The sequence below is a fragment of the Pedobacter sp. UC225_61 genome (assembly GCF_044452285.1).
In the GTDB taxonomy this organism is placed as follows: Bacteria; Bacteroidota; Bacteroidia; order Sphingobacteriales; family Sphingobacteriaceae; genus Pedobacter.
In genome coordinates, this window is the sequence record NZ_JBIOAL010000001.1 from 230,686 (window position 1) to 288,356 (window position 57,671).

Annotated in this window: 54 protein-coding genes and 1 pseudogene (2 of these 55 only partly in view); 25 read left to right on the forward strand and 30 right to left on the reverse strand. The window is 34.5% G+C overall.

Going from position 1 to position 57,671, the window contains the following annotated elements; translation table 11 throughout:
• From eno to ACHMWN_RS01155, 3 genes are all read left to right on the forward strand, one after another.
• Positions 1 to 970 carry the 3' portion of a phosphopyruvate hydratase gene (gene eno, locus ACHMWN_RS01145; protein WP_397297093.1) on the forward strand. The gene continues 326 nt to the left of window position 1, outside the view, so only the last 970 of its 1,296 coding nucleotides appear in the window; its start codon lies beyond the left edge, outside the window; the stop codon is at positions 968 to 970.
• Positions 971 to 1,088: 118 nt separating this feature from the next.
• Complete coding sequence (locus tag ACHMWN_RS01150) at positions 1,089 to 1,388, forward strand: septum formation initiator family protein (protein WP_397297094.1); 300 nt, start codon at positions 1,089 to 1,091, stop codon at positions 1,386 to 1,388.
• 94 nt (positions 1,389 to 1,482) lie between these two features.
• Positions 1,483 to 1,980, forward strand: a complete 498-nt coding sequence (locus ACHMWN_RS01155) for a hypothetical protein (protein ID WP_397297095.1) — start codon at positions 1,483 to 1,485, stop codon at positions 1,978 to 1,980.
• On the opposite strand, the gene ACHMWN_RS01160 is transcribed toward ACHMWN_RS01155, so the two are convergent.
• Both ACHMWN_RS01160 and ACHMWN_RS01165 read right to left on the reverse strand, forming a co-directional pair.
• Positions 1,977 to 2,591: a trimeric intracellular cation channel family protein gene (locus ACHMWN_RS01160; RefSeq protein ID WP_397297097.1), complete on the reverse strand. Its 615-nt coding sequence runs from the start codon at positions 2,589 to 2,591 to the stop codon at positions 1,977 to 1,979. The two genes, ACHMWN_RS01155 and ACHMWN_RS01160, sit on opposite strands and share 4 nt — an antisense overlap.
• On the reverse strand, positions 2,588 to 4,672 hold the full coding sequence (locus ACHMWN_RS01165) for a hypothetical protein (protein WP_397297099.1): 2,085 nt from the start codon (positions 4,670 to 4,672) through the stop codon (positions 2,588 to 2,590). The genes ACHMWN_RS01160 and ACHMWN_RS01165 overlap by 4 nt, the downstream gene beginning before the upstream one ends.
• Positions 4,673 to 4,741: 69 nt before the next feature.
• Here ACHMWN_RS01165 and ACHMWN_RS01170 point away from each other — a divergent pair, with 69 nt between their 5' ends.
• Both ACHMWN_RS01170 and ACHMWN_RS01175 read left to right on the forward strand, forming a co-directional pair.
• On the forward strand, positions 4,742 to 4,942 hold the full coding sequence (locus ACHMWN_RS01170; RefSeq protein ID WP_397297100.1) for a hypothetical protein: 201 nt from the start codon (positions 4,742 to 4,744) through the stop codon (positions 4,940 to 4,942).
• Positions 4,943 to 5,084: 142 nt separating this feature from the next.
• Positions 5,085 to 5,480: a hypothetical protein gene (locus ACHMWN_RS01175; protein WP_397303510.1), complete on the forward strand. Its 396-nt coding sequence runs from the start codon at positions 5,085 to 5,087 to the stop codon at positions 5,478 to 5,480.
• Positions 5,481 to 5,539: 59 nt separating this feature from the next.
• Here the strand turns inward: ACHMWN_RS01175 and fabG are convergent, their stop codons facing one another.
• The 9 genes from fabG to sucD form a co-directional block, all read right to left on the reverse strand.
• A complete protein-coding gene (fabG, locus tag ACHMWN_RS01180; protein WP_397297102.1) occupies positions 5,540 to 6,283 on the reverse strand; it encodes a 3-oxoacyl-[acyl-carrier-protein] reductase in 744 nt (247 codons plus the stop codon).
• 85 nt (positions 6,284 to 6,368) lie between these two features.
• Positions 6,369 to 7,442, reverse strand: a complete 1,074-nt coding sequence (locus tag ACHMWN_RS01185; RefSeq protein ID WP_397297104.1) for an agmatine/peptidylarginine deiminase — start codon at positions 7,440 to 7,442, stop codon at positions 6,369 to 6,371.
• On the reverse strand, positions 7,432 to 8,307 hold the full coding sequence (locus ACHMWN_RS01190) for a carbon-nitrogen hydrolase (protein ID WP_397297106.1): 876 nt from the start codon (positions 8,305 to 8,307) through the stop codon (positions 7,432 to 7,434). Before ACHMWN_RS01190 ends, ACHMWN_RS01185 begins: the two co-directional genes overlap by 11 nt.
• A gap of 81 nt (positions 8,308 to 8,388) precedes the next feature.
• The gene (locus ACHMWN_RS01195; protein WP_397297107.1) at positions 8,389 to 8,595 is read right to left on the reverse strand and encodes a cysteine-rich CWC family protein; all 207 of its coding nucleotides are present in this window, start codon (positions 8,593 to 8,595) and stop codon (positions 8,389 to 8,391) included.
• 127 nt (positions 8,596 to 8,722) lie between these two features.
• The gene (locus ACHMWN_RS01200; protein ID WP_397297109.1) at positions 8,723 to 11,107 is read right to left on the reverse strand and encodes a ribonucleoside-diphosphate reductase subunit alpha; all 2,385 of its coding nucleotides are present in this window, start codon (positions 11,105 to 11,107) and stop codon (positions 8,723 to 8,725) included.
• 115 nt (positions 11,108 to 11,222) lie between these two features.
• Positions 11,223 to 12,200: a ribonucleoside-diphosphate reductase small subunit gene (locus tag ACHMWN_RS01205; protein WP_397297111.1), complete on the reverse strand. Its 978-nt coding sequence runs from the start codon at positions 12,198 to 12,200 to the stop codon at positions 11,223 to 11,225.
• Between the two features lie 437 nt (positions 12,201 to 12,637).
• On the reverse strand, positions 12,638 to 13,024 hold the full coding sequence (locus tag ACHMWN_RS01210; RefSeq protein ID WP_397297113.1) for a septal ring lytic transglycosylase RlpA family protein: 387 nt from the start codon (positions 13,022 to 13,024) through the stop codon (positions 12,638 to 12,640).
• Between the two features lie 118 nt (positions 13,025 to 13,142).
• On the reverse strand, positions 13,143 to 13,622 hold the full coding sequence (locus ACHMWN_RS01215) for a methionine-R-sulfoxide reductase (protein WP_397297114.1): 480 nt from the start codon (positions 13,620 to 13,622) through the stop codon (positions 13,143 to 13,145).
• A 180-nt stretch (positions 13,623 to 13,802) separates the two neighbouring features.
• Positions 13,803 to 14,675 carry a succinate--CoA ligase subunit alpha gene (gene sucD, locus ACHMWN_RS01220; protein ID WP_397297116.1) on the reverse strand — a complete coding sequence of 291 codons (873 nt, stop codon included), beginning with the start codon at positions 14,673 to 14,675 and terminating at the stop codon, positions 13,803 to 13,805.
• A 478-nt stretch (positions 14,676 to 15,153) separates the two neighbouring features.
• Here sucD and ACHMWN_RS01225 point away from each other — a divergent pair, with 478 nt between their 5' ends.
• Positions 15,154 to 15,591, forward strand: a complete 438-nt coding sequence (locus ACHMWN_RS01225) for a cupin domain-containing protein (protein WP_397297118.1) — start codon at positions 15,154 to 15,156, stop codon at positions 15,589 to 15,591.
• 106 nt (positions 15,592 to 15,697) lie between these two features.
• Here ACHMWN_RS01225 and ACHMWN_RS01230 read toward each other — a convergent pair whose 3' ends face one another.
• A complete protein-coding gene (locus ACHMWN_RS01230; RefSeq protein WP_397297119.1) occupies positions 15,698 to 17,017 on the reverse strand; it encodes a dicarboxylate/amino acid:cation symporter in 1,320 nt (439 codons plus the stop codon).
• Between the two features lie 123 nt (positions 17,018 to 17,140).
• On the opposite strand from ACHMWN_RS01230, the gene ACHMWN_RS01235 reads away from it, so the two are divergent.
• Positions 17,141 to 17,575 (forward strand): hypothetical protein, encoded by a 435-nt coding sequence (locus ACHMWN_RS01235; protein ID WP_397297121.1) that lies wholly within the window; start codon positions 17,141 to 17,143, stop codon positions 17,573 to 17,575.
• Between the two features lies 1 nt (position 17,576).
• On the opposite strand, the gene ACHMWN_RS01240 is transcribed toward ACHMWN_RS01235, so the two are convergent.
• Both ACHMWN_RS01240 and truA read right to left on the reverse strand, forming a co-directional pair.
• Positions 17,577 to 19,367 (reverse strand): ABC transporter ATP-binding protein, encoded by a 1,791-nt coding sequence (locus ACHMWN_RS01240; RefSeq protein ID WP_397297122.1) that lies wholly within the window; start codon positions 19,365 to 19,367, stop codon positions 17,577 to 17,579.
• Between the two features lie 4 nt (positions 19,368 to 19,371).
• Positions 19,372 to 20,127 carry a tRNA pseudouridine(38-40) synthase TruA gene (truA, locus tag ACHMWN_RS01245; RefSeq protein ID WP_397297124.1) on the reverse strand — a complete coding sequence of 252 codons (756 nt, stop codon included), beginning with the start codon at positions 20,125 to 20,127 and terminating at the stop codon, positions 19,372 to 19,374.
• An 83-nt stretch (positions 20,128 to 20,210) separates the two neighbouring features.
• Here truA and ACHMWN_RS01250 point away from each other — a divergent pair, with 83 nt between their 5' ends.
• From ACHMWN_RS01250 to ACHMWN_RS01265, 4 genes and pseudogenes are all read left to right on the forward strand, one after another.
• Complete coding sequence (locus ACHMWN_RS01250) at positions 20,211 to 20,669, forward strand: DUF4293 domain-containing protein (protein WP_397297126.1); 459 nt, start codon at positions 20,211 to 20,213, stop codon at positions 20,667 to 20,669.
• Positions 20,670 to 20,737: 68 nt separating this feature from the next.
• Positions 20,738 to 21,418, forward strand: a complete 681-nt coding sequence (locus tag ACHMWN_RS01255) for a hypothetical protein (protein ID WP_397297127.1) — start codon at positions 20,738 to 20,740, stop codon at positions 21,416 to 21,418.
• Between the two features lie 140 nt (positions 21,419 to 21,558).
• On the forward strand, positions 21,559 to 22,014 hold the full coding sequence (locus ACHMWN_RS01260) for a hypothetical protein (RefSeq protein ID WP_397297129.1): 456 nt from the start codon (positions 21,559 to 21,561) through the stop codon (positions 22,012 to 22,014).
• A 118-nt stretch (positions 22,015 to 22,132) separates the two neighbouring features.
• Positions 22,133 to 24,062: pseudogene (locus ACHMWN_RS01265) on the forward strand (DEAD/DEAH box helicase).
• A 78-nt stretch (positions 24,063 to 24,140) separates the two neighbouring features.
• On the opposite strand, the gene ACHMWN_RS01270 reads toward ACHMWN_RS01265, so the two are convergent.
• The 4 genes from ACHMWN_RS01270 to ACHMWN_RS01285 form a co-directional block, all read right to left on the reverse strand.
• Entirely contained in the window at positions 24,141 to 24,473 is a 333-nt protein-coding gene (locus ACHMWN_RS01270) for a hypothetical protein (RefSeq protein ID WP_397297130.1), read from the reverse strand.
• Positions 24,474 to 24,554: 81 nt separating this feature from the next.
• Positions 24,555 to 25,553: an NAD(P)H-dependent glycerol-3-phosphate dehydrogenase gene (locus ACHMWN_RS01275; RefSeq protein WP_397297132.1), complete on the reverse strand. Its 999-nt coding sequence runs from the start codon at positions 25,551 to 25,553 to the stop codon at positions 24,555 to 24,557.
• A 143-nt stretch (positions 25,554 to 25,696) separates the two neighbouring features.
• The gene (locus ACHMWN_RS01280; RefSeq protein ID WP_397297133.1) at positions 25,697 to 27,058 is read right to left on the reverse strand and encodes an efflux RND transporter periplasmic adaptor subunit; all 1,362 of its coding nucleotides are present in this window, start codon (positions 27,056 to 27,058) and stop codon (positions 25,697 to 25,699) included.
• Positions 27,059 to 27,090: 32 nt separating this feature from the next.
• Positions 27,091 to 28,458, reverse strand: coding sequence for a TolC family protein (locus ACHMWN_RS01285; protein ID WP_397297134.1), 1,368 nt, complete (start codon positions 28,456 to 28,458; stop codon positions 27,091 to 27,093).
• Positions 28,459 to 28,540: 82 nt separating this feature from the next.
• Between ACHMWN_RS01285 and ACHMWN_RS01290 the strand changes: the two genes are divergently transcribed.
• Both ACHMWN_RS01290 and ACHMWN_RS01295 read left to right on the forward strand, forming a co-directional pair.
• Entirely contained in the window at positions 28,541 to 29,197 is a 657-nt protein-coding gene (locus ACHMWN_RS01290; protein WP_397297136.1) for a polysaccharide deacetylase family protein, read from the forward strand.
• Between the two features lie 274 nt (positions 29,198 to 29,471).
• Complete coding sequence (locus tag ACHMWN_RS01295; RefSeq protein ID WP_397297138.1) at positions 29,472 to 31,745, forward strand: aconitate hydratase; 2,274 nt, start codon at positions 29,472 to 29,474, stop codon at positions 31,743 to 31,745.
• A gap of 136 nt (positions 31,746 to 31,881) precedes the next feature.
• Here ACHMWN_RS01295 and ACHMWN_RS01300 read toward each other — a convergent pair whose 3' ends face one another.
• Together ACHMWN_RS01300 and ACHMWN_RS01305 are read right to left on the reverse strand one after the other, a co-directional pair.
• On the reverse strand, positions 31,882 to 32,115 hold the full coding sequence (locus ACHMWN_RS01300) for a hypothetical protein (RefSeq protein ID WP_397297139.1): 234 nt from the start codon (positions 32,113 to 32,115) through the stop codon (positions 31,882 to 31,884).
• A gap of 20 nt (positions 32,116 to 32,135) precedes the next feature.
• On the reverse strand, positions 32,136 to 33,479 hold the full coding sequence (locus ACHMWN_RS01305; protein WP_397303513.1) for a GH1 family beta-glucosidase: 1,344 nt from the start codon (positions 33,477 to 33,479) through the stop codon (positions 32,136 to 32,138).
• A gap of 160 nt (positions 33,480 to 33,639) precedes the next feature.
• On the opposite strand from ACHMWN_RS01305, the gene rlmH reads away from it, so the two are divergent.
• Positions 33,640 to 34,113: a 23S rRNA (pseudouridine(1915)-N(3))-methyltransferase RlmH gene (gene rlmH, locus ACHMWN_RS01310; RefSeq protein WP_397297141.1), complete on the forward strand. Its 474-nt coding sequence runs from the start codon at positions 33,640 to 33,642 to the stop codon at positions 34,111 to 34,113.
• 239 nt (positions 34,114 to 34,352) lie between these two features.
• Here the strand turns inward: rlmH and ACHMWN_RS01315 are convergent, their stop codons facing one another.
• Positions 34,353 to 34,895 carry a DUF5606 domain-containing protein gene (locus ACHMWN_RS01315; protein ID WP_397297142.1) on the reverse strand — a complete coding sequence of 181 codons (543 nt, stop codon included), beginning with the start codon at positions 34,893 to 34,895 and terminating at the stop codon, positions 34,353 to 34,355.
• 14 nt (positions 34,896 to 34,909) lie between these two features.
• Positions 34,910 to 35,368: a peptidylprolyl isomerase gene (locus ACHMWN_RS01320; protein WP_397297144.1), complete on the reverse strand. Its 459-nt coding sequence runs from the start codon at positions 35,366 to 35,368 to the stop codon at positions 34,910 to 34,912.
• Between the two features lie 179 nt (positions 35,369 to 35,547).
• Between ACHMWN_RS01320 and ACHMWN_RS01325 the strand changes: the two genes are divergently transcribed.
• Complete coding sequence (locus ACHMWN_RS01325; RefSeq protein ID WP_397297146.1) at positions 35,548 to 36,810, forward strand: asparagine synthetase B; 1,263 nt, start codon at positions 35,548 to 35,550, stop codon at positions 36,808 to 36,810.
• A 7-nt stretch (positions 36,811 to 36,817) separates the two neighbouring features.
• Here ACHMWN_RS01325 and ACHMWN_RS01330 read toward each other — a convergent pair whose 3' ends face one another.
• From ACHMWN_RS01330 to lpxK, 3 genes are read right to left on the reverse strand one after another with little or no spacing between them, the layout of a single operon-like run.
• Positions 36,818 to 38,812, reverse strand: a complete 1,995-nt coding sequence (locus tag ACHMWN_RS01330) for a putative porin (RefSeq protein ID WP_397297148.1) — start codon at positions 38,810 to 38,812, stop codon at positions 36,818 to 36,820.
• Positions 38,812 to 39,627, reverse strand: coding sequence for a purine-nucleoside phosphorylase (locus tag ACHMWN_RS01335; RefSeq protein WP_397297149.1), 816 nt, complete (start codon positions 39,625 to 39,627; stop codon positions 38,812 to 38,814). The genes ACHMWN_RS01330 and ACHMWN_RS01335 overlap by 1 nt, the downstream gene beginning before the upstream one ends.
• The gene (gene lpxK / locus ACHMWN_RS01340; protein WP_397297151.1) at positions 39,599 to 40,651 is read right to left on the reverse strand and encodes a tetraacyldisaccharide 4'-kinase; all 1,053 of its coding nucleotides are present in this window, start codon (positions 40,649 to 40,651) and stop codon (positions 39,599 to 39,601) included. The genes ACHMWN_RS01335 and lpxK overlap by 29 nt, the downstream gene beginning before the upstream one ends.
• A gap of 151 nt (positions 40,652 to 40,802) precedes the next feature.
• Between lpxK and pruA the strand changes: the two genes are divergently transcribed.
• The gene (gene pruA, locus ACHMWN_RS01345) at positions 40,803 to 42,434 is read left to right on the forward strand and encodes an L-glutamate gamma-semialdehyde dehydrogenase (protein ID WP_397297153.1); all 1,632 of its coding nucleotides are present in this window, start codon (positions 40,803 to 40,805) and stop codon (positions 42,432 to 42,434) included.
• 506 nt (positions 42,435 to 42,940) lie between these two features.
• Here the strand turns inward: pruA and ACHMWN_RS01350 are convergent.
• The 4 genes from ACHMWN_RS01350 to ACHMWN_RS01365 form a co-directional block, all read right to left on the reverse strand.
• Complete coding sequence (locus ACHMWN_RS01350; RefSeq protein ID WP_397297155.1) at positions 42,941 to 43,600, reverse strand: carbonic anhydrase; 660 nt, start codon at positions 43,598 to 43,600, stop codon at positions 42,941 to 42,943.
• Between the two features lie 102 nt (positions 43,601 to 43,702).
• On the reverse strand, positions 43,703 to 44,338 hold the full coding sequence (locus tag ACHMWN_RS01355) for a carbonic anhydrase (RefSeq protein ID WP_397297157.1): 636 nt from the start codon (positions 44,336 to 44,338) through the stop codon (positions 43,703 to 43,705).
• Positions 44,339 to 44,343: 5 nt separating this feature from the next.
• Positions 44,344 to 45,951, reverse strand: coding sequence for a SulP family inorganic anion transporter (locus ACHMWN_RS01360; protein WP_397297159.1), 1,608 nt, complete (start codon positions 45,949 to 45,951; stop codon positions 44,344 to 44,346).
• An 83-nt stretch (positions 45,952 to 46,034) separates the two neighbouring features.
• Positions 46,035 to 46,373, reverse strand: coding sequence for a hypothetical protein (locus tag ACHMWN_RS01365; RefSeq protein ID WP_397297161.1), 339 nt, complete (start codon positions 46,371 to 46,373; stop codon positions 46,035 to 46,037).
• A 198-nt stretch (positions 46,374 to 46,571) separates the two neighbouring features.
• Here ACHMWN_RS01365 and ACHMWN_RS01370 point away from each other — a divergent pair, with 198 nt between their 5' ends.
• From ACHMWN_RS01370 to ACHMWN_RS01410, 9 genes are all read left to right on the forward strand, one after another.
• Entirely contained in the window at positions 46,572 to 47,807 is a 1,236-nt protein-coding gene (locus ACHMWN_RS01370) for a porin (RefSeq protein ID WP_397297163.1), read from the forward strand.
• Positions 47,808 to 47,837: 30 nt separating this feature from the next.
• Entirely contained in the window at positions 47,838 to 49,379 is a 1,542-nt protein-coding gene (locus ACHMWN_RS01375; protein ID WP_397297165.1) for an acyl-CoA carboxylase subunit beta, read from the forward strand.
• Positions 49,380 to 49,384: 5 nt separating this feature from the next.
• The gene (locus ACHMWN_RS01380; protein ID WP_397297167.1) at positions 49,385 to 49,792 is read left to right on the forward strand and encodes a GNAT family N-acetyltransferase; all 408 of its coding nucleotides are present in this window, start codon (positions 49,385 to 49,387) and stop codon (positions 49,790 to 49,792) included.
• A 96-nt stretch (positions 49,793 to 49,888) separates the two neighbouring features.
• Positions 49,889 to 51,007 (forward strand): M42 family metallopeptidase, encoded by a 1,119-nt coding sequence (locus ACHMWN_RS01385; RefSeq protein WP_397297169.1) that lies wholly within the window; start codon positions 49,889 to 49,891, stop codon positions 51,005 to 51,007.
• Positions 51,008 to 51,323: 316 nt separating this feature from the next.
• Complete coding sequence (locus ACHMWN_RS01390; protein WP_397297171.1) at positions 51,324 to 51,770, forward strand: DUF2059 domain-containing protein; 447 nt, start codon at positions 51,324 to 51,326, stop codon at positions 51,768 to 51,770.
• Between the two features lie 98 nt (positions 51,771 to 51,868).
• Entirely contained in the window at positions 51,869 to 53,437 is a 1,569-nt protein-coding gene (locus ACHMWN_RS01395; RefSeq protein ID WP_397297173.1) for a helicase HerA-like domain-containing protein, read from the forward strand.
• Positions 53,438 to 53,489: 52 nt separating this feature from the next.
• Complete coding sequence (locus tag ACHMWN_RS01400; RefSeq protein WP_397297175.1) at positions 53,490 to 54,389, forward strand: NDP-sugar synthase; 900 nt, start codon at positions 53,490 to 53,492, stop codon at positions 54,387 to 54,389.
• Entirely contained in the window at positions 54,380 to 55,456 is a 1,077-nt protein-coding gene (locus tag ACHMWN_RS01405) for a phosphotransferase enzyme family protein (RefSeq protein ID WP_397297177.1), read from the forward strand. The genes ACHMWN_RS01400 and ACHMWN_RS01405 overlap by 10 nt, the downstream gene beginning before the upstream one ends.
• A gap of 12 nt (positions 55,457 to 55,468) precedes the next feature.
• Positions 55,469 to 56,164: a TMEM175 family protein gene (locus tag ACHMWN_RS01410; RefSeq protein ID WP_397297179.1), complete on the forward strand. Its 696-nt coding sequence runs from the start codon at positions 55,469 to 55,471 to the stop codon at positions 56,162 to 56,164.
• 267 nt (positions 56,165 to 56,431) lie between these two features.
• On the opposite strand, the gene dnaK is transcribed toward ACHMWN_RS01410, so the two are convergent.
• Positions 56,432 to 57,671: the 3' portion of a molecular chaperone DnaK gene (gene dnaK, locus ACHMWN_RS01415; protein WP_397297181.1), read on the reverse strand. 668 nt of this gene lie beyond the right edge of the window; 1,240 of the gene's 1,908 nt are visible here — the last part of the coding sequence; its start codon lies off the right edge, out of view; its stop codon occupies positions 56,432 to 56,434.

Sequence of the window (57,671 nt, forward strand, 5' to 3'; positions counted from 1 at the left end):
TGCAATTTTAGGTGTTTCTTTAGCGGTAGCAAAAGCAGCAGCTGCAGAAAGCAGACAACCTTTATATCGTTATGTTGGTGGTGTAAATGCAAATACATTACCTATTCCGATGATGAACATTATTAACGGTGGTTCTCACTCTGATGCTCCAATCGCTTTTCAAGAATTTATGATTATGCCAGTTGGTGCACCTTCATTCTCTGAAGCGTTACGTTGGGGAACCGAGGTATTCCATAATTTAAAAGCAATTTTACACGATAGAGGTTTATCTACTGCCGTAGGTGATGAAGGTGGTTTTGCTCCAACTTTTGACGGCACTGAAGATGCAATTGAAACTGTATTAAAAGCGATTGAAAAAGCGGGTTACAAACCAGGTTCTGATATTTACTTGGCTTTAGATTGTGCTTCATCTGAGTTTTACAAAGATGGTAAATATGATTATACCAAATTTGAAGGTGCAACTGGCGTAATTCGCACTAGCGAAGAGCAAGCACAATATTTAGCAGATCTATCAGCAAAATATCCAATTATCTCTATTGAAGATGGTATGGATGAAAATGACTGGACAGGTTGGAAAAGCTTAACCGATAAAATTGGAGGTAAGGTTCAATTGGTTGGTGATGATTTATTTGTTACTAATGTAAAACGTTTACAACAAGGTATTGATAGTGCAACTGCAAACTCAATTTTAGTAAAAGTGAACCAAATTGGTTCTTTAACTGAAACTATTAATGCAGTGAGTTTAGCGCAAAACAATGGATATACTTCGGTAATGAGCCATAGAAGTGGCGAAACTGAAGATACTACTATTGCAGATTTAGCAGTGGCTTTAAACTGCGGTCAAATTAAAACTGGTTCTGCTTCACGTTCTGATAGGATTGCAAAATACAATCAGTTATTACGTATTGAAGAAGAATTAGGTGCTGCAGCACGTTTCATTGGTAAAAATTTCAAATACGCCAAAAAATAATTTCATGTGCATTGACTTAAGTTAGTAACACGTTGTTAACAAGTTGATAAACATATTTGCAAAACATCCGAAGATTTAAAACCTTCGGATGTTTTTATTTAATTATATATTTGTGCTGATGAAACGGTTATTAGAACTTTTGCGAAACAAATACTTTTTAGCTATCGTGGCTTTTGCCGTATGGATGTTATTTTTTGATAAAAATGATATGCTTTCTCAATATGAGTATCGTGCAGAAGTACACAAATTGCAGCAAGAGAAAGATTTCTATACAAAGGAAACTGCATCCGTTAAAAAAGATCTTAAAGAACTAGATAGTAACTTAGTTACAGCCGAAAAATTCGCCCGTGAAAAATATTTCATGAAAAAAGACAACGAAGATGTCTTTGTAATTGTTAAAGACGATACCAAAAAATAACCATCAGGTTAATAAAATATTTTCATAACTATTTTCATGGTAATATTTTATATTCGCATTGAAAAGAATGTAAATTAAACTCTACAAGAGTGTTATGAAAAAAATAATCCTATTTTTCTTATTGTTTTTTACAAGCATTTATTATTCTTATTCACAAGAATTACCCAACTTAAAGCATATAAAGCTAAATAAAAAGGCTCATTATAAGGATGCTGAACCCACAGCGTTAAAAGTTACCACTTATTTATTCGAAACTCCCATCAATAAAAAAAACAGTTCAAGAACAGAAGCAGGACAGTTTTTAATTAAATGGATGAATGGTACACTTGATTACACTTTCTTCTTAGGAGAAAAAGAAACAAATTACTTTAACACCGATTCTGATTTGATGTTAATGTACATGGCTGGTTTAACCAAATTCACATTAGAAAACAGCACAATCAAAGATCAAAAGGAGCTAGTTTTAGGAACTATGCGCTTAGTTCTTCCCTATTTGGATAAACAAGAAGATAAAAAGAGTTGGTCTAAGGAGCTTTGGCAATTAAACGATGCCAACCAAAAAGGTAAACTAGAGGAATTTTTATATAACTAATACCCAAATTTTGGCAAGGCTAATTTATAGCGCACCACAATTATCCTTAAAGTAAAAATAAACGCAATTACAATAATTTTAGCAACATCTGCTTTGAGATTAAAATAGAGTAGAGCGAAGTAAAGAATCCCACCTAAAATACAAGCAGTAGCATAAATTTCCTTTCTAAAAATTAAAGGAATTGTATTTAATAAGGTATCACGAATTACACCTCCAAAACATCCGGTAATTGTTCCTAGCGCTACACAAATACCTGGACTTAACCCGAAAACAATTCCTTTTTGTACGCCAACTAAGGTAAATAATCCTAAACCTAGCGAATCGAATAAGAAGAGTGTTACCTTAAATTTTTTAATTTGGGTTTTAAAGAACACCGTTAACAAAGATGTTACCAGGATAAGCAGACAATAATTTACATCCCTCATCCAAGCTACTGGTGTATCTCCAAGTAATAAATCGCGAACCGTTCCACCCCCAATTGATGTTACAAAAGCAATAATTAGCACACCAAATGGATCTAAACGTCTTTGCATAGCCGCAAATGAACCTGAAATAGCAAAGGAGATGGTCCCTAAGATTTCAATTACATACGTAGTGTTAACATCTATCATATTTCTCCATTACGTTTTCTTAAAAACCATTCTGTGCTCAATAAAAGTACAATCAATCCAAATAACCATTTTAGATTGATGAGCTCTTCGTATTTACGATCTTCATAACTTATCGTTTTTAATTGACCGCTTTTTTCTAGTTCGTTCATCAAACTTAATAAATTACCTGGCATAATCATCTTACCACCACTTTGTTGTGCCATGGTATACAATAATTGATGATTAGCTGTAGTTTGTTGGTATTCAGCGATAAGTGCATTTACATAAAAAGCTCCTGAAGCAGTATATTTCTTATCGCCCAAAATGGTATTGGCTACGTAGGTATAATTTCCTTGCGACATAGTACCTGCATCTAAACGATAAGCAGTTCCAAACTTAGAAAATGTGTAATTAAAGGTTTTGCCATCTGTATTTTTAATTTGAACATTAACATCAGGCGCATTTACAGGTTCATAAGCATCATTATATAAGGTTGCATTTAACACGACGTTCTCATTTTCATCAAAAGTACTTTTTGTGCTATATACTTTAAACTTTCGTTTATCATCCTTAACAGAAAGATATTGTACAGTTTTAGAAATTAACTCATTAAATAGCGGGAAACTTTGTTCATTTTTCGCTTCTTCCAACTTCCATTTCCAAATCCCCTCGCCAAGTAGAAAACCTAGTTTCTTGCCATTATCTTCTGTAAAAAACCAAAGTGGGGTTTGTGTATTAATTTTACCAATACGTTGATTTAATACTGCAGTATAATTTCCATTCACACTTAAATTAGCAAAAGGCATTTGTAATGGATCATACTCATTTAATTGCTTTAAAGAATTTGCATCTAAATTAAAAGCAGTAAAATTGACATCTGAGTATGGGAAAACTTCTTGTAACGATCCGTTAGCTCTACTAAAATTCAGTATTTTTTGTACTTGATTTAAAGTACCAATATTGGTTTGTGCACCTAAAATATACCACAGGGATAATTTTGCTTCTTGTAGTTTAGTAATTAAAGAGGTAGCCGTATTTACACTATTAGGCAACTGGTATAAAACTGCTAAACTGTATTTAGTTGGGTCAATTGTATTCAATTCATCTGCCAAAGCAACCGTAACTTCGTAATGCTTATTTAATTCGATAGCTTGTTTTATAGCTGTAATATCTGGATGCGGAGCCGCTGCAGCTAATAGTATCTTTTGACGAGCATCAATGACTTCTATAAAAATAGTTTGACTATTGTTTTTGGTTGTAATTTCGTTCTTTAAGGATGATAAATTGATGGTATATTTCTGTATACCGATCTTATTCGCTTTCAATTTTACCTGTACATCTTTCACAAAGCTATTTGAATTAATAGCTATGCTTTGTTCTTTAGCTTTCGTCCCATTTTCTAACACCGAAAGTTGAGTAGTTTCGCCTTTACTTTCATAAGCTTGCACCTGCACATCTAACGTAAATTCATTATCTAAATAAACCAAATTGTTATAGTTTACGTTGGCAATTAAAATATCTCGTTTAGGAATGGTATCGCCCATGGCAATTGTGTAAATAGGCGTTTTTATTTTACTTAATTCATATAACGGATTACCGCCACGATTAAAAATACCATCACTCCCTAAAATTATAGCGCCTACATTCCTGTTTAATAATTCATCATTTAACTGATTAAATAGTAAAGAAGCATTGCTCAATTTTCCTTGTCCAGAGAAATTTAAGCCACTTTTAACACTATCACTAAAGCTGTAAGTTTTAACCTCGTACTTAGCAGAAAGTTTATCTACTAATTGCTGTAAATCTTGTTGGTATTTGCGTTTATTAAACCCTACTGGTTCAATCTGATCAACAGAAATAGAATTATCATGTGCTAAAACAACAATTGGTTTTTCTGGAGTATAAGAAATTAGTTTTATTAGTGGTGCAAAAAATAACCATGCAATAGCTGCAATTGTCAGTATTCTTAAAGCGGTAAGTGTATATTTTAAATTCTTATGGAGACTTTTATTTTTTCGATATAAAAGCCAAGCATACAAGCAACCTAATAAAAGGCAGGCAAGGAAAGTAAGTATCGAAGAAGCGGAAAAAAAATTATCCATAAGCTTAAACGTAAAGATGCTAATTTTCTAAAAAAATCAACGTAATTTGTTAGCGAAATAGATGCTCTAATGAAAATATTTATAAAGTTAATGCTCGTTCTTATGATGGCCATATCTGCATCCGCTCAAAGCACTTTTAAGCAAAATCAACTAAAATTTGAACGCGTTAAAAATGCATATGCTGAGAAATGGAAATCGCTACAAACTGAATTACAAAGTGCTGGACTAACTGGAAATTTTAGCTTATACTTGGCAGCATATAAAAGCTGAAGGAAAATTAGAAGTTTGGCTAAAAACACCTAACCAAACCCATTATAAATTATTTAAAACTTATGATTTCTGTGCACATTCTGGTACTTTAGGACCCAAAGTAATTGAAGGTGATGGACAAACTCCAGAAGGGTTTTACAAGATTAATGTGTTTAATCCCGAAAGTAGTTTCCATTTATCTTTAGGAATAGATTACCCAAACAAAGTTGATGCAATGCGTACTGGTACAGGTAATAAAACTGGTGGTGACATTTATATTCATGGCAATTGCGTAACTGTTGGTTGTATTCCTTTAACTGATGAAAAAATAAAGGAAGTTTACGTTTTAGCTGTCGAGGCTCGCAACGGTGGACAAGAAGAAATTCCTGTAACTATTTTTCCATTTAAAATGACCAATGCAAATTTGAAAAAATACAGTGTTCAATTTCCACAACAAGTTAATTTTTGGCAAACCTTACAAAAAGGCTATGCAGTATTTGATAAGGATAAAAGCTTAGTACAAGTTGATCAAGTGAATGGAAATTATATGGTAAAATAAAAGCCCTCCAAATTGGAGAGCTTTATGTTAGAGAACTAGTCTTAATTCTTTTAACTTTTCTATAGCATTCCGCCGCAAACAGACAATGTTTGTCCAGTTACATAAGCACTCATATCTGATGCTAAGAAAACACAAACATTAGCAATGTCTTCTGTTTCACCAGCACGTTTAAGTGGGATATCTTTTTCCCAACCTGCAACTACTGCTGGATCTAAAACTTCCGTCATTTCTGTACGAATAAACCCAGGTGCAACTACATTTGCACGAATATTACGAGAACCTAATTCTTTAGCTACTGATTTGGTGAAACCAATAATACCAGCTTTTGAAGCTGCATAATTTGCTTGACCAGCGTTTCCTGTTACTCCAACTACAGAACTCATATTAATGAATACACCTTTCCGGGCCTTCATCATTATTTTAGAAACTGCTTTGGTTACATTAAAGATTGATTTAAGGTTAACATTCATTACATCATCCCAATTTTCCTCCGTCATACGCATTAACAAACCATCTTTTGTAATACCGGCGTTGTTAACCACAATATCAATAGTACCAAATTCAGCCACAATATCATTTATCAATTGCTCAGCTTCATCGAATTTAGAAGCATCAGAGCGATAGCCTTTAACTTTAGTACCAAAACTTTGTAACTCTTGTTCTAATGCTTGTCCCTTTTCAACTGATGATAAATACGTGAATGCGACATTAGCACCTTGTTCTGCAAATTTTTCAGCTATTTTGCGACCTATTCCTTTTGAGGCACCTGTGATAAGTGCTGTTTTTCCTTCTAGTAATTTCATTATGAAATGTTGTAAAGTTGAACTGTTTATGTTGTAAAGTTAATAATATTGCTTAATTGTTTTCCTTCTGTGTTAAAATTGTGAACTACACAGCAGGTTCTTGTTGACTTAAGCAATGAAAGCTTCCTAGACCCCAAATAATATCTGTAGAATCAATACCTACAACTGGCCTATCAGTAAAAGCTTTTTGAATAATTTCTAACGCAATTTTATCATTTACATCTCTAAAGGTGGGTACGATAACCGCAGCATTTGCGATATAAAAGTTAGCATAAGATGCTGGCAAGCGTGTATCTTCATAAATTACTGGCGATGGCATTGGCAATTTGATGATGTTTAATCGTCTGCCGTCATGTAATCTCATTTCTTTTAATGCTTCGTAGTTTTCTTGCAATAGAATATGATTTTCATCTAATGGATTACTTTCCAAAACCGTTAAAACAGTATCCTCATTTACAAAACGGGTAATGTCGTCGATATGACCATCAGTATCATCTCCAATTATTCCATCTCCAACCCATAAAACCTGTTCTGCACCGTAAAACTCTTTTAAATAGGTTTCTATTTGCTCCTTATTTAAATGAGGATTTCTATTTTCATTCAATAAGCAAGCAGTACTAGTTAAAATAGTTCCGGCACCGTTAAATTCTACAGAGCCACCTTCCATTACGATATCAGGAGTAAATAGTGGCAGATTAAAATGTTTAGCAATCTTTGTTGGTATTACATCATCCAAATCAAACGGTGGATATTTTCCTCCCCAAGCATTGTAGCCCCAATCTATAACAGCCTTTTCATTTCCTTTAACAACAAATGCCGGTCCATGATCGCGGCACCAAGCATCATTGCTTTCGTTGAAGTAAAACTCTATTTGCGATAAATCTGCATCAACTTTCTGCAATTCTGAGATTGCAAAAACTTTCATCTCTTCATCTTTCACATTAATGCGCACTTTTTCGCCTGTTGCAACTATTTTGATGAATTGACAATAAGGCTCGTAAATCGTTTCGATTTTACCAGGCCAACTTTCCTCTTTATGTGGCCAACTTAACCAAGTCGCTTCATGTTTAGCCCACTCCGCAGGAAACGAATAACCTTGTTTTTTCGGCGAGTTCGCAAATTCTGGTTGCTCGGAAGTATTTATCACACTAATCGCCATCAATATATCTTTTTGTAATTGGCTGATAAGAATCTATCCTCCTATCTCTTAAAAAAGGCCAATGTTTACGCATATAATCACTTTGACTTAAATCCAACTCCACTACTTCTGTTTCTTCTTTATCATGTGAAGCTAAATAAAGCAGTTTACCTTGTGCATTAGTTGCAAAACTTCCACCCCAAAACTTCATAGCACCATCTTGCTCAAAACCTACACGATTAACACTTACAACTGGAACTCCATTTGCAACCGAATGAGAACGTTGTATGGTTTGCCAAGCATTGTATTGATCTTGATTGGTTTCTTCATCTTGATCAGTCGCCCAACCAATGGCAGTTGGATAAAACATAATATCAGCGCCCATTAAAGCGGTAATACGAGAAGCTTCTGGATACCATTGATCCCAACAAATTAAAATACCGATTTTAGCAAATTTAGTTTCGAAAACTTTGTAACCTAAATCACCTGGTGTAAAATAAAATTTCTCATAAAAAGCTGGATCATCAGGGATATGCATTTTACGATATTTACCCAAATAACTTCCATCAGCATCTAAAACTGCGGTTGTATTATGGTATAAACCTTCTGCTCTTTTTTCGAATAATGAAGCAATAATTACCACCCCTAGTTCTTTAGCAACCACTTGCAAAGCATCTGTAGATGGGCCAGGAATTTTCTCTGCTAAATCAAAGTTGTCATAATCCTCTACATCACAAAAGTATAAAGAAGTAAACAGCTCTTGCAAGCACACAATTTGTGCACCTTTTGCCGCAGCTTCTCTAACTTTAACAATCGCTTTATCTAAATTTTCTTGCTTATCCTTTGTACAGCTCATTTGCACTAAGCCAACTTTTACTTTACTCATCTGTATAAAAATTTAAGACAAAGTTAAGGAAAAAGGTGGAGGGTAAAAAGGTAAAAGGTTAAGGTTTGTAATACTTTACAACTAACTTGCAGTTAAACCTTCTCTATATTCTTGTTGTAACTCAAAAAGACATTTGGCACACAAGCAACCATCGTACAACTCGCTAATGTATTGTACTTCATTAATGGTAAGTTGTACTGCACTGCATTGACATTTGGTATAAGAATTTGCCTTACATTCTATTGCAGTTCCACAACGCTCGCATGGAATAATTTCGTGTTTTGTCATGTACTAATACAAAGATATAACCTTTTAATCTAAGAATGGAGCAACAAATCTAACCGCAAAGTAAAACAAAAAAGGAGCAAGATGTTTCCATCTTAACTCCTTCATATTTATTTGGCAAACTAAAAAACTAGCCTGAACAGCTGATACAGCCTTCTTCCATTGAGCAAACTGGCCCATCAACAATTTCTTCAGCTACTTGATCTTGAGGAATTGTATCTGGAATTACAGCTTCAATTGCTTTACCACCTTGATTTTCTACTGTGAATTTAACAGCTTGAGAAGCAGCTTGTGTACGTAAATAGTACATACCTGTTTTCAATCCTTTTTTCCAAGCATAGAAATGCATTGAAGTTAATTTAGAAGTATTTGGTGCATTGATAAACAAGTTTAGCGATTGCGATTGGCAAATATAAGCACCTCTATCGGCAGCCATATCTATGATGTTACGCATTTTAATTTCCCAAACTGTTTTGTACAATTCTTTAATGTAATCAGGAATTTCTGCAATATCTTGAATTGAACCATTCGCTAAAATAATTCTATCCTTCATTGCTGGTGTCCATAAACCTAAAGAAACCAAGTCTTTTAATAGGTGTTTGTTCACTACTACAAACTCTCCACTTAATACACGACGTGTATAGATATTCGAAGTGTATGGTTCGAAACATTCGTTGTTTCCTAAAATTTGTGAAGTAGATGCGGTTGGCATTGGTGCTACCAATAATGAATTGTACACACCAGTTTTTACTACGCGTTTACGTAAACTTTCCCAATCCCAACGTTTACTTTTTGGAGTTACATTCCACAGATCAAATTGGAATTTACCTTTAGATAATGGAGAACCTTTAAAGCTTTCGTAATGACCATGTTTAACTGCTAAATCAGCCGATGCTGTCATTGCAGCAAAGTAAATGGTTTCAAAAATATCGGTATTTAATTCTTTAGCTGCATCACTTTCAAAAGGTAAACGCATTAAAATAAATGCATCTGCCAAACCTTGTACACCTAATCCAACTGGACGGTGACGGAAGTTAGAGTTTTGCGCTTCAATAACTGGGTAATAGTTATGATCGATGATTTTGTTTAAGTTTAATGTAGCTTGATAGGTTACATCGTATAATTTTTGGTGATCAAATTCACCATTAATTACAAATCGTGGTAACGCTAATGAAGCTAAATTACAAACCGCAACTTCATCTTTAGACGTATACTCAATAATTTCAGTACATAAGTTAGATGACTTAATTGTACCTAAATTTTGCTGATTCGATTTACCATTCGCAGCATCTTTGTACAATAAATATGGTGTACCCGTTTCAATTTGAGCATCTAAAATAGCAAACCAAAGTTCTTGCGCTTTTATCGTTTTACGAGCTCTACCTTCTTGTTCGTATTTAGTGTATAATTTATTAAACTCTTCGCCATGGCAATCTGCTAAACCTGGCGCCTCATCTGGAGAGAATAAGCTCCAATCGCCATTGTCTTCTACACGTTGCATAAATAAATCGCAAATCCAAAGTGCATAGAATAAATCACGAGCTCTCATTTCTTCCTTACCATGATTTTTACGTAAGTCTAAGAAAGCAAAAATATCAGCATGCCAAGGCTCTAAATAAATAGCAAACGCACCTTTACGTTTACCTCCACCTTGATCTACATAACGAGCTGTATCGTTAAATACTTTTAACATTGGCACGATACCGTTACTTGTACCGTTTGTTCCGCCAATATAAGCTCCCGTAGCACGGATGTTGTGAATGCTTAATCCAATACCACCAGCACTTTGAGAAATTTTAGCAGTTTGTTTTAGCGTATCGTAAATACCTTCAATGCTATCGTCTTGCATGGTTAACAAGAAACATGATGACATTTGAGGTTTTGGTGTAGCTGCATTAAATAAGGTTGGTGTAGCATGTGTAAACCAACGCTCGCTCATCAAGTTATATGTTTTAATAGCACTTTCGATATCTTCTTTGTGAATACCAACCGACACACGCATAAATAAGTGTTGTGGGCGCTCTACAATTACACCATTTACTTTTAATAAATAGGATTTTTCTAAAGTTTTGAAACCGAAATAATCAAAACCAAAATCTCTATCGTAAATGATTGTACTATCTAAAATATCAGCGTTGTTTTTAATCACTTCCCAAACATCTTCTGCAATAAGCGATGAAGGTTTTTCTGTTTTAGGGTCTACATAAGTATACAGCATTTCCATTGTTTTAGAGAACGATTTTACTGTATTCTTGTGCAAGTTAGAAACTGCAATACGCGATGCTAACAATGCATAATCTGGGTGTTTTGTAGTTAGGGAAGCAGCCGTTTCAGCTGCAAGATTATCAAGCTCTGAAGTTGTAACGCCATCGTACAATCCTTCAATTACCTTTTTGGCAACATCTATAGGGTCTACTAATTCCGCGTTAAAACCATAACACAACTTCTCAATGCGAGCGGTTATCTTATCAAACTTTACCGCTTCTTGGCGGCCATCTCTTTTTATTACAAACATCCTAATCAAGTATTAATGGTGCGTATTAGATAATAGCGGCACCAGGTTTTAAATTATTTTTATTATATAGTTTCAAGTACCAGACAAAGCCCTAACCTTTTGCCCTTAACTCTAATTAAAAATCATCATCTAGTGAAAATGCAGCTGCTTTATCTTCTGTAGAGGTTAATACTCCACTTTTTTGATAATCACCTACTCTTTTCTCAAAGAAATTTGTTTTTCCTTGTAATGAAATCATCTCCATAAAATCGAATGGATTTGATGCATTATATATTTTTTTGTATCCTAATTCACTAATCCATCTATCGGCTACAAATTCAATGTATTGACTCATTAATTTAGCGTTCATTCCAATTAATGCTACTGGCAACGCATCGGTAATAAATTCTTTTTCAATTTCTACTGCATCGCGAATAATATCATGCACTTGTTTTTCGCTCAATTTATTTTCTAGCATACTGTATAGCAAACAAGCAAATTCGCAGTGCATACCCTCATCTCTAGAAATTAATTCGTTACTAAACGTCAAGCCTGGCATTAAACCACGTTTTTTCAACCAAAAGATAGAACAAAAACTACCGCTAAAGAAAATTCCTTCTACCGCAGCAAAAGCAACTAAACGTTCTGCAAAAGTTCCGTTTTCAATCCAACGTAAAGCCCATTCTGCTTTTCTTTTCACCGCCGGAACAGTATCAATTGCATGGAATAAACGATCTTTTTCATCTGGATCTTTAATGTACGTGTCAATTAACAACGCATACGTTTCAGCATGGATGTTTTCCATCATAATTTGGAAACCATAAAAACAACGTGCTTCTGGTAACTGCACCTCGCTCATAAAGTTAACAGCTAAGTTTTCGTTTACAATACCATCACTAGCAGAGAAAAAAGCTAAAATGTGAGAAATGAAATGTCTTTCGCCATCATTTAAATTATCCCAATGTTTTTGATCATCGGATAAGTCAATTTCTTCTGCTGTCCAAAAACTTGCCTCACTTTTTTTATACATCTCCCAAATGGCTGGATATTTAATTGGGAGTAGAACAAAACGATCTTTGTTTTCTTTTAATAATAATTCTTGTTCTTGCTGCATAGTTTAGTTTTTTAACGTTTAGAAATTGTTACTATAGGTTTTCTAGTTTTAGTGCAAGTCTGCTGTTATCCCTAAAAACTGTTAAACCCCTTAACCTAAAAGCTTTATCAAAATCACGCCGCCAACATCACAAGTACTTAGCTAAAACATTTAAAAAACATTGAATTTTTAACGCTTTTTAAACAACTAAATATTAAGTATTTAAATAATATTTTGAGTGGATTCCTTTAAAGAACTTTCTTTAACAAATATAGAAGTTGAGCGATTTTTTGAGTTACAAAGTTGTTAACATGTTGTTGATTTGAATGGAAATTCTCATCAAAATTTGGTCATAAACAACTTAGAAAAAAGCTAATTATTTCTTTTTAAGGACTTAGAGAATCAAAACGAGTGTTAATAATTTTAAAAAATGTGTTATAACACGAGAATTATTAAAATTATTTAGGGAGCACATATGTGATTTCTACTTTGGCATAACCTAGTCTATAAATGCCTATGGCTTTGGCCGCTGACTGCGATAAGTCTAATGAAAATTTCTTGCTATGTGGTCCCCGATCGTTTACTCTAACAGTAACCGTTTTGCCATTCACTAAATTTCTCACCGTAATTAATGTACCAAAAGGAAGAGTAAGATGAGCAGCCGTTAATTTCGCTCCTCTATACCTTTCGCCACTTGATGTTTTTCGGCCTTCAAATTTTTTAGCATAATAAGATGTAAAAATAGTTTTTACAACAGTATCGGGGTGTTTTGTTGGTAAAGATGTGGCTTTTACTGTCAAGGAAGCAATGCAAAAGAGCAGCAAAAGTTTCATTTTATTTCTCATAGGTAAATCAAATATACAAAATGAGTTCTATTTACATAAAAGCTCATTTATTCATCGTCCCTACAAGCAAAAAAAATGCCCAGATTAATCTGAGCATTTATAAAATCGATTTTTCGACTTATTTTTTATCAGGCACAAAGTTCATTGAAATTGAATTTACACAATGACGTGTGTTCTTAGAAGTTAAACCTTCGCCTACAAATACGTGGCCTAAGTGAGCGCCACAATTTGCACAAACAATCTCTGTACGTTGTCCATCAGCATCTGGCACACGTTTTACTGCACCTTTAATTTCATCATCAAAAGATGGCCATCCACAATGTGCATCAAATTTAGAATCTGATTTATACAACGCCGCATTGCAACGTTTGCAGGTGTAAGTGCCCTTTTCATTAAACTTATCATATTTACCCGTTCCTGGGTATTCTGTTCCTTTACGAACAATTACGTCTTCTTCTTCTTTGGTTAATTTATTGTATTCCATTTTCTTAGTAGTTTTAGATGGAGGTGTTTTTTCTTGTTTTTGTGCGCAAGCAACTAAGCTTGTTAAAAATAACAGACTTAATGCAAATACTGTTTTATTGATTGTTCTTTTCATGTGTGTTATGCTTTTAAACATATACGTTTTGCGTTAACATTTGGATTTTATCTCGCTTAACAAATATAACTAATTGCAAGACTTTGTTTTTCATGCAAACGTAAGGTTTTGATAACTTTTTAGGCACAAAAAAAGCGTTCCATAGTATGGAACGCTTTTAAAAGATTTAAAAAATCAATTTTATTTTTTTAGCGCATTCGCCATTGCTTCACCAATTTCTGCTGGGCTTTCTACTACAATAATTCCGCACTCTGCCATAATTTTCATTTTAGCAGCTGCAGTATCATCGGCACCGCCAACAATTGCACCAGCATGACCCATTCTACGTCCTGGAGGCGCAGTTTGACCAGCGATGAAACCTACAACTGGTTTAGTGCCATTTGCTTTAATCCACAATGCAGCTTCAGCTTCCATGCCACCACCAATTTCACCAATCATAATGATACCTTCAGTTTCTGGATCGTTCATTAACAATTCTACAGCTTCTTTAGTCGTTGTTCCGATAATTGGATCACCGCCAATACCAATTGCAGTTGTAATACCCAAACCAGCTTTTACTACTTGATCTACCGCCTCGTAAGTTAACGTACCTGATTTAGAAACTACACCAACTGTACCTTTTTTGAAAATAAAGCCTGGCATAATACCAATTTTAGCTTCATCAGCAGTAATTACACCTGGACAGTTAGGGCCAATTAAACGGCAATCTCTACCTTTTATATAAGATTTTACAGCAATCATATCCTTAGTTGGAATACCTTCTGTAATACACACGATAACTTTAATACCAGCTTCTGCAGCTTCCATAATTGCATCTGCAGCAAATGCAGGTGGTACAAATATAATAGATACATTAGCACCAGCCTTATCAACAGCGTCTTTTACAGTGTTAAATACTGGTCTGTCTAAGTGCGTTTGACCGCCTTTACCAGGTGTTACCCCGCCAACAACGTTTGTACCGTATGCTATCATTTGCTCTGCATGGTACGTACCTTCATTACCGGTAAACCCTTGAACAATTACTTTTGAATCTTTATTTACTAAAACACTCATTATATCTATTTTTTTGTGCAAATCTAAGGTAATTGAAATGGATTGTCAAATGCAATTGGCAGATAATTTCTTATATCGGTATTTATTACTAGTATGCTGATACTATGCACTTATTAAACAGCCTTGCAGTAGATACAATCCACTAAAAAAAGGAGTGATAACAACTAAAATTTAAATTTATCAGATTGATGAACAAGAATAACTCATGTTAATCATAACTCATACTTTAGTCGCAGTTAAAACGGAGTTCCTTCGGACTCAATTGTCACAAGTCCGACCAAACCCCGAACAAAATCCGAACTAAGTCCGTCTCAACTAATACCCAGTTTATTAATTATTTTCAGGTTTGACATTAAGAAGATGAAAAAGAAATCACATTTTTTTCTTAAGAAAGTTATTGCAGATTTATTTGTTTAAACATATACTTTGACAAATAAAGTTCAAATGTCTATTTTTATTCTAAACAGAATCATACTCAATGAAAATCTCCCCTCGCTTTTACTCCGTTTTATTTTGTACAGCTTTTCTATGTGTTTTTCAGCATACTGCTAAATCACAAACAATAGATACCAGTAAATATATACTACAAAATGATGTAAATGTTGCCAAAGAAGAATCTGGCACACACAATGGTGGAGGTAAAACTATTGGGTATAACTTTTTTGGTGATGCTAAAAACTTAAAAACAGCTTTCAGAAAAAGAACATTAAAAGCGGGTTCATCAATTGGTTATCACTTACAAAAGGAGGATGAAATTTATTATGTGTTGAGCGGTACCGGTAAGATGAAAATGAATGGCGAAACTTTCTCGGTAAAACCTGGCGATGCAATTTTAACCAGACCAGGAAGCTCTCATGGCATAGAACCAGACCCAAATACTGATTTAACGATTCTAATTGTTTACGGGAAGAAGTAAATGAGTTGAATAAGCTCTTTTATAACCTTCATCATGCTGAATTTATTTTAGCACCTAACTTGCAGGAAAGACCCTGAAATAAATTCAGGGTGATGGATGATAAAGATTAAAAATGATCTTCCTCTGCTTTTTCTATTGATGCAGGGCTAACTGCTTTTAAATATTTTTGTTGATCAAATTCATTTTCACTTTTAGCGATAACAATAGTGGCAATTCCATTTCCAATCATGTTGGTAATTGCTCTTGCTTCACTCATAAAGCGATCAACACCTAATAAAATCGCAATATGTTCTACCGGCATAATTTTTAAAGCCGTAAGTGTACTAGCCAACACAATAAATCCACTTCCCGTAACACCTGCCGCTCCTTTTGAAGTAACCATCAATACAGCCATGATGGAAATCTGTTCACCAATGGATAAATCAACATTAAAAACTTGGGTTAAAAAGATCACTGCCATTGCTAAATAAATAGCTGTACCATCCAGGTTAAAAGAATAGCCTGTCGGGATAACTAAGCCTACTACAGATTTATCACAACCGATATCTTCCATCTTTTTCATCATACTTGGCAGTACCGATTCTGATGAAGATGTACCTAAAACAATTAATATTTCTTGTCGGATGTATTTTAAATATTGCCACAAACTGAATTTGTAATACCTACAAATACCATTTAATATTACAAAAATAAATAAGAAACAGGTTAGATAAACCGAACCCATCAGTTTTGCCATTGGCAATAATGTACCTAAACCATATTTGCCAACACTAAAAGCCATTCCACCGAAAGCACCAATTGGCGCAAAGCGCATCACCACTTTCATAATGTTGAATAATACTTTTGAAATTTTATCGAAGCTACTAATTAGAGAATGACCTTTTTCTCCCATCTTACTTAAACCATAGCCAAATAAAATAGCAAAGAATAAGATCTGTAAAATTTCACCTTTGGTAAACGCTTCAAAAATATTCTTAGGGATGATATGAGCAATAAATTCTAACCAGTTAATTTCTCCAGCTTGTGCAGTATAAGTAGCAATTTTAGCAACATCGCCTGGTGGCACTTGCACATTTATACCTGGTTTTAAAACATTGGCGACTACCAAACCGATGATAATGGCAATGGTCGTTACGATTTCAAAATACAATAATGCCTTACCACCAACTCGACCAACTTTTTTCATATCACCCATGTGAGCAATACCTAAAACAATAGTGAAAAATATAATTGGGGCAATTAACATGCTAATCATGTTAATGAAACTCTTGCTAATTAACTCTGCATGAGGGGCAAATGCGGGATAAAAAACGCCCATTAAAACGCCTAAAGTGATGGCTACTAAAACTTGAAAGGTTAAATTAGATAAAATTGACTTCATTTTAGTTGAATAAGAATTGAAGATAGGAACATTTTTTATTGACATCCTATTTTTTAAGAAATTACATCTGCATTGGATAAGATAGTATTGTTTATTGGTCATTAGTATAACGTACTATGCTTTATGAGCCTTGAACAAATGAACTAATACATTATCTTTGTGATTACCATGAAAAAATTGAATCTAGTAATGATCTTTCTAGCTGGCTTAACGTTTACTATTTACGCCTGTAAAAAAGAAGATTTTGATGCGAAAGAATTGGTGCAAAAACAACTAATTGGTAAGTGGCCGCTTAAGTACACCATAAAAACAATTTACACCAATAATGTTGCTGGTAACCCTGATACGGTAAAATACAATCCGATTGATACTTTAGTTTTTAGTGCCGATGGAAAAGTAGTTAAACAGAATAAAACTGCAATCACGACTAGAACGTATAGTATTGATGCGACAGGTGATAACATTACTTTTTCAGGAACTCCTGCATATACGCAAAAATTGAGTTTTGTCAGAAATACAAGTATTGGCTTGTCTACAGAAACTACAGTAACTAGCGGTACTACGGTAACGAAAACTGTTATTGAAGATCAGTTGATTAAATAAATTAATTTTTAGCGATACCTACTGATGAAAATTGTAAATCGTACAAACGTTTATAATAACCATCTAGTTTCAACAATTGTTGATGTGTACCCTTTTCCTTAATTTCTCCTTTATCTAATACGATAATTAAATTGGCTTTTTGAATGGTAGATAAACGGTGTGCAATTACAATGGATGTTCTGCCTTGCATTAATTTTTCTATAGCACTTTGTATTAACATTTCTGTTTCGGTATCAACCGATGAAGTAGCTTCATCAAGCACCAAAATTGAAGGTTGATAAACTAACGCTCTAATAAATGAAATGAGTTGAGCCTGCCCTGCAGAAAGTGTTGCCCCACGTTCCATCACATTGTAATGATAACCTCCTGGTAAGCGTTCGATAAAATCATGAGCGCCCACTTTTTTAGCGGCATCAACCACTTCATCAAACGTAATTGATGGGTTGTTAAGCGTTATATTATTGAAAATTGTATCCGAAAATAGAAAAACATCTTGTAATACTGTGGCTATATGGCTACGTAAATAACCTAATTCATATGCTTTAATAGGTATACCATCTACTTTAATTTCGCCTTTTTGTATTTCGTAGAAACGATTTAAAATATTGATAGTTGACGATTTACCTGCGCCAGTTGCGCCCACTAAAGCAACAGTTTGACCTGCTTTTACCTCGAAAGAAATATCTTTTAGCACATAATTTTCTTGTTCAATTTCTCCATCCTGATTATAACTAAACCAAACTTTATCAAAGCTAATGGCTCCTTGCATTTTTTCTGGGGTATATGTCCCTTTATTTTCTGTGGTTTCTTTGGTATCTAAAACTTTAAACACACGTTCTGCCCCAACCATACCCATTTGCAAGGTGTTAAATTTATCGGCAAGCTCTCTAATCGGCCTAAAAAGCATGTTGATAAACATAATAAACGTTGTAATTGTTCCTGGTTCAACATCAAGTGGTTTTTCTAAAATCATTTTAGACCCATACCAAATCAATAAGCCTAAAGACAAGGCAGAAATAAGCTCAACAACCGGAAAGAAAATAGAATAATACCAATTCGAGCGTATATTGGCATCACGGTAACGAGAATTAATTTTTTTAAACTTATTATATTCTTGTTCTTCTCTAGCAAAATATTGGATAATGGAAATTCCACTGATATGTTCCTGCAAATAGGTATTTAAATTGGAAACTTCCGTTCTAATTTCTTGAAAAGCAACTTTAATAGACTTTTGAAAAATACGAGTAGCAACAATTAAAAATGGAATTGGCAATAAAACAATGAGTGTTAATTCCCAATCTATCCATAACATACAAGCTATAATTACCACTACTTGTAATAAATCGCCCACCATTGCAATTAATCCTTCCGAGAAAATATCTGCTATAGTTTCCAAATCAGATACTGTTCGAGTAATTAATTGTCCAATTGGTGTTTGATCGAAATATTTAAGCCGTAAACGGCTAATATGATTAAACACATTTATTCTTAAATCTTTAATAGCTGATTGACCTAAAGTATTGGTCAGTAAGGTTTGGCTGTATTGAATTACCGTTTGCAAAAGCAGTAAAACCACCATTAAAATGGTCATTTGTACCAAGCCTTTGTAATTTCCTAAAAGGATAAATTTATCCAGTGCATATCCTATTAAAAATGGTCTAACAGGAGTAATAATTGCTAGTGAGAGTGTTAAAACCACCGACCATACAAATGTTTTTCGATACGGTTTTACATACTCAAAAACTCTTTTAAGTAAATTAACATTAAACGCATCTCCTGTTATTTTAGACATTCTTTTAGTTTTTTAATGCTTGAATAAATGGATATTCAATTGCTACTAGATACAATCCACAAGCCGGTACAGATTGCCCTGCATTACTTCTGTTTTTACTTTCTATAATCTGTGCTACTTCTGCTATTTCAATATCTCCTTTACCCACTAAAATTAAGGTTCCAACAATTGCTCTTACCATATTTCTTAGAAAGCGATCGGCTTTAATAGTGAAAATTAGTCCTCCTTCTATCTTTTCAAAATTGGCTTTTGTTATTTTACAATTGTTCGTAAAGGTTTGGGTTTTAGATTTGCTAAAGCAAGAGAAATCAGTAAAATTCAATAATAATTGAGCTGCTTCATTCATTTTATCTAAATTCAATTCTCCTTTAAACATCCATGAGCGATTGATTTTAAATGGATCTTTTTCAAAGTGTAGATGATATTGATATGCTCGGGCAGTAGCATCAAATCGAGCATGCGCCTCATTATTTACAGTTAATATCTGTTTTATAGCAATACTATAAGGCAATAATGCATTAATACTTGTGACAGCATTAACAACTGTTGTTTCAGGTAAATCAACCACATCAAAATGCGCATAAAATTGAGTCGCATGTACGCCGGCATCAGTTCTACCGCAGCCGAGTGAAGTAATATTTTGTCTAAAACAAGTAGTTAAAGCTTTATCTAAACACTCTTGCACAGTTATTCCGTTAGGTTGTGTTTGCCAACCGTGGAAATCTGTACCATCATAACTTAATTCTATAAAATATCTCAAGGTCACAAAAATACTTTTTTCTACCTATTTGCACATCCTACTATTTACCTTTTAATCTATATTTGTTAAAATATTTCAGACTTATGATACAAAGAATACAATCGATATGGCTTTTATTGGCAGCCGTAACCATTTGCTGTCTACTTTTTATTCCCATGGTTATCGCAAATACTGGCGGTGCAGAATATTACATCATTGCAAGTGGTTTATATCAGAAAACTGGTGACCATACTACGCAAGTTGAATCTTTTTTACCGTTATTTATAAGCACTATTGCAGTTGCAATTATGTGTTTTGTTAATATTTTTAACTTCAAAAAAAGAACTATTCAGAAGAGAATTTGCATTGCATCGGCGGTTTTAGTTATTGGATTATCTTTTTGGTGTAGTCAATACGCTAAAAAAATTCCAGAAGGATTAGAAACAGCAAATTATAGCGCAGGTATGTTTTTACCAGTTATTGCCATCTTTTTTATCATTTTAGCCATAAGGGGAATTAATAATGATGAGAAATTATTGAGATCTGCAGATAGATTGAGGTAATGACAAACTGCTTCATCAATTTTGCGCAAACAATACAAGACTATGCTTTGCCCGCAAAATTTATGTTAATGCAAGATTTTGAACCTCATCCACTTTGTTTAATTGCGGCTAAGGAATTACAAAATCATTTACAAAATCAAAAAGAATGGCTACATAATTTTGGTTTAAATGATGAAAATGGAGCGGTAATTGGCAAAATGTTTGGTGTTTTGGTGGTGCGCAATCCAAAAAATGAAATTGGATATTTAGTAGCGTTTTCTGGAAAATTAGCTGGTTCGAATAGTCATTCAAAATTTGTTCCACCGATAGTTGATTTATTGACAGAAAACAGCTTCCTTAATAAAGGAATGAAAGAATTAGATGCGATTAATCTAAATATAAAAGAATTAAGCGCTGAAAATAATAAGGAAGAAGTCAGCAAATTAAAATCCAGACGCAAGCAACATTCTATTGCTTTGCAAAAGGAAATATTTAATCAATACTATTTTTTAAATCAAGCTGGCGAAGAAAAAAGTTTAATAGCTATTTTTAAAAGTGCAGGCTATAAAAATCCTCCCGCAGGTGCAGGAGAATGTGCTGGGCCAAAATTGCTGCAATATGCTTTTCAACACCAATTGAAACCTTTAGCTTTAACAGAGTTTTGGTGGGGATTATCGCCAAAATCTGCTACTTGGAAACACAAAGAATTTTATCCATGTTGCAAGGAAAAATGTGAACCTATATTAGCACATATGCTGAAAGGGATTTAATTTGACCTTTCTATCAAAACAAATTATCATTTGTAACTTGTATATTTAAAGAAGCCTAAGTCACATTATGAGAAGTCTTGCATTTCATTTTAATTCTATTCATTGTAGCTTTTTTCACAGCTTGTAATCACAATAAAATAATGAAAGATGAAGAACCAATTCAGGTAATAAATGGATCCTTTACAGTGGAAGAAGATGATGTAGAACCACCTCCTCCAGTATTTACATCTCGCTTTAAGACAGTAAATGAATGGTTAAGTTTTATTGTTGATAACGAAAAACCAAAAAAAGAAATTTCAACCTATCATATTGATGTGTTTGAGGGAGATGACGAATGTATACTTGCATTAACTGGAACAAATACTTACAAAATTTCTAACACACATCAGCGAGTTAAGATTGAATATACCCCTGATGAGATGTATTTTAATTTACCCAAAAGTGAACATCAAGGATTGACAAGGGCACAAGTATTTGAACATCTAACCGAACGAATAAACCACTTTATTTCAAGCGAAAAATTCAAAACCTCTTTTTTTAATCAAGCAAAATCTATCAAAACTAGCTGGCAAGGTGAAATATGGTCGGCCAAATAAATTAAAAAACCTCAACCCTCTCTTTATCAACAAATTCCTTTCTTAAACTATTTGCTTGACACTCTGTAAAATACCGATTATTAACCGTACCTTTGCGGCTTAATTAAAAAATGTTATAATGATAAACCCATTTAGTAAATTGGGGATAAGTGATGACGTTGTTAGTGCCGTAAAAGAGCTAGGTTTTGAAAACCCTACGCCTATTCAGGAGCAATCTATTCCTGTACTGTTAGAAGGCAATAACGATTTTGTTGGTTTGGCCCAAACAGGAACAGGAAAAACAGCCGCATTTGGATTGCCGCTGTTAGAATTAATAGACTTTAAGAGCAATAAGCCGCAAGCACTAATTTTGTGCCCAACGCGTGAGCTATGTCTACAGATTACAAACGACATCAAGAATTTCTCAAAAAACACGCCTAATGCACACGTGGTTGCCGTTTACGGTGGCGCTAACATTATGCAACAACTACGTGAAATACGCAATGGCGTACAAATAGTAGTGGCCACGCCCGGCCGTATGTTAGATATTATTGGCCGTAAAGCCATTGATTTCTCTAGCGTTAAATATGTAGTATTGGATGAAGCCGACGAAATGTTGAACATGGGCTTCCAAGAAGACATTAACGACATTTTATCAACTACTCCAGATGATAAAAAAACATGGTTATTCTCTGCAACTATGCCTCCAGAGGTTCGTCGCATTGCAAGAAACTACATGGAAAATCCTGTAGAATTAACCATGGGCACAAAAAACACAGGTAACGTAAACATTGAACACGAATATTATATTGTTCGTGCTCGTGATAAATATGCTGCCTTAAAACGTATTGTAGATTTTAACCCTGAAATTTTTGCTGTAGTATTTTGTAAAACCAAATTGGATACTCAAGATGTTGCTGAGCACTTAATTAAAGATGGCTACAATGCGGGATTCATTACACGGAGATTTATCTCAACAACAACGTGATAAAGTAATGCAACGTTTCCGCGATCGAAACATGCAATTATTAATTGCTACCGATGTTGCAGCTCGTGGTATCGATGTAAACAACGTAACTCACGTTATCAATTATTCTTTACCTGACGAAATAGAAAGTTATACTCACCGCTCTGGCCGTACTGGTCGTGCTGGTAAAACTGGTATTTCCATCTGTATCGTTAACTCAAAAGAAATTGGCAAAATTCGTCAGATTGAACGGATTATTGGTAAACAATTTACAAAAGCAGAATTACCTACAGGTTTTGATGTTTGCGAAAAACAATTGTTCTCTTTAATTCACAAAGTTCATAATGTGGAAGTAAATAATGAGCAAATTGATCAGTATATTCCTCGCATTATGGATGAATTTGCAGAATTAAGCAAAGAAGAAGTAATCAAAAAATTCGCTTCATTAGAGTTTAATCGTTTCTTAGATTACTATTCTAAAGCACCTGATTTAAACGCACCTGATGAGCGTAGCGAAAGAGGTGAACGTGGCGAAAGAGGTGAACGCGGAGAACGTGGTGGCAGAAACTTTGACAACAGTAATTATACTCGTTTATTTATCAATGTAGGTTCTGTAGACGATTTTACAAGAGGTGATTTATTAGGTTTTGTATGTAACAATGGCAAAATTTCTGGTAAAGCAGTTGGTAAAATAGATTTGAAAGGTGTTTATTCATTCATTGAAGTAGAAAATGATACTGTTGACGCTTTATTTACCAACTTTAAAGATATTAAATTTAACAATCGTGAAGTAAGAATTGAAAAAAGCGGTGATGCACCAGTCGGTGGTAGAGGTGATGGCGGTGAAAGAAGAGGTGGTGGTGAGAGAAGAGGTGGCTTTAGTGGTGGCGAAAGAAGAAGCGGTGGCGGTGGCTTTGGTGGAGAGAGAAGAAGTGGTGGCGGAGACAGAAGAAGCAGCGGTGGTAGCGGAAGACGTGAAGGTGGTAACAGCGGTGGGGGTTTCAGAGATTTCTCTGGTCGTAGCCGTGATGATAAAGGTGGAAATACTGGCGGTAGCGGAAGACGCGAAGGCGGTAGTGGCGAAAGAAGACGTAGATCTTAATCTTCACAAACCTTATAAAACCAAAAAAGCCTCGACAAATTGTCGAGGCTTTTTTGGTTTACACTACACATTTCCAAATTACTTCTCAGCTGGTCTATTTCTAATCTGACTAGCTTTTAAATAAATCTTAGCTCCTTTGCTATTGATGTAATATTTATTGTTTTTACCATCAATATAAACATCAGAACCATCTGGCGCCATTTTACCTTTAAATTTTGCATCAACAACTTTTGCTGTACCTTTTACGGCAACCTCAGCAGTTTTATTCCCTACACTTTTAACAGCTTTTCCTGTTTTTTGTAATACTTTCCCAGCTTCAGTTTTTTTCTCTTGGGCACTTGCATTAAAGCTCACTGAAGCGATCATTGCCATGGCAGCCAAACTACCTATTAAATATTTTTTCGTTTTCATAGCATTTCATTTTCATATATAACAGCGTTGATAACGTATTGTTTCAAAATCTGTCTGAAAAGAAAATCTTTGGAATATCTCTTACTTCAACTTCTCTGTCAGCAATGCCATTTCAATATGGGGAGAATGTTTTTCATACAAAATAGCATACACGGCACGACTGATGGGCATTTCAACTTTATATTTTTTATTGATGTGGTGCATGCAAGTCGCTGCGTAATACCCTTCAGCAATCATATTCATTTCTAATTGGGCAGATTTAACGGTATAACCCTTCCCTATCATGTTCCCAAAAGTGCGATTACGGCTAAATTGCGAATATGCAGTTACCAATAAATCACCTAAATATGCTGATTCCTTAATGTCCCTATCTATTGGATGGACTGCATCAACAAAATCTTTTATTTCCTTTATCGCATTAGAAATTAACACTGCTTGAAAATTATCACCATAGCCTAATCCATGACAAATCCCACTCGCTACTGCATAAATATTCTTCAATACCGCAGCGTATTCTGTTCCAAAAATATCATCAGATACATTGGTTTTGATATATCTAGTATTTAAAAACTTGGCAAAACGATCAGCTAAATCAACGTCTACACTTGCAATGGTTAAATAAGATAGTTTCTCAAGCGCAACTTCTTCTGCATGGCAAGGTCCGCTAATTACCAGAATATCCGTTAGTGGAACATTATACTTTTCATGAATAAATTCACCAATGATTTGATTTTCATCTGGCACAATACCTTTAATGGCCGAAACAATTTTCTTTCCTTTTAAATCTTCTGGCTTTACATCCTTTAAACTTTCCTTTAAAAAAGCCGCTGGAACATTTAAAATCAGATAATCAGCCGCTTCGATAATGCTACAAATATCTGATGAGATATTTTCTTGAGGTACTTTAATTTCTACAGAACTTAGATAATTAGGATTGTGTTTAAATGCTTTAATATGCGATATCGCTTCTTCATTTCGCATCCACCAAAAAATTTCTTTTTCAGCAAAATTATCCGACAACATTTTAATAATCGCGGTAGCCCAACTTCCGCCACCAATCATTGCAATTTTAGGTATCATAATTATTAAGGTTAAGAATAAGAGCAAATACGTATGCTCAAAACTATTCTAAAGGCAAAAGGTTTAAAATAAATTACTACACGAGCATTTATTTTAAACCTTACCTAAGCGTCAAAAATACTTAATAAATATGATTTTGGATATTACTTTTTCTTCTCAGTAGTAAATAGCTTATCCTTAGTGGTTTTCTCTACTTTCATTCCATCTTTAAGCTTGTTCTGAATGGCAGAGTATGGACCAGAAACAATTTCTTGACCATCTTTTAATCCTGTTTTAACAATTATAAATTGATCGTTCTGAATACCAGTTGTTACTTCAGCCTGTTTTACAGTAGATGTTTTGCTATCGAATAAATACACAAACTGTTTAACTTTTTTATCAGTCAATTTCGTTTTTTGTTTATCCTGATTTTGATCATTTCCTGCATTTGCCATTGGATCAGTAGATTTATCCTTATCGCTAGTAAATACAGACTGAATAGGAACTGCTAATCCAGTTACCGATTCGCTTTCAATATCTACCGTTGCAGAAAGACCTGGTCTAAATGGAGATGGCAAATCTTTTGCACCTCCTTTAACAGCGCTATATGAATCTGCGATTAAACGAACTTTTACAGAGAAGTTAGTTACCTGATCTACAGAAGTAGTTGCAGTACCTACGCTAGTTGATGAGCTTGCAATTTCGGTAACTACACCTTTAAATTTCTTATCTGCAAAAGCATCAACCTCAACTGTAGCGCTATCGCCTACATTTACACGGTTAATATCATTCTCATTTACATCCACATTTACTTCCATGGTTGTTAAATTAGATATGCGCATAATTTCTGTACCTGCCATTTGCGAAGTTCCCAAAATACGATCTCCTAATTCAATTGACAATTTAGAAACCACACCATCAACTGGAGAATAAATGGTTGTTTTAGCTAAGTTTGCACCTGCTTCTTTAACATTTGCACCGTTTTGCTCTAAACCAAATTTTGCACCAGTAACGTTTTCTTTTGCGCTCGCCAAATTTGCTTTTGCAGTTAAATAAGCTGCTTTTGCCGCATCAAATTCTGCAGCAGAAATAACTTTTTTATTGTACAATTCCACATTACGTTTGTAAGTAGCCTCTGCATTTACAAAATTGGCTTGTGTTTGGATTAACTGTTGTTGAGAAGCTGCAACACTTGCTTTTTGAGAGTTGTATGAAGCAACTGCTCTTTCATAACCAGATTGCAAAACGTCTGGTCTAACTTTACAAAGTAATTGACCTTTCTTAACTACATCGCCTTCTTTAACTAAAAGCTGAGTAACTTCTCCTGAAACTTCCGAACTTAATTTAACTTCTGTTTCTGGTTGTATTTTTCCACTTGCAGTTACTGTTTCTACTACTTTTTTACTGCCTGCTTTTTCTACAGTTACTTTTTCAATTTGTTCGCCACCAATAAGGCCTGTAAATTTTGCAACTATTAACAGTACAAGTAGTACACCAACGCCAATTAAAATGTGTTTAAGTTTCATAATTATGTATAAGTATTATTTATTTTCTTTTATTAAAATACAATTTGTTTACCCAAATAGTAGTCAATCACTTTAGCTCTAAATATTAAATCATATTTAGCTTGTATCATATCTATTTCTGCTTTGTTTTTATTTGTTAAAGCAGTGCTATAATCTAACGAATTTACCAAGCCTACGTTGTAACGTTGTTCTATTACATAATATGCATCCTTTTGTGCTGTAAATGCATTAGTTGTAGATGCATAACGGCCTTCTGCCGCTTTTAAATCTGCAACTGCCTGATAAATAACTTTATTCAGGTTATTTTTTGCCAACTGCTCCTCAGTTTCAGTTTGCATCAAATTTATTTTAGCCCTTCTATAATTAGATTTTATCTGAAGTCCATTAAATATCGGAATAGATAAACTCATACCGATACCTTTTGAGATATTATTACTCAATTGATTTGAAAACGATGGATTTGGGTATTGTGGATTAAAATTATAATTGTAAAAATAACCTGTTCCATAGCTCGCATTAAATGAAAGTGTTGGCAACAAATTTCCTTTAGCAATTTTAACAGCAATTTTTGCGGCTTCTGTATTCAAACTTGCTAATTTGATATCTGGGAACATAGCACTTGCATTTGTATAAATCTCCTCTGCATTGTATTTTCCATTTGGAGTGTTTATGTTATCGATAACAGGAGCTTGCACATCATACACTGTTGATGAAGGAATATCCATCAATTGTGCTAATGTTAAATAAGAAATCGATAATGCATTTTCTGCATTAGTGGCATTTAATTCAGCTGTTGCAACTTGAGATTTAGCTTGTGAAAGATCTGCCAATGTCTTGTTCCCCACATCCAATAATTGTTGTTGCTGATTTAATTGTTGTTTAGCTACTGTTAATTGATCGTTTGCGGCCTTTAAAAAATCTTTATTGTAAAGTATTTGAAGATATGAAGTAATTACAGATAGAATTAAATCGTTTTTGATCTTGCTAGTATTTGTTTTACTAGCCTCAAGTAAAACCTTATTTTGTTTGATTTGGTTCATTTTTGTTAAACCGCTAAATAGATCAACGTTAGAACTTGCACCACCATTTACACTATAATTCTGGGTGTTTTCATAAACACCAGATGCACCCTGATTATTACGTCCCCAACGCATATCTTGAGATAAATTTGCACCTAAGGTTGGAAGCAAAGCATATTTAGATTGCTTTAGATTGATATCAGATAGACTTTCACTAAAGTTAGCCTGTTTAACTTGTAAATTATTAGTTAGCGTTTTATCTACAGCTTGTTGTATAGTAATTACTTCTTGCGCAAAGCTTTTTTGGCTAAACCCCGTTATAACTAAAGATAAAATAAATGTAAGCTTGGTTAAAAAGCTAAAATTGGCAACTTGTTTCATAAAAATTAGTTTCACAATAATAAATAAACAATTAATTGATTTTTTAAATTTCTTAAGTGCAACCTAAATATTACTTTTGGGTATGTACCTAGTTAAATCTCCACTTTTACTCAAATGGTTTTATCCATCTTTAACATGGAACAAATCCCGCTCGGAAAAAATTGTTTATTTAACCTTTGACGATGGACCTATACCCAATGTTACAGACTTTGTATTAAATACTTTAAAAAGCTTTGGTATAAAAGCCACTTTCTTTTGTATTGGAGATAATATTAGCAAACATCCATCGGTATTTGAACGAATAAAGAATGAAGGTCATGCTATTGGAAACCATACTTTTAATCACCTAAAAGGATGGAAAACCGATGATGAAACCTACATTCAAAACATACTAAAATGCCAACAACTTACACAAACTAACTTATTTCGTCCACCTTACGGAAGAGTTAAGAAAAGTCAAATCAGTAAACTGAAATCAGTTTTCAGTTCTCATTTTTTAGTTCTCAAAGCTCAGACCGAAAAACGCCAACTACAAATTGTAATGTGGGATGTTCTTAGCGGCGATTTCGATCTCAAACTCTCTCCAGAAAAATGTTATCAAAACGTTATCAAAAATACTCAAAACGGCTCTATTATCGTTTTTCATGATAGCTTAAAAGCTTTTGATCGTTTACACCATACCCTTCCAAAAGTATTAAAATATTTAAGTGAAAAAGGGTACCAATTTGGCACACTTTAACATCGAGCCTATAGGCTAAGTTTATGCCAAAATCATAAATCCTTTTAATATCACTCAATTTCAACACTTTATCTTTTAAACAAGCGAAATAACTGTTCGTAAATGCACAAAACTGTTCAATAGCGAACAATGGATTTACATTTCTTTAAGAGTAATCAATTATTTAGAATAATGCTAAATAAAATTAGGAGATAGATATGATACCATTAAGCCTATTTTTTTTGTAAATTCGCTCTCAATTAGACGAATAGATTACCTTTAAACCAAGTTATCAATGGCTTTTGATATAGAAATGATTAAAAAGGTGTATGCAAACTTTAGCAGTCGTATAGAAGCGGCTCGTAAAGTAGTTGGTAGACCTTTAACGCTTTCAGAGAAAATATTATACACACACCTTTGGGATGGAAATGCAAATACAGCATTTATCCGTGGTACTGATTATGTAGATTTTGCACCAGATAGAGTTGCTATGCAAGATGCGACAGCGCAAATGGCGTTGTTACAATTTATGCAAGCTGGTAGACCACAAGTTGCTGTTCCTTCTACGGTACATTGCGATCACTTAATTACTGCTAAAGACGGCGCTGCTATAGATTTACCTCATGCTAACACAGAAAGCAAAGAGGTTTTTGATTTCTTAGCTTCTGTTTCTAATAAATATGGTATTGGTTTTTGGAAACCTGGTGCCGGAATTATTCATCAAGTGGTATTAGAAAATTATGCTTTCCCAGGGGGGATGATGATTGGAACAGATAGTCATACCGTAAATGCCGGCGGTTTAGGAATGGTTGCAATTGGTGTTGGTGGTGCTGACGCTTGCGATGTGATGGCTGGCTTACCTTGGGAGCTTAAATTCCCTAAATTAATTGGGGTAAAGTTAACTGGTAAATTAAACGGTTGGACTTCTGCTAAAGATGTCATTTTAAAAGTTGCTGGTATTTTAACTGTAAAAGGTGGTACTGGAGCTATTGTAGAATACTTTGGCGATGGTGCTGAAAACTTAAGCTGTACTGGTAAGGGAACAATTTGTAACATGGGTGCAGAAGTTGGGGCGACTACTTCTACATTTGGTTACGATGAGAGCATGGAACGTTATTTACGTGCAACTAATCGTGCTGATGTTGCTGATGAAGCAAATAAAATAAAAGAACACTTAACTGGTGATGCTGAAGTGTATGCAGATCCTGAAAAATATTTCGATCAATTAATAGAAATTAATTTAGATGAATTAGAACCTTACTTGAATGGCCCTTTCACACCAGATTTAGCTACACCTATTTCTCAAATGAAAGAAGTTGCGGTTGCTAATGGATGGCCATTAAAAGTAGAATGGGGATTAATTGGTTCTTGTACAAATTCATCTTACGAAGATTTATCTCGTGCTGCATCTATCGCAAAACAAGCTATAGATAAAGGATTAACTACTAAAGCAGAATTTGGTATAAACCCTGGATCTGAACAAGTACGTTATACTGCAAATCGCGATGGTTTATTAGGAACTTTCGAGAATTTGAACGCTACAATTTTTACTAATGCTTGTGGTCCATGTATTGGAATGTGGGATAGAGTTGGTGCAGAGAAAGCAGAAAAAAATACAATCGTTCACTCTTTTAACAGAAACTTCGCTAAACGTGCCGATGGTAATCCAAATACGTTTGCGTTTGTAACTTCTCCAGAAATTGTTGCAGCTATTGCAATTGCAGGTGATTTAGGTTTCAATCCATTAACAGATACGTTAACAAACGATAAAGGTGAGCAAGTAAAATTAGATCCACCAGTTGGCGATGAATTACCAGTAAATGGCTATGCTGTTGAAGATGCAGGTTTCCAAGCTCCGGCTGCCGATGGTTCTGGTGTACAGGTTTTAGTATCTCCAACTTCACACCGTTTACAATTGTTAGATCCATTTACACCTTGGGAAGGCACTGACTTAAAAGGCTTAAAACTATTAATTAAAGCCAAAGGGAAATGTACTACCGATCATATTTCTATGGCAGGACCTTGGTTAAAATTCCGTGGCCACTTAGATAACATTTCTAATAACATGTTAATTGGCGCTGTTAACTACTTTAACGACAAAACTGATACTGTTAAAAACGAATTAACTGGCGAATATGGCCCAGTTCCAGCAACTCAACGTGCCTATAAAGCTGCAGGCTTAGGCTCTGTAGTTGTAGGTGATGAGAATTATGGTGAAGGTTCATCTCGTGAACACGCTGCAATGGAACCTCGTCACTTAGGTGTTCGTGCTGTATTGGTTAAATCTTTTGCACGTATTCACGAAACTAACTTGAAGAAACAAGGTATGTTAGGTTTAACTTTTGCGGATAAAAACGATTATGACAAAATTCGCGAAGATGATACATTAGATATTATTGGTTTAACCACTTTTACACCAAGTGTACCTTTACAAATCGTTTTACACCATTCAGATGGAACTAGTGAAACTATTAGTGTTAACCATAGTTATAATGCACAACAAATTGAATGGTTTAAAGCTGGTGGCGCATTAAATATTATAAGAAGAGAAGCAGCTGCTAGATCGTAGCATTTGATTTTCTAATCATAAAAAAACCGTTTAGAGTTAATCCTAAACGGTTTTTTTGCTTATTGTCATTCCTAGGAACGAGGAATCTATTATAAGCATTAGATTCTTCTCTATCACCCTTACAAAGGCATCAGTTTTACAATCCGTCCAAAGCCTCATCCTCAGCTAATAGTTTATCAATCGCTCCAACTTCATTTTCAAAAACGTGTAATTGCACTCCACTTACAGAAATATCAAAAACAGGATAAACCAATGCTGTATTTTCTCCCGTTAGGAAACAATTAAACCCAGCGTCTTTTAGTCGGGTTAATATAATATTCGCTTCCATTGGGTTTTCGAACGTTTTATACACTACAATTTTATCTTCCATGGTACAAAGCTAGATTATTTTTAATTAGTTGGCTTTAAAAAATCTTGCCACCATAACCCGGAGTCTTTAATAGTTCGCTCTTGGGTTTTAAAATTAGTGTACACTAACCCAAAACGAGCATCATACCCTTCTGCCCATTCAAAATTATCCATTAATGTCCATGCCATATAGCCAGTAATGTTTACACCTTCATTTTTAGCCTTAAGCATAGCCTCTAGGTACAATTTAAAATAAGCAATCCGCTCTTCATCATGTACTCGACCAGCGATCAATTTATCGTGAAAGGCAGCGCCGTTTTCGGTAATCATTATATTTTTAATTTTCGGATAAGCTGCAAACTGTTTAATAATATGATAAAAACTATCTGCATTAATTTCCCAACCCATTGCAGTATGTGGTTTCTTACGGTTTTTCGCCTTTACTTCCCAAGCTTGGATTACTGGTATAAATGCATTGTATTTTATCACCAAAGGGAAATAATTTTGCAATCCAATGTAATCAAAATCAAAAGCCATTCTTTCTTGATAACGCCATAAAGAGTGACTAACTGCAAACTTCTCCAACACATCCCATCCTGCTGTTGGGAAACCCATCCCCAATGTTGGCTCGATAAATAAACGGTTCATTAAACAATCTATCCGCTTTGCAGCTGATAAATCTGTTGCATTTTGTGTATATGGAATAATCTCTGAGCAAGAAAATGTTGTGCCAATAGTTGCATTCTGCACTTCAGCTCTTAAAATTTTACCTCCATCTGCTTGTGCTATAGCGGTGTGTTTAACAGCAGAAAAGAAATTGGTTAATCCAGTTTCACCAGGTGCATGAATACCTAACATGTATCCTAAAGATGTAAAACCAAAAGGTTCATTAATTACGATCCAGTTTTTAACTTTGTCGCCATAAGTTTTAGCACATACTGTCACAAAAGCATTAAAATCTGCATTAATACTGAAAGCAGTCCAGCCACCATGCTTAGCTAAAGCTTCAGGTAAATCCCAATGATATAAGGTAACGTAAGGAATAATATCTTGTCTTAAACATTCATCTATCACATGGTGATAAAATTGTATTCCTTCTGGATTAATAGAGCCTGTACCTTCGGGCAGAATACGTGACCATGAGATAGAAAAACGGAAAATTTTAAATCCTAATGTTTTAACTAAAGCAATGTCCGTTTTATACTGATGATAAAAATTGCAGGCAATTTCAGGGTTATGACCTCCTTTAATCTTGCCATTTCTTTTGCTAAACGAATCCCAAATGGATGCTCCTCTTCCATAGGTATTTGCTGCGCCTTCAATTTGAGTAGCGGCTGTAGCAACACCCCATAAAAAATCATCACCAAAATCTTTCGCTGTTAGCATACTCATTTGCTTAAAACATTGCTAAGGTCTAACATTCCTGTTAAGTTAATATTAAGAAAGGTTAATAACAACCAAAACTATTAATAAGTCAAAAACACAACTATACTGGTTCGAAATAATTAGGTAAATTTGATCTTTAACTTTAATAAAATATTATCCATTGAAAATAACTTTAATAGCTGTTGGCAAAACTGAAGACAAATACCTTATTGAAGGGATTGATAAATATTTAAATAGATTAAAACATTACATCAATTTTACTACTTTAATTATTCCCGACATTAAGAATACTAAAAATTTAACCGAAGCACAGCAAAAAAATAAAGAGGCTGAGTTTATTGCTAAGCAACTAAATTCCACAGATGTTGTAGTATTATTAGACGAAAAAGGCAAAAAACATAGCTCAGTTTCTTTTGCTGAATATTTAAATAAGCAAATGATTGGTAGTGTACAAAATTTGGTTTTTATAATTGGTGGCCCATATGGTTTTGATGAAAGCATATACAAACGAGCTAATACTAGCGTTTCGCTTTCAGACATGACATTTTCTCACCAAATGGTGCGGTTATTTTTTGTAGAACAATTGTATAGGGCTTTTACTATTTTAAAAAATGAACCTTATCATCATGCTTAGCTAACAAGTTTTTATGGAAAAACATCCCATTTTTCATCATTAAAGAAAGGAGAAAATATTATGTTACCCAGTGATTATAAACGAAAATATAAGTTCAGAACGGATACCACTAAAGAACGCAAATACATGAAAATTGCTATAATTATCTCATTAATTATGGTAATTATACTATGGTATTTAATAAACTAAAGCCAGTTCTTTCGAACTAGCTTTTCAATAATAACTTTTAAAATATACTACTAAACGCCTTTTTTGCTGGTCATACTTGCCTTTTTAGCAGGAGCCGATGATTTTGCAGTAGGTGCTTTTGCATTAGATGGTTTAGCTTTTGGTGCTGCTTTAGGCTTCGCATCAAGCTTATCATCCGCTTTTACGCCTTCTACTTCTGCGCTAGGTGCAGTTTCAGTGAATAAAGGCATGTCTTTTAATGAATGATACCATGTTAAAATTTTCTTCATATCAGAAGTATAAACTTTCTCTTGGTCATGCCCTGGAGCAACTTCTAAAAAGAAATTCTTCAATGTTGTACCGTCAGCTTTAGCATCTGGAACTGAGGTTTTTGTTGCCGCAATAGTGGCTAAAACATCTGTCAATTTCAATTCCTCATCTTCACCATAAATGGTAATATCTTCTAAAGAAGCTAATTTTGTTGTAGAAATATTAGCCACAATTTTTAATTTTTGTGCATCTAAACTTTCTAAAACGTAGCCCGCTTTATTTTGTCCAACAAGTTTAAATAAACCTGGTCTGCCAGATACGGCTACAATTCCTCTTAAATTCATATTCTTTTGAGATTCTAATCTTCTAAAACTTCTATCGATAAAATCTTATCGCCTTGTCTAATATCGTCAACAATATCTACATTTTCTACCACCTTACCAAAAACGGTATGTACACGGTCTAAATGTGCAGTATTTGCTCTGCTATGGCAGATGAAAAATTGTGATCCTCCAGTGTTTCTTCCAGCGTGAGCCATTGATAAAACACCACGATCGTGGAATTGGTTTTCACCATCTAATTCACAATCAATTTTATAACCAGGACCACCGGTACCAGCCATACCTGTTGCACCATCTTTTGAGTTAGGACAACCGCCTTGAACCACAAAATTAGGGATTACACGGTGAAATGCGATTCCATCATAAAAGCCTTCGTTGGCTAACTTTTTAAAATTTGCAACTGCTTTAGGAGCGTCTTTTTCGTAGAACTCAACCGTCATGTCGCCTTTTTCAGTTTTTATTATTGCTTTGCTCATTGTATAATTTTTCGTTGGGAGGCAAATTTAGCAAAATGAAACGAAAGCCCTAACTAATACAGTATAAATCCTGTCAAGAAATTATAAATCTATATGAAATACTGTATTTTAACGTTTAATCAGCATAATAATTTTAGAATGGTCTTCAAAAAATATACATTCGTATAGCTTGTCCTATTATGATTCTGAAAAAATATATTTTCTTATTTATCATCCTTCTTTTTTCTGTTGCTGCAAAAGCATCTTCTATCTTAATTTATATGGATGAAAATCAGAAAAATCATTTAAAAGCTTATGGAATTGCCTATTGGAGCATAAAACAACAGGCAGAAGTAGATTGGCTTTTAAATTATAGAGGTGGTAGCTTTTTAGTAAAATATGTAAAAGCTGTTGAAGATGAATGTAAGATAAGAGGTGTTTCTTATGAGATTTTAGCAGATGGAAAAGTAAACGCGATTTTAAATGAAATCAATAATCCTGATGTAAATATGGAAATGGTAAAATTGGAGAAAACTCCGAAAATTGCCGTTTATTCGCCAAAAAGCAAATTACCTTGGGATGATGCCGTAACATTAGTTTTAACCTATGCCGAGATTCCTTACGATATTATTTACGATGATGAGGTTTTAAAAGATAAATTAACTGGTTATGATTGGTTGCATTTGCACCATGAAGATTTCACTGGCCAATATGGGCGGTTTTGGTCTTCATTTAGAAATGCAACATGGTACCGAGAAGATGTAAAAAACCAAGAGGCTGCCGCCAAAAGAAATGGATTTAAAAAGGTTTCTGAAATGAAATTAGCTGTTGCAAAACGCATTAAAGAGTTTTGCGCTGGTGGTGGATTTCTATTTGCCATGTGTTCGGGCACTGATAGTTTTGATATTGCACTTGCAGCAGAAGGAGTTGATATTGCAGAAAGCATGTTTGATGGCGATGGTACTGATGCAAACGCTCAATCAAAACTTAATTATAATAATAGTGTAGCCTTTAAGGACTTTAAGATTGACATGAACCCCGAGCGATACGAATTTTCGGATATTGATGTTACACAAACTCGTAATTTTATTGAAAGTAATGACTATTTCACGTTATTCGATTTTTCTGCCAAGTGGGATTTAGTTCCAACCATGCTTACACAAGATCATGATAAAGTGATTAAAGGCTTTATGGGGCAAACGACTGCTTTTAGAAAGAGTTTGGTAAAACCTAGTATTACTGTTTTGGGAGAAAACAAAGGTGGCAATGAAGTGCGTTATTTGCATGGTGAAATTGGCAAGGGGCAATTTACTTTTTATGGAGGTCACGATCCAGAAGATTACCAACATCAAGTTAACGATCCACCTACAGATTTAAGTTTACATCCAAATTCTCCAGGTTATCGGTTAATTCTAAATAATGTTTTATTTCCAGCAGCAAAGAAAAAACCTCAGAAGACCTAATCAACAACTAATCGTAGAAATTCCAGCTTACACCAAATTTCAATAATCGATCTGGCATTGGATAACGATTTACAGTATAAAAACCATTGCTAAATAATCCTTGATTTACATAATCGTATTTAAGGAATAGATTAGCTCTACGTAAACCCGCTTTTATCCAAACATCCACAACTGGCTTAGAGCCAAAAGTGATATTATCTCCGTTATAAAATTGACTTGCAGCTGGAGAATATGAGGAAGCTAGAAAAGGTGTATTGTATCTAATATCGAAACCGATTTGTGTTTTAAGTCTTTTGAAAAAGGTTTGCTCTTTATAAATACTATTAAATGTATACACATCTGGCGTTCTTAATGTGTTTTTGCTATCCGTTTTTTGATACACCACATACGCATCTAAATGATAGGTTTTATACGTAAACCGTTTACCTAAACTCAATTTAAGCATGTTAATATCACCAGTTTCTTGAGTAGGCTCAATACTATTTGTTCCGCTTTTTATAAAATACAGATAATTGGAAACTAAATAATAAGAGGCAGAAGCATCTATATTAAACCGTTCGTTTATATAATTGAAAGATAGGTTTGCAGTTTTAGTCCGATCGAAATCTTTATCCCAACTATAGTGATTGCCATCATACCTGTTATAAATTTCTTCAGGAGATTTATTTTGCAAATAAGCACCTAAAACAATGCGTCCAGCAGTTTTACTTAACAACAAGTTACTTTTAGCCTCGTATAAAAAATCGCCTGTATTTTCTCCTTGAAAAATTTGTTGTACGTCTAAGTTGAAATCCACTCTGTTGCTAAAGCGATAGCCCAAATTACCTAATAAACTAATGTTTTGGAATGTATTTGTATTTTCAGAAAAGTTGGTTTTATCTCTTCGAATACTGGATTGAGCATAATTGTAAAAATCATGACGGATACCAACATCAATTTTCAGCTCATTTTTAATAAGAGAATTCCCTTTAGCCCTTAAAAAGAAACTATAAATAAATTCATTTTGAATATGTTTCACATTAGTAGAGTCATTCGTGAAAACCGTATCTGCTAAACCTTTAGGTAAAACTTTGTAAGCATCAATCTCATCCTTTTTAAAAGAATAAGAGCTATTGGTATACGTTAATGTGTATGTTATTTTATTTGTTGGTAAAATATTTTGTGTGGTACTTTTACCCGTACTATCTATACGGCCAACAAAATAACTTTGTTTTAACATAAATGAATTTTTACGCCAAAGTTGTTTAGCAGAATTTAAGCGAACCGATTCTGCTTGTTTATCTACCAATGCTGTACTATTTTCCGTAAAGATATTTTCTTTAACAATAGAGCCATTTTCTTGTGCTTTTAAAGTATTAAACACACCATCTAGCCATAAATTATAACGCTTATTAGGCGATTGATACCAGGTAAAAATTGCAGCATTTAAATCATCTCCACGTTGATGAGTATAAAACCCATTTGCCCCAATTCTATTAAAGTTAGCTCCAAAATTCCAGTTTCTTTTGATATTTTGTGAGTGTGTAAGCTTTAAGACTTGCTCTTTATCAGATCCATTTACATAATATAAACTGGTAAAAGGTGTGCGAGCTTGATAAAATTTAACGTCTTCGTGATTTAAGATGTAAATATCTAAGGCATGAAAACCTGCATCAAATCCTATGGTTTTTGCAGGTTCGAACAGTAAAGATCTTGCTGCTAAACCCATAACCCCAGTACCAACTGTTGGACGACGAGGTTGAGCCAATACGCTAAAGTTTTGTATGCCCGTTAAACCAGTATCTATTGGTAATGTCTGGATACTATCTTTAGTAAGCCTATGCGTAGTGTATCTAATGTATTTGGAGCTAAAAACCACCGAATCAGTGCCCCCTTCTTCTTTCTTTCGTAAAGAATCTAACTCTTTGTTATTTGTAACCTTTGTCTTTAAATCCTGTGCAAATACATTTGTACAACATAAAATGAAGCAGCAAAAAAGAATGGATATGCTAGTTTTCTGCATTATAAATTAGAGATTAGCTGACTAAGAATGCGTGTCATTTTTGGTTCTGCTTGTGCCGCAGTTTCTAAAATTTCTTCTAGACTAAAAGGCAACAACTCTTCTGGAAACCCTTCGTCAGTTAAAACAGAAATTGCAAAAACAGGTAAGCCCATATGGTTTGCTACAATTACTTCAGGTACTGTGCTCATTCCTACTGCGTCACCGCCAATTATGCGTAAATACTTGTATTCTGCTTTAGTTTCTAAGTTTGGTCCAGTTACTGCAACATAAACTCCTTGATGGCAGGTAATTTTTTCTTCTGCCGCAATTTTTAATCCTTGTGCAATTAACTTACGGTTATATGGCTGGCTCATATCTGGAAAACGAGGACCTAAATCAGAATCATTAATTCCACGAAGTGGACTTTCTGGTTGCAAGTTAATATGATCATTAATAATCATTAAATCGCCTTTTTTAAAGTCTTTGTTTAAAGAACCGGCAGCATTTGAAACAAACAAATGCTGAATACCCAATGCTTTTAACACCCGAATTGGAAAAGTAATTTGCTGCATCGAATAGCCTTCGTAATAATGTAATCTGCCTTGCATGGCAACTACTTTTTTCCCTTTTAAGGTTCCAAAAATTAACTTTCCAGAGTGAAATTCCAAAGTAGAGATGGGAAAATTAGGAATACTAGCGTACATAATACTGTGAACCACCTCAATATCTTTTACTAAGCCACCAAGACCTGTACCTAAAACAATTCCTATTTCGGGCTCAAATTCCCCTATTTTATTTTTTAGGTATTCAACTGATTCTTTTAGTACTTGCAACATAATCTAGTATATTTTTATCAAAGGTAAATTTATCTTTTGGGGCCAATTCTATTTCAATTGGAAGATAGTATATTGGCAAATTTAACAGTAAATCTTTTAAATTATCACCTAATAAACGTTGACTATCCTTTTCTGTTGTAATTATAATTTTTTCTTTGGCAGGATGTTCATTAAATGCCTTAATAAGCTCGTTAATATTTCGTTGACTAAAATCATGATGATCTGGGTATTCAAACGAATGAATATACTGCGAAAACTGATTTAGATATGTTAATAATGGTTTTGGATTTGCAATTCCTGTCAATAAAAAAATCTCAAAAGAAATAATATCATGTTTAATTTCTTTCGTAAATAAATGTGTCAACTCTCCATATTTTATGGACGAAAATGAAATTCGTAGATCTAGACTGGTATCAATTTTTCGTCTCACCTCAACCTGATCAACCATATTTACAGGGTTTGGACTTTTGGTAATTAGCACCGCATTTGCCCTATCGTAATTACGTAAAGGTTCTCTTAAATTCCCCATTGGAAGAAGGAATTGCATCTTCATTAATTTATCAAATTCAAAAAGCAAAATATTAAACCCTGCTTTTACCTCTCTATGTTGGTATGCATCATCCAATAAAATCACATCGTGAGTGTCTTTCAAAACATTAATTCCTTTCACCCTGTCTTCACAAACTGCTACGGTAATAGTTGGAAATTTCTGAAAGTACTGCATTGGTTCATCACCTATTATTTTTGCAGTAGAATTTTTATCCGCCAGTAAAAAGCCTTTCGTTTCTCTACCGTAACCCCTACTTAAAATCGCAATTTTATAATCGGCCAATAGCCTAACTATATATTCTGTTGTAGGAGTTTTACCAGATCCGCCAACTACTAAATTACCAATACAAATTACTGGCAAATCAAATTCATAAGATTTGAAAATGCCCCAATCGTATAGTTTATTCCTTAACAGAATCACAAAACCATATAGTATAGCAAATGGAAAAAGTAAAAGGCGTACGTAATTTATCATGTTCGACCTCAAAAATAGGGATAATTTAAAAAACAACAGCAAGTCTTTAAGTTTATGCAAAATCGGTCTATTTCCGGTTAATATTTTTGACATGCAACACACATAGGCTTTAGCCAAAAAACCTATCTTTGTATAAACAAGAATTTAATTTATGCTTAAAGGATTTTTTAACGTACCAGCACCTGTTAACGAGACCATTTTGGGTTATGCACCAGGCAGCAAAGAACGCGAATTATTAAAAGAAGCATTGGCTGATAGTCGCTCAAAAGTGATTGATATTCCAATGTATATTGGTGGAGAAGAAGTTTATACCGAACAAAAAGGAAAGATTACTCCTCCTCACGATCATCAACATGTTTTGGCTAATTATAGCAAAGGAAATAAGAACCATGTAACCATGGCAATTGATGCTGCCTTAGCTGCAAAAGCAGATTGGGAAAACTTAGCTTGGGAACATAGAGCTGCTATCTTCTTAAAAGCGGCAGATTTAATTGCTGGTCCTTACCGCTATAAATTAAACGCTGCAACCATGTTGGGGCAAAGCAAAAATGCATATCAAGCAGAAATTGATTCGGCTTGTGAATTGATTGACTTTTTACGCTTCAACGTAGAATACATGTCTCAAATTTACAAACAACAACCTCCAGTTTCACCTCGTGGTAGCTGGAATAGACTAGAGCAACGCCCGTTAGAGGGATTTGTATTTGCTTTAACTCCTTTTAACTTTACAGCAATTGCTGGAAACTTACCTACTTCTGCTGCCATGATGGGTAATGTGGTTGTTTGGAAACCAGCAAATACGCAAATTTTTGCAGCTAATGTGTTAATGCAAATTTTTCGCGAAGCTGGATTACCTGATGGCGTTATTAACTTAGTATACGTTTCGGGTCCAGATGCTGGTGATGTAATTTTCTCTCACCCAGATTTTGCAGGAATTCACTTTACAGGTTCTACTGGTGTGTTTCAAGATATTTGGAAAACGATTGGTAATAACATTCATAAATTTAAAACCTATCCAAGAATTGTTGGTGAAACAGGCGGAAAAGATTTTATTCTAGTTCATGGCTCTGCAGATGCAGAAGTTTCTAGCACAGCAATTATTCGTGGTGCTTTCGAATATCAAGGACAAAAATGTTCTGCTGCAAGTAGAGTTTACATTGCTAAAAGTATTTGGCCAGAAGTTAAGAAATTTATGCTTCGCGATTTGGCTACTTTCAAAATGGGCGGAACAGAAGATTTCAGCAATTTCATTAATGCGGTGATTGACGAGAAATCGTTTAATAGTTTAGCAAAATATATTGATGCGGCTAAAAAAGATAAAGGTGTAGAAATTATTGCCGGCGGAAATTACGATAACAGCAAAGGTTATTTCATTGAGCCAACTGTTTTAGTGGTTGATGATCCGAAATACACTACCATGTGCGAAGAATTATTCGGCCCTGTTTTAACCGTATTTGTGTACGATGATAAAGACTTTGATAAAACTTTAGATATTATCGACAGCACTTCTATTTATGCCTTAACTGGAGCTGTAATTGGTCAAGATAGATACGCATTAGAGAAAGCTACACATCGTTTACGTAACGCTGCTGGTAATTTCTACATCAATGATAAATGTACTGGAGCAGTTGTTGGTCAACAGCCGTTTGGTGGTGCAAGAGGAAGCGGTACAAATGATAAAGCAGGTTCGATGATTAATTTATTACGTTGGGTTTCTCCAAGAACAATTAAGGAAACATTTGATCCACCTAAGGATTACCGTTACCCATTTTTAGCGGAGTAACTAGGTCTTAAAAATAAAAGCCGTTCTGATAAATCAGAACGGCTTTTTAATGTCTAAAGGTTTTAGAACAATCATCTCCAATTACCTATTTATTTCTTTAATTATTCTATAACATGTTTTAGTATTCTCTTCATTAATTAATGAATAAAAATTGCATGTATTGAAAGTCAATTAAGAATTTAATAGTGAGCAATAGGATACTAAATACAAACTACTTCTTGACCGTGCATGCCTATATGCCAAAGCATATCAAATCCAAAGCAAGTCCGCATCTAATGCGGACTTTACGCGGACTAGATGCGGACTAGATGCGGATTGACCAACTAGGAAACTAAATGAAAAAGATAACTACTCCTAAGTGAATATTAACTAAAACTCAAATGAATATACCAATATATGGGCTCTGCATAAACACATAAATAGCAGGTTTTATAGTAGGAGAAGTTCAATATCTTAAAAAAAAATCCCAAGCCTAAGCTTGGGATTTTCTATTTCAACTCGTTTACTTAAAGGCCTACTTTAAAAGCTGGCGAAACATCATCTAGACTGTGACTGCTTACTTTCAAATCTTTAATTCTACCAGTTTTTAAACTATAAACCCATGCATGAATTGAAAGTTCTTGACCATTTGCCCAAGCATTTTGAACGATTGATGTGTTCATCACGTTGGCTGCACCTTCAATAGCATTTAATTCTACCATTCTATTAGATCTTTGTTCTGGATCTTTTATGGTAGACATTTCTCTTTCATGCATACGATAAACATCTCTAATATTTCTTAACCAATTATCGATAATACCTACTTGTTTGTTCCCTAAAGCGGCATTAACACCGCCACAACCATAATGACCGCAAACAATTACATGTTTTACTTTTAACACATTAACCGAATAATCGAGCACACTTAACATATTCATATCAGTATGTACTACAACGTTAGCTATATTTCTGTGTACAAAAATATCACCAGGTAATGTATTTGTAATTTGATTTGCAGGAACCCTACTATCAGAACAGCCTATCCATAAAACTGGAGGATTTTGTCCAGCAGATAATTTATCGAAGTAAGTTGGATCAGTTTTTATCATATCCTCAACCCAGTCAGAATTGCCTTGTAAAAGGCTATCGTATGTTATATCTTTTGTTTCTATCGTTTTTGCACACATATTTTAATTATTAAACTCTAATTTTTAACAGCAACCACACAAATAAACAACAAAGCCTTCAAAATATCATGAAGGCTTTGTTGTTTTTGTATGTTTTAAATACTATAACCAGCTTACAACACCAGTTTCTACATTATAATTAGCACCAACTATTTTTATCTTTCCATCTTTTTCCATTTGGTTTAAAGTGGCACTTTGGTTACGGATATCAGTAATTGTTTGTTTTACATTATGTACGTTCAATCTTTCCAACAAATCATCATTTTTAGAAGAACGTTCTTCTCCCTCATTAATAATTTCATCAATAATTGGAGTAAAATGACCTACTAAATGGCTAAGATTCTCCATCCCTGTTTGTTGGATCGCAGCAGCGTCTAAGCCACCTTTTAAAGCACCACATTTGGAGTGTCCTAAAACTACAATTAATTTTGAACCTGCAACATTACAACCAAACTCCATTGAACCCAAAATGTCTTGGTTTGCAAAATTTCCCGCAATTCTAACGCTAAAAATATCTCCTAGTCCTTGGTCAAAAATTAATTCAGCAGAAGTACGACTATCAATGCAGCTCAATATTACTGCAAATGGCCATTGTCCTGCTCTTGTATCATTTACTTGAGCAAGTAAATCACGATTGGCTTTTAAATTTTGTACAAATCTATCATTACCTTCCTTTAGTATTTCAAATGCTCTTTCTGGGGTAATTGTTGCTTGTGTTTCTAAAGTATGTGCCTTCATTATTCTTAGTTATTATTAATTTCTTCTACAATTTTGTTAGTTAATTTAGGCACAACATAATGACTTTTAATGTGCTCTAAAGTTACGATAATGCCTTTAGTATAGGCATTATGCTTGTAATTAAATATCGTTTCTAAAACATCGGGATCTATGTATCGTGCATTAGAACCATCAATAATTACATTGGTTTCTTTAGGAATTCCTGTTAATAATACTTGAATTGCCGCTTTATTTAAAAATGAAACTTCTTCTGCTAATTTAATTCTAATATTCTTTTTATTACCTTCTTCTTGCACTTTATAGAAGAAAGGATTACGCATATTTGTACGCAATAAATAGAAAATTGAAAAAGCCATACCGATAGCAACTCCTTTTAATAAGTCGGTTAAAACTACAGCTAAAACTGTAACTAAAAACGGAATAAATTGATCCCATCCTTTTTGATACATATCCTTAAACAAAGAAATACGTGTCAATTTATAACCTGTAAATAATAAAATTGCTGCTAAGCAGGCTAAAGGAATCATATTTATAATACCAGGAATTAAAATAAGTGATAAAAGCAACATCAATCCGTGAAACACGGCCGACATTTTAGTTCTTGCACCTGCATTAACGTTTGCAGAACTTCTTACAATTACAGATGTCATTGGCAATCCACCCAACATACCACTGGTAATATTCCCCAAACCTTGAGCGATAAGCTCTCGATTGGTTGGCGTTACACGTTTAATAGGATCCATTTTATCTACCGCTTCTATTCCTAATAAAGTTTCTAAACTTGCTACAACAGCTATTGTAGCAGCGACTATCCAAACATCCAATCGGCCAATTGCTGCAAAATCTGGACTAGTAAACAAACCTTTAAATTCTGTCCAGCCATTAAATATAGGTATGTTAACCATATGATCTTGAGCTAGCGCATAATTTGAGTTCTTAGAAAGAAGTGCAGTAGTTATACCTAATGCAACTACTACAAATGGTGCAGGAATAACATTAAGTTTTTTGATTTTTGGCCAATAAATAAGAATAAGTATAGATACCACACTAATTACAGTTGCAGTTAAACTTATTGCATTTAGGGCATTTTCAATTGCTGACATTGCATTTTCCGCTCCTTTCTGGCTTATGCTTTCGTCTAGAAAATAATCCTTGTCATATCCAACGGCATGAGAAAGTTGCTTACGGATAAGCAATAATCCAATTCCGGCCAACATTCCTGTGATCACACTTGAAGGGAAATAATTTCCAATGGTGCCGGCCTTAATAAGACCGAGCACCAATTGAAAAACTCCTGCCAAAACCAACGCAAGCAGAAATGTCTGGTAATTACCTAAACTAGCAATTGCACCTAATACAATAGCAGTTAAACCTGCCGCCGGACCACTAACACTTAATTGAGACCCACTTAACAAACCAACAACAACACCACCAACTATACCAGCAATTAAACCCGCAAATAAGGGTGCGCCTGAGGCTAATGCAATACCTAAACAGAGCGGTAATGCTACTAAAAAGACAACCACACTTGAAGGCAAATCTTTCTTTAAATTCTTTTTTAAGATATATTTTTTTACTTCGAACCTAGAGGAGGTCGAATTTCTATTTTCCATAAAAACCTATTAAATTTTAATAATTTTAATACACGTCATCGCCATGCAAAAAATATTTGCATATAAAACCGATGAAAATAAAACTAAGAAAAGTTAGGAGGCGGTGTTGGAACTGAAGGGTGATAAGGATCTACGTATCGCCGAGAATGTTCAATAAAACTATTAGTTACACCATAATCTATTAAAACTGGCACATATGTTAAATCGTAGCGTTGAAACATTAACTTATGATCAGCGAATTTAACATTCGCTTTTCCTGCATCATCGCCATGATTTTCTGCTTCCAGCTGCATAATTACAGCATTCATAAAGTATTTATCAAAGTGAGCGAAAAATACAGGTGCTCCAGAAATTACCATCTTTGATGTAAAGATGCCCATAAAGGCTAGCACAATAAGTACACGGTATTTTCTTAAAAACATAAATCAGTTAATTTTCCAGATTTCTCCAAAAATAGCTCCAAAACATGCAAATCATCAAATAAAATAGTAATTAAAATGTAATTTAATACTAGGTTTTTAAATTGGATGAAATAGTAACCATGCTTAAAAGTTTTAAATCTGTGCAGAAAAACAGTGGATTAACCGTAATTTAACCGCCTCAAAACAACGTTGATTTTCATGAGAAAAACTCTACTTTCTTTACTCCTCTTTTATCCGTTTTTAACGTTAGCGCAAAGTAATAATGCACCATCATCTTACGATTTGCACGACATCAAAATAACTGGCTATCTACAAACACAATATCAAAAAGCACAATCTGCTGGAATTACTTCTTTTTCTGGCGGAGACTTTTCTACTAACAGTGATAGCCGTTTCATCATACGTAGAGGTAGGTTAAAAATTGATAGGGTTGACAAATACTCCAATATTGTTTTTCAAATAGACGCTACGCAAAATGGCGTGAATTTAATGGATGCTTTTATTCAACTGCATACCCCAGAAATACCAGAATTAACATTAACTGCTGGCTTATTCAATCGCCCTTTTGGGTATTCGATTGTATACTCATCTGGTTACAGAGATTTTCCAGAACGAGCAAGAGTATTCCAAACGTTAATGCCAAGAGAAAGAGATTTAGGCGCTATGCTTACGTTTAATTCTAAAAAAATTGCCAAGTTTTTAACGGCAGATATTGCTATTGTGAATGGTAGCGGACTTTCGGCTAGAGACTATGATTCTAGAAAAGATATTATAGGCAGCTTAAATTTTAAGTTCGATAGTTTGGCCAGTAATAAATTGCATATAGGTTTTGGTGCATCGTTATATAAAGGAACCGTTCGTAGCAATACAGATACTTATTTTACTTCAAATAGCAGTGGTTTTGTTGCCAATGTAAAACCAGAAAACATAAATAAAAATTTAAACCGTGAGTATTACGGTGCTAACTTGCAACTGCAATACGATAACTCTTTTGGCGCCACAACTTTCAAAACAGAATATGTACAAGGCACACAACCTGGTGTTGCCAATTCAACTAGCCTTGCTGGTCCTTATGCTAGTCAGAGTTTTGCAACACAGCCTTTAACCAATTTATATCTCCGTAAGTTTAACGGATATTATTTTTGGCTTACGCAGCAAATTGCAAAAAGTAGATTTACAGCGTTGTTAGCTTATGATGTTTATGACCCTAACACCAAGGTTAAAGAAAATGTAATCGGCTTTGCTGGAAACAATACCACGGGTGGCGACATTAAATACAGCACTTTTGGCTATGGAATTACATGTGCCGTAAACGCAAGATTAAAATTCACGGTATATAATGAGCGTGTAGTTAATCATGGTACTATGTTAACAGCTTATCAAGCAGATTTAAAAGATGATGTATTTACAACACGTTTGCAATATCGTTGGTAATGTTTATTTTTAAAAAATTGATACTTTGAGATGAAAAACAAAATTGAAATCCTTCAAGATAAAATAAAAAGTGCACACCTTGGTGGCGGACAAACTCGTATAGATAGTCAACACAAAAAAGGAAAATTAACTGCTCGTGAACGTATTCATTTTCTACTAGATGAAGGTTCTTTCGAAGAAATTGGAATGCTAGTTACACACCGCAGCACTGATTTTGGGATGGAGCAAGAAAAGTATTTTGGTGATGGCGTAATTACAGGCTATGGAACTATTAACGGTAGGTTAACTTACGTTTTCTCTCAAGACTTTACCGTTTTTGGTGGATCACTCTCAGAAACTCATGCAGAGAAAATCTGTAAAGTAATGGAAATGGCTATGAAAAACGGCGCTCCTATTATTGGATTAAATGATAGTGGTGGTGCCCGAATTCAAGAAGGTGTCGTTTCTTTAGGCGGTTACGCCGACATCTTTTACCGCAATGTACAAGCCTCGGGTGTCATCCCTCAATTGTCTGCAATAATGGGTCCTTGTGCAGGTGGTGCTGTGTATTCTCCAGCTATTACCGATTTCATTTTAATGGTCGAAAACACTTCGTACATGTTTGTAACAGGTCCAAATGTGGTAAAAACCGTTACACATGAAGAAGTAAGCTCTGAAGAATTGGGTGGTGCAACAACACATGCTACAAAATCTGGCGTAACACATTTTGCCTGTGCAAACGAGCTTGACGCTATAAGCCACGTTAAAAAGTTATTAAGCTACGTTCCTCAAAACTGCGAAGAACTTCCACCAAGTTTACCATACGAAATTGCTGATGAAAATCGCCCTACATTAAATGAGGTATTACCTCAAAATGTTTCACAACCGTATGATGTTCGCGACATCATTTCTACAGTTACTGATGCCGATAGTTTTTTAGAAGTGCATAAAGATTACGCCGAAAATATGGTAGTAGGTTTTGCCCGCTTAGCAGGCAGAAGTTTAGGGATTGTAGCAAATCAGCCTGCCTATTTAGCAGGAGTTTTAGATAACCATGCTTCAGTAAAAGCAGCTCGTTTTGTCCGCTTTTGCGATAGCTTTAATATTCCATTGTTAGTTTTTGAAGATGTACCTGGTTTCTTACCTGGAACAGATCAAGAATGGAATGGCATCATTAATAATGGAGCAAAATTATTATATGCTTTTAGCGAAGCTACTGTGCCTCGCATTACTGTAATTACCCGTAAGGCCTATGGTGGCGCATACGATGTCATGAACTCTAAACACATTGGTGCAGATATGAATTATGCATGGCCATCAGCAGAAATTGCTGTGATGGGTGCTAAAGGTGCTGCCGAAATCATTTTTAAACGAGAAATTACTGCCGCACAAAATCCTCAAGATAAATGGTTAGAAAAAGAAAAGCTGTATTCAGAAATTTTCGCTAACCCTTACCGTGCAGCCGAACGTGGTTTTGTAGATGAAGTGATTGAACCATCACAAACACGAGTTAAATTAATCAAAGCTTTTAAAATGTTAGAGAACAAAGTGGTTAATAATCCCCGTAAAAAACACGGAAACATCCCTTTGTAAAACTAATGGCAGTAGTCGAACAAATATTTCCATCACTAACTTGGCGTATTCGGCATATTGCAATGTATCCCGAGCATTCGTATGATTTTGTAAAACTAGAAAATGACTTTGATGGAATACACTTTGGTATTTACGTAGATTATGAACTATCAGGTGTAGTTTCATTATTTATACATGGCAATGTGGGTCAGTTTCGTAAACTCGCAGTTTTACCAGATTTGCAAGGAAGGGGCTTAGGCAAACAACTAATGGAATACCTAATCGATTTTTGTAAAATTCAAAAACTGACAAAACTCTGGTGCAATGCTAGAGTAAATGCAAAGGAATTTTATATTAAATTTGGCTTCCACGAAACAGATAAAACCTATACAGCAGATGGTTTTGATTTTGTAATGATGGAACTAGACATTTAAACCTTGCGTCATGCTTATCCGATAGTTATCTGATTTAGTTCAGCATCTATTAAAAGATCCTAGACAAGTTTAGGATGGCGTTATAAATAAAAAACAATGGCAAAGAAAAAAGAAGAAGAAAATAAAAAGAAACACGTTCCAGTAGTAACTAAAAAATCACTGCAGTTTTTCGAGAAATATATTAATAACCCAGCACCAACTGGTTACGAGTGGGAAGGACAAAAATTGTGGTTAGATTATTTAAAACCATACATCGATGAACATTTTATAGATAACTACGGTACAGCAGTTGGTGTAATTAATCCAAAAGCAGCGTATAAAGTCGTTATCGAAGCACATGCTGATGAAATTTCATGGTATGTAAATTATATAACTGCCGATGGTTTAATCTATGTTATTCGTAATGGTGGTTCAGATCATCAAATTGCACCATCAAAACGCGTAAATATCCATACTGAAAAAGGATTAGTGAAAGCCGTTTTCGGTTGGCCAGCAATCCACACTCGTCATGGTGAAAAAGAACAAGCACCGGAATTAAAAAACATCTTTTTAGATTGTGGTTGTACCTCTAAAGAAGAAGTAGAAAAACTAGGTATCCATGTGGGCTGTGTAATTACCTATGAAGATGAGTTTATGATTTTAAACGATCGTTACTATGTAGGTAGAGCATTAGATAATCGTGCTGGTGGTTTTATGATTGCCGAAGTAGCTCGTTTATTAAAAGAGAACAAGAAAAAACTTCCTTTTGGTTTATACATTGTAAACTCAGTACAAGAAGAAATTGGTTTACGTGGGGCCGAAATGATTGCTCAACGCATTAAACCTAATGTGGCTATTGTAACTGATGTAACGCATGATACCACTACCCCAATGATTAATAAAATTACGCAAGGCGATTTAGCCTGTGGTAAAGGCCCAGTAGTTTCTTATGCTCCAGCGGTACAAACTAACCTTAATAAATTATTAATTAAAACGGCCGAGAAAAACGATATTCCATTCCAACGCCAAGCCTCTTCTCGTTCTACTGGAACAGATACAGATGCATTTGCTTATTCAAATGGTGGTGTACCCTCGGCATTAATTTCCTTGCCATTGCGCTACATGCACACTACTGTAGAAATGGTACATAAAGAAGATGTAGATAATGTAATTAGCTTAATTTACGAAAGCTTGCTAAACATTAAAGCAGATCAAGATTTTAGAGAGTTTAAATAACTCTCCTTCCCCATCATTCCGGTGAAAACTGGAATTGTGATGCAGTGAAAAATTTTTAATTAAGGTCTACGATTAACTTCTTAGACCTTTTTTATTTTACATTTATCATGCTGATTGTAATTTCAACCTTCCAAGTCACAGTTGTGACTTGGAAGCTACTGTTTCCATTAATCTGCTCCGATAGCTATCGGTTGGAGTGGAAAGCGAGGACAAGATTGAAATGAAATATTCACTTTCTTTTTCAGAAATACTAAACTCCTATTAAAAATTAAATAGCTTTATAAGTAGATAACTAATTAACCCTAAAACAAAACTCATGAAAAAAATTTTAGCGCTACTAACGTTTTTCGTCCTATCTACAAGCGTATGTTTTAGTCAAACTAGTACGGAATACAAAACTGCATTAAAAAAAATGATGGTTGCATCTGGTGCCGAAAACACGTACAAAGTTGTGATCGATCAAATGGTAGCTGCTTTTAAAACTCAAAAATCTAATGTACCTGAAGAATTTTGGACTGAGATGGGTGCAGAGATGGTAAAAACATCCATGACAGATTTAGTAGATATGTTAGCTCCTGTATATGAAAAGCACTTAACTATTGCTGATATCAATGGACTAATTGCATTTTATGAATCACCAATAGGTAAAAAGTTTGCCGAAAAAACTCCGTTTATTACGCAGGAATCTATGCAAATTGGACAGCAATGGGGTATGAAACTTGGTCAGAAAATAGTTGACAAACTAAAAGAGAAATATAATTAATATAACTCTTGGGGCTTTCGGTATTTAAGATGGATAAGCTGCTTTCTTCAGTTTCTCCTATTTCTTTCTTAATTTAAACGCTGAAAAACATTTACATTATGAGCGATAAAAAATCTTTATACATTGAGAAAATAAATGCATCGTACGCACCTACCAGCTCATCTATCTATTTAGGCGCAGGAATTTTAGACGGTGAAGTATTAAGTGAAGCAGAGGTAAATTTACCTTTGCGGATGATGAACCGACATGGCTTGATTGCAGGAGCAACTGGAACAGGTAAAACCAGGACCTTACAATTATTGGCTGAACAGCTTTCTGATGCTGGTGTGCCCGTGTTTATGTTGGATGTAAAGGGTGATCTTTCTGGTTTAAATCAACCTGGAACGACCAATCCAAAGATAGAGGATAGAGCAACACAGTTAAACAAACCTTTCTCTCCTAGTGGATTTCCAATAGAGTTATATTCGTTAAGTGGTAAACTCGGTGCTCAGATGAGAGCTACTGTTACTGAATTTGGACCTGTTTTGCTGGCTAAAATTTTGGAGTTAAATGACACGCAAACTGGTGTATTAGCGGTGATTTTTAAATATGCCGATGACACTAAAATGCCTATTGTAGATTTAAACGATTTAAAGAAACTATTAGGTTATTTATCTGAAGGGGAAGGCGCAGCCGAAATTAAAAGCAGTTATGGATCTATCTCTGCGGCAACTTCGAGCACTATTTTAAGAAAAATAGTTGCGATAGAACAGCAAGGTTTAGGTAGTATGTTTGGCGAAACATCTTATGATATTGAGGATCTTTTTAATCGGATAGACGGCAAGGGAGTAATTAGTTTATTAAACATTTCTGATGTTCAAAATCAGCCTGTTTTGTATTCTACATTCCTGTTAAGCTTGTTGGCGGAGATTTATCATGCTATGCCTGAGGCTGGTGATTTGGATAAACCTAAATTGGTTTTCTTCTTTGATGAAGCACATTTGCTTTTTAACGATGCACCTAAAGCATTTTTAGAGCAGGTAAATACAATTATTAGATTAATTCGCTCTAAAGGAATTGGTGTTTTCTTTTGTACTCAATCGCCAATGGATGTGCCTGAAAGTGTGTTGGCGCAGTTGGGTAATCGGGTGCAACATGCGTTAAGAGCATTTACACCAAATGATGTTGATGCGTTGAAAAAAACAGTAAACACCTATCCGAAATCTGATTTTTACGAGATTGATAAAATACTTACTGGATTAGGTACTGGACAGGCATTAGTAACTGTACTAAACGAAAAAGGTATTCCGACGGAAGTTGCTGCCACTATGCTTACACCACCAAGGGCAGTAATGGGACCAATGGCAGCTATAGATTGCGAAAAATTGATGCAGGCTAGCCCGTTGTTTACTAAATATCAAGCAGCAATTGATCCTGTTAGTGCTTTTGAAATGCTTACTGATAGAATTAATAAAAAATTAGCTGAAGAGAATGAAGTTAAAGCCGCTGCTGAAGAACAAAAGCGCATTGAGATTGAAAGCAAACCTAAACCCGGAGAAAAAAGTATTGTGGAACAAGTGATGGGTGCTACCATAACTCGCCAAATTGGGAAAGAAATTGTTCGCGGTTTATTTGGAATGTTAACGGGCAAAAAACCTAGGTCAGGCGGTGGTTTATTTGGCTTTTAGTATTATCTTAGCGCAATTAAACTACTATTACTAATAAAAATATTTTCTATAAATGAAACCTACTTTATTAATATTGGCGGCTGGGATGGCAAGCCGTTACGGAAGCATGAAACAAATTGATGGTTTTGGACCTAATGGTGAAACTATTATCGATTACTCTATTTATGATGCTATTAAAGCAGGTTTTGGCAAAGTAGTATTTATCATTAAAGAAGAATTTGTAGATAATTTTAAAGCTATTTTCGAGCCTAAATTGAATGGTAAGATTGAAACTGACTATGTTTTTCAGAACTTCGATTTAAAGCAATTTGGCATTGAAGAAGAAATTTATAGAGAAAAACCTTGGGGTACAGCGCATGCCATTCTATCGGGAAGAAATGTAGTTAAAGAGCCTTTTTGCGTTATTAATGCGGATGATTTTTATGGCTTTGATGCTTACGAGAAAATGGTTCATTTTTTAAACACCGAAGCTACAGACAGCAATTATTCTATTATCGGTTATCAGATAGGAAAAACATTATCAGATTTCGGAGCAGTTTCTCGTGGCGTTTGTAAAGTTGATGCAGGTGGCAATTTAGAAGAGATTGTTGAGCGCACTAAAGTTTATCAAAAAGATGGGACTATTGTGTACGAAGAGGATGAGAAAGAATATCCATTAGCGTATGAAACGCCTGTTTCTATGAATTTTTGGGGCTTTACCCCTGCTGTTTTTAAAATTACAGAAGATTTATTTAAAGCTTTTGCATTGGAAAACAAAGATAAACCAAAGGCTGAGTTCTTTATTCCGTTAATTGGAGAGAATTTGGTAAAAAGCAATACTGCAACTTTTAAAGTTGTACCAACCTCTAACCAATGGTTCGGCGTAACTTATAAAGAAGATAAACCTTTTGTGCAGAATAGCATCGATCAATTGATAAAAGACGGAATGTATCCTGAAAGTTTATGGAGCTAAGTATTGCTGAAGAACTAATAGAGGCTTACGGATTTACAGCCGACACAGTATCTTTACAACAAATAGGTTCAGGACATATTAACCAAACCTATTTGCTTTCATCTTTAAAAGACAACAAAAAATATATTCTTCAAAATATCAATACAGAGGTTTTTAAAGAACCTTTTGCTATTGCAAACAACATTAAAGCAGTAGCTGATTATTTAAAAGAGCATTATCCAGATTATCTTTTCCCTGCTCCAATTACCACTTTAAATGGTGATTTAATGGCGCATCATGATAACGGATACTGGCGTTTACTTCCATTTGTAGAAGACACATCTGCTTTTGATACCTTAAGCGAAACTAAACAAGCTTACGAAGCAGCAAAACAATTCGGCAAGTTAAGTAGACTTTTAAATGAATTTGATACTTCCATTTTAAGTATTACCATTCCTGGTTTTCATGATTTAGCTTGGCGTTATGAGCAATTTACTTTTGCATTAAATCAAGCAGCAACTAATCTAAAAATTACTGCAAATGAAGTAATCGAAACTGCTTTACATCATCATTTTATTATTGATTATTACCGTTCTTATGAGCGCAGTAAAGAATTTCCTGATCGTGTAATGCACCATGATACAAAAATTAGTAATGTATTGTTAAGTTCTTCTACAAACAGTGGAGTTTGTGTAATTGATTTAGATACGTTAATGCCAGGTAAATTCATCTCCGATTTAGGAGATATGATACGCACATATATTTGTGCTTTTTCTGAAAACGAAACTGATCTTACCAAAATAGAAATCAGGTTACCTTATTTCGAAGCTACTGTTAAAGGCTATTTATCTGAAATGGCTTCCATCTTAACGCCAACAGAAAAGGAATTGATTTTATTTTCGGGCAAATATATTGTGTATATGCAAGCTTTACGCTTTTTAACTGATTTCTTAAGTGGAAATATATATTATCCAATTACCTATCCAACACAAAACTTAGATAGAGCTAAAAATCAGTTTAAGCTTTTGAGTGAGCTATTTGAGGATGAAAAGATTTTACAAGATATAATTGAAGAGTGTTTATCCTAATTTTCTAGTCATATGTCGCAAATTAATAACGAATTAAAGAAAGAATTTCAAATTGAAAGAATGATTCTCTTTACAGATGCTGTATTTGCTATTGCAATAACACTTCTGATAATAGAGATTAAACCACCTCATATTCATGAAGGAATGAATGCTAATCAAATGTTAAATCAGTTGATGGAATTAGTGCCTTTATTTATTGGTTTTATCATTAGCTTTTTTGTTATTGCTATTTACTGGCGTTCGCATCACCGTTTATTTTCTTTTATTAAGGATTACGATGATAAACTTATTTGGCTAAACTTTTTCTTTCTTTTCACCATTATATTAATGCCTTTTAGTTCGGCTTATTATAGTGAGCAAACTATTTATTCGTTGCCATTTTATTTCTATTGTGCAAACGTTGCAGCGACTGGTCTTTTAAATTATGCTTTATTATCTTACATTATAAAACATAGAGGGCGGGTTTCTGAAGGATTTGAAGATCTTAAAGTCAGACAATTGGCTCGTTGGAGAACATTAGTTGTTCCCTCTATTTTTATAATTGGCGCAATCTTAAATTTTTGCTTACCTAGAGAAAACCATTTAAACATGTTGAGCAGATTTAGTCCGATGTTGATTTGGCCTGCGATCATGATATTGAATAGATATTTTGGGAAAAAGAAAGAATTAGAGTTTGTGCATAAGCCTAGCACAAAACGTAAAAAGTAATTGATTTTGCTAGTAGCAGATATGTGTAAAACAAAGCCATAATAGCGGAATTTTTTGTCATGCTGAGCTTGTCGAAGCAAAAAATCGCAAAGAATTACTAGCTGATTTTGCCATAAAACACATAAATTAATTTTCTGGGAATCATAGCTTTAATATTGCTAATACCTTGCAATGAACATAGCTTAAAAACAAAAAGCGTCACTGAATTTAATCAGTAACGCTTTTTATATTTATTATCTTCGGACTTTCGGTCTCCAGAGTTTCTGACTATTTTTTCTCGTCGTCTTTTACTTCTTCAAAATCAACATCAGTAACCGTATCGCCACCTTGTTGAGCATCAGCCTGTGGTGCTCCATCTTGTGGTTGACCATCTTGACCTGCTTTGTACATTTCTTCTGAAGCTACGTTCCAAGCATTTTGCAATTCTTCTTGAGCTGCATCAATATCTGCAAAGTTACGAGATGAATGAGCTGCTTTTAATTTCTCTAAACCAGCTTCAATTGGTGCTTTTTTATCAGCAGATAATTTATCACCAAACTCTTTCAATTGTTTCTCTGTAGAGAAGATTAAAGCATCAGCACCGTTAATTTTATCTGCTTCTTCTTTTGCTTTAGCATCTGCTTCAGCGTTAGCTTCAGCTTCTTCTTTCATTTTTTTGATTTCTTCATCAGTTAAACCAGATGAAGCTTCAATACGGATTTTTTGCTCTTTACCTGTAGCTTTATCTTTAGCGCTTACGTGTAAAATACCGTTAGCATCGATATCAAAAGCAACTTCTACTTGAGGCACACCACGAGGTGCAGGTGGAATTCCATCTAAAATGAAACGACCAATTGTACGATTTTGAGCAGCCATTGGACGCTCACCTTGTAAAATATGGATTTCTACCGATGGCTGATTATCAGCAGCTGTAGAGAAAGTTTCTGCTTTTTTAGAAGGGATAGTTGTATTAGCTTCAATTAATTTTGTCATTACACCACCCATAGTTTCAATACCTAAAGAAAGTGGAGTAACATCTAATAACAATACATCTTTAACTTCACCAGTTAAAACACCACCTTGAATAGCAGCACCAATTGCTACAACTTCATCAGGGTTTACACCTTTACTTGGATCTTTACCGAAGAAAGATTTAACTGCATCTTGAATTGCAGGAATACGAGTTGAACCACCAACTAAGATAATTTCGTCAATATCACTAACTTTTAAACCAGCGTTTTTCAAAGCAGATTTACAAGGATCAATTGTACGTTTAATTAAATCACCAGCCAATTGCTCAAATTTAGCACGACTTAATGTTCTAACTAAGTGTTTTGGTCCACTAGCATCAGCAGTAATATATGGTAAGTTAACTTCTGTAGAAGTTGTGCTTGATAATTCAATTTTTGCTTTTTCAGCAGCTTCTTTTAAACGTTGTAACGCCATTGGATCTTGACTTAAATCCATTCCATTCTCGTTTTTAAATTCAGCAGCTAACCAATCGATAATTACGTGATCAAAGTCATCA

Coding starts and splice junctions, on each gene's coding strand:
- ACHMWN_RS01335 (WP_397297149.1), bottom strand. CDS start 39,627: ATGTTGCAAGTACTAAAAGAATCAGTTGAATACCTAAAAAATAAAATA.
- ACHMWN_RS01280 (WP_397297133.1), bottom strand. CDS start 27,058: ATGAAACTTAAACACATTTTAATTGGCGTTGGTGTACTACTTGTACTG.
- ACHMWN_RS01260 (WP_397297129.1), top strand. CDS start 21,559: ATGAAAGATGAAGAACCAATTCAGGTAATAAATGGATCCTTTACAGTG.
- ACHMWN_RS01285 (WP_397297134.1), bottom strand. CDS start 28,458: ATGAAACAAGTTGCCAATTTTAGCTTTTTAACCAAGCTTACATTTATT.
- ACHMWN_RS01390 (WP_397297171.1), top strand. CDS start 51,324: ATGAAAAAAATTTTAGCGCTACTAACGTTTTTCGTCCTATCTACAAGC.
- ACHMWN_RS01275 (WP_397297132.1), bottom strand. CDS start 25,553: ATGATACCTAAAATTGCAATGATTGGTGGCGGAAGTTGGGCTACCGCG.
- ACHMWN_RS01230 (WP_397297119.1), bottom strand. CDS start 17,017: ATGTCAATAAAAAATGTTCCTATCTTCAATTCTTATTCAACTAAAATG.
- ACHMWN_RS01295 (WP_397297138.1), top strand. CDS start 29,472: ATGGCTTTTGATATAGAAATGATTAAAAAGGTGTATGCAAACTTTAGC.
- ACHMWN_RS01405 (WP_397297177.1), top strand. CDS start 54,380: ATGGAGCTAAGTATTGCTGAAGAACTAATAGAGGCTTACGGATTTACA.
- ACHMWN_RS01320 (WP_397297144.1), bottom strand. CDS start 35,368: ATGAGCAAAGCAATAATAAAAACTGAAAAAGGCGACATGACGGTTGAG.
- ACHMWN_RS01150 (WP_397297094.1), top strand. CDS start 1,089: ATGAAACGGTTATTAGAACTTTTGCGAAACAAATACTTTTTAGCTATC.
- ACHMWN_RS01225 (WP_397297118.1), top strand. CDS start 15,154: ATGAAAATCTCCCCTCGCTTTTACTCCGTTTTATTTTGTACAGCTTTT.
- ACHMWN_RS01210 (WP_397297113.1), bottom strand. CDS start 13,024: ATGAGAAATAAAATGAAACTTTTGCTGCTCTTTTGCATTGCTTCCTTG.
- ACHMWN_RS01375 (WP_397297165.1), top strand. CDS start 47,838: ATGAAAAACAAAATTGAAATCCTTCAAGATAAAATAAAAAGTGCACAC.
- ACHMWN_RS01155 (WP_397297095.1), top strand. CDS start 1,483: ATGAAAAAAATAATCCTATTTTTCTTATTGTTTTTTACAAGCATTTAT.
- ACHMWN_RS01315 (WP_397297142.1), bottom strand. CDS start 34,895: ATGAATTTAAGAGGAATTGTAGCCGTATCTGGCAGACCAGGTTTATTT.
- ACHMWN_RS01395 (WP_397297173.1), top strand. CDS start 51,869: ATGAGCGATAAAAAATCTTTATACATTGAGAAAATAAATGCATCGTAC.
- ACHMWN_RS01360 (WP_397297159.1), bottom strand. CDS start 45,951: ATGGAAAATAGAAATTCGACCTCCTCTAGGTTCGAAGTAAAAAAATAT.
- ACHMWN_RS01170 (WP_397297100.1), top strand. CDS start 4,742: ATGAAAATATTTATAAAGTTAATGCTCGTTCTTATGATGGCCATATCT.
- ACHMWN_RS01235 (WP_397297121.1), top strand. CDS start 17,141: ATGAAAAAATTGAATCTAGTAATGATCTTTCTAGCTGGCTTAACGTTT.
- ACHMWN_RS01185 (WP_397297104.1), bottom strand. CDS start 7,442: ATGGCGATTAGTGTGATAAATACTTCCGAGCAACCAGAATTTGCGAAC.
- ACHMWN_RS01330 (WP_397297148.1), bottom strand. CDS start 38,812: ATGCAGAAAACTAGCATATCCATTCTTTTTTGCTGCTTCATTTTATGT.
- fabG (WP_397297102.1), bottom strand. CDS start 6,283: ATGAAATTACTAGAAGGAAAAACAGCACTTATCACAGGTGCCTCAAAA.
- ACHMWN_RS01205 (WP_397297111.1), bottom strand. CDS start 12,200: ATGCAGCAAGAACAAGAATTATTATTAAAAGAAAACAAAGATCGTTTT.
- ACHMWN_RS01350 (WP_397297155.1), bottom strand. CDS start 43,600: ATGTGTGCAAAAACGATAGAAACAAAAGATATAACATACGATAGCCTT.
- ACHMWN_RS01410 (WP_397297179.1), top strand. CDS start 55,469: ATGTCGCAAATTAATAACGAATTAAAGAAAGAATTTCAAATTGAAAGA.
- ACHMWN_RS01160 (WP_397297097.1), bottom strand. CDS start 2,591: ATGATAGATGTTAACACTACGTATGTAATTGAAATCTTAGGGACCATC.
- sucD (WP_397297116.1), bottom strand. CDS start 14,675: ATGAGTGTTTTAGTAAATAAAGATTCAAAAGTAATTGTTCAAGGGTTT.
- ACHMWN_RS01240 (WP_397297122.1), bottom strand. CDS start 19,367: ATGTCTAAAATAACAGGAGATGCGTTTAATGTTAATTTACTTAAAAGA.
- ACHMWN_RS01370 (WP_397297163.1), top strand. CDS start 46,572: ATGAGAAAAACTCTACTTTCTTTACTCCTCTTTTATCCGTTTTTAACG.
- lpxK (WP_397297151.1), bottom strand. CDS start 40,651: ATGATAAATTACGTACGCCTTTTACTTTTTCCATTTGCTATACTATAT.
- ACHMWN_RS01400 (WP_397297175.1), top strand. CDS start 53,490: ATGAAACCTACTTTATTAATATTGGCGGCTGGGATGGCAAGCCGTTAC.
- ACHMWN_RS01355 (WP_397297157.1), bottom strand. CDS start 44,338: ATGAAGGCACATACTTTAGAAACACAAGCAACAATTACCCCAGAAAGA.
- ACHMWN_RS01195 (WP_397297107.1), bottom strand. CDS start 8,595: ATGACAAAACACGAAATTATTCCATGCGAGCGTTGTGGAACTGCAATA.
- pruA (WP_397297153.1), top strand. CDS start 40,803: ATGCTTAAAGGATTTTTTAACGTACCAGCACCTGTTAACGAGACCATT.
- ACHMWN_RS01305 (WP_397303513.1), bottom strand. CDS start 33,479: ATGCTAACAGCGAAAGATTTTGGTGATGATTTTTTATGGGGTGTTGCT.
- ACHMWN_RS01270 (WP_397297130.1), bottom strand. CDS start 24,473: ATGAAAACGAAAAAATATTTAATAGGTAGTTTGGCTGCCATGGCAATG.
- ACHMWN_RS01290 (WP_397297136.1), top strand. CDS start 28,541: ATGTACCTAGTTAAATCTCCACTTTTACTCAAATGGTTTTATCCATCT.
- ACHMWN_RS01190 (WP_397297106.1), bottom strand. CDS start 8,307: ATGAGTAAAGTAAAAGTTGGCTTAGTGCAAATGAGCTGTACAAAGGAT.
- ACHMWN_RS01250 (WP_397297126.1), top strand. CDS start 20,211: ATGATACAAAGAATACAATCGATATGGCTTTTATTGGCAGCCGTAACC.
- ACHMWN_RS01325 (WP_397297146.1), top strand. CDS start 35,548: ATGATTCTGAAAAAATATATTTTCTTATTTATCATCCTTCTTTTTTCT.
- ACHMWN_RS01385 (WP_397297169.1), top strand. CDS start 49,889: ATGGCAAAGAAAAAAGAAGAAGAAAATAAAAAGAAACACGTTCCAGTA.
- ACHMWN_RS01255 (WP_397297127.1), top strand. CDS start 20,738: ATGCAAGATTTTGAACCTCATCCACTTTGTTTAATTGCGGCTAAGGAA.
- ACHMWN_RS01165 (WP_397297099.1), bottom strand. CDS start 4,672: ATGGATAATTTTTTTTCCGCTTCTTCGATACTTACTTTCCTTGCCTGC.
- ACHMWN_RS01300 (WP_397297139.1), bottom strand. CDS start 32,115: ATGGAAGATAAAATTGTAGTGTATAAAACGTTCGAAAACCCAATGGAA.
- ACHMWN_RS01200 (WP_397297109.1), bottom strand. CDS start 11,107: ATGTTTGTAATAAAAAGAGATGGCCGCCAAGAAGCGGTAAAGTTTGAT.
- ACHMWN_RS01365 (WP_397297161.1), bottom strand. CDS start 46,373: ATGTTTTTAAGAAAATACCGTGTACTTATTGTGCTAGCCTTTATGGGC.
- ACHMWN_RS01215 (WP_397297114.1), bottom strand. CDS start 13,622: ATGAAAAGAACAATCAATAAAACAGTATTTGCATTAAGTCTGTTATTT.
- ACHMWN_RS01380 (WP_397297167.1), top strand. CDS start 49,385: ATGGCAGTAGTCGAACAAATATTTCCATCACTAACTTGGCGTATTCGG.